The sequence below is a fragment of the Enterobacter sp. BIDMC 26 genome (assembly GCF_000534435.1).
In the GTDB taxonomy this organism is placed as follows: Bacteria; Pseudomonadota; Gammaproteobacteria; order Enterobacterales; family Enterobacteriaceae; genus Enterobacter; species Enterobacter ludwigii.
Map to the genome: position 1 here is coordinate 962,739 of NZ_KI973182.1, position 57,671 is coordinate 1,020,409.

Annotated in this window: 59 protein-coding genes and 2 pseudogenes (1 of these 61 only partly in view); 39 read left to right on the top strand and 22 right to left on the bottom strand. The window is 51.5% G+C overall.

The genetic code is table 11. The annotated features are described in order from the left end of the window. The 21 genes from L462_RS18710 to L462_RS18615 all read left to right on the top strand — a co-directional run. On the top strand, positions 1-205 hold the 3' portion of the coding sequence (locus L462_RS18710; protein WP_032677921.1) for a hypothetical protein. 83 nt of this gene lie to the left of the window's left edge; 205 of the gene's 288 nt are visible here — the last part of the coding sequence; its start codon lies off the left edge, out of view; its stop codon occupies positions 203-205. Positions 206-784: 579 nt separating this feature from the next. Continuing rightward, positions 785-1,273, top strand: coding sequence for a DUF1441 family protein (locus L462_RS18705; protein ID WP_032677922.1), 489 nt, complete (start codon positions 785-787; stop codon positions 1,271-1,273). Then, positions 1,273-3,375 carry a phage terminase large subunit family protein gene (locus L462_RS18700; protein ID WP_032677923.1) on the top strand — a complete coding sequence of 701 codons (2,103 nt, stop codon included), beginning with the start codon at positions 1,273-1,275 and terminating at the stop codon, positions 3,373-3,375. The genes L462_RS18705 and L462_RS18700 overlap by 1 nt, the downstream gene beginning before the upstream one ends. Then, entirely contained in the window at positions 3,372-3,587 is a 216-nt protein-coding gene (locus L462_RS18695; protein ID WP_001704123.1) for a hypothetical protein, read from the top strand. Before L462_RS18700 ends, L462_RS18695 begins: the two co-directional genes overlap by 4 nt. Next, complete coding sequence (locus tag L462_RS18690) at positions 3,584-5,083, top strand: phage portal protein (RefSeq protein WP_032677924.1); 1,500 nt, start codon at positions 3,584-3,586, stop codon at positions 5,081-5,083. The genes L462_RS18695 and L462_RS18690 overlap by 4 nt, the downstream gene beginning before the upstream one ends. Further along, complete coding sequence (locus tag L462_RS18685; RefSeq protein WP_369797546.1) at positions 5,010-7,043, top strand: ClpP-like prohead protease/major capsid protein fusion protein; 2,034 nt, start codon at positions 5,010-5,012, stop codon at positions 7,041-7,043. The genes L462_RS18690 and L462_RS18685 overlap by 74 nt, the downstream gene beginning before the upstream one ends. A gap of 83 nt (positions 7,044-7,126) precedes the next feature. After that, the gene (locus L462_RS18680) at positions 7,127-7,453 is read left to right on the top strand and encodes a DUF2190 family protein (protein WP_032679667.1); all 327 of its coding nucleotides are present in this window, start codon (positions 7,127-7,129) and stop codon (positions 7,451-7,453) included. A 25-nt stretch (positions 7,454-7,478) separates the two neighbouring features. Next, a complete protein-coding gene (locus L462_RS18675) occupies positions 7,479-7,721 on the top strand; it encodes a DNA breaking-rejoining protein (RefSeq protein WP_230852446.1) in 243 nt (80 codons plus the stop codon). A gap of 9 nt (positions 7,722-7,730) precedes the next feature. Then, positions 7,731-8,309, top strand: a complete 579-nt coding sequence (locus L462_RS18670; RefSeq protein ID WP_032677925.1) for a phage tail protein — start codon at positions 7,731-7,733, stop codon at positions 8,307-8,309. After that, the gene (locus L462_RS18665) at positions 8,306-8,707 is read left to right on the top strand and encodes a phage minor tail U family protein (protein ID WP_032677927.1); all 402 of its coding nucleotides are present in this window, start codon (positions 8,306-8,308) and stop codon (positions 8,705-8,707) included. The genes L462_RS18670 and L462_RS18665 overlap by 4 nt, the downstream gene beginning before the upstream one ends. Positions 8,708-8,716: 9 nt before the next feature. Continuing rightward, positions 8,717-9,460, top strand: coding sequence for a phage tail protein (locus tag L462_RS18660; protein ID WP_032677929.1), 744 nt, complete (start codon positions 8,717-8,719; stop codon positions 9,458-9,460). Positions 9,461-9,470: 10 nt separating this feature from the next. Further along, positions 9,471-9,902: a phage tail assembly chaperone G gene (gene gpG, locus L462_RS18655; protein WP_032677930.1), complete on the top strand. Its 432-nt coding sequence runs from the start codon at positions 9,471-9,473 to the stop codon at positions 9,900-9,902. Positions 9,903-9,952: 50 nt separating this feature from the next. Beyond that, positions 9,953-10,225, top strand: coding sequence for a phage tail assembly protein T (locus L462_RS18650; protein WP_032677931.1), 273 nt, complete (start codon positions 9,953-9,955; stop codon positions 10,223-10,225). Beyond that, entirely contained in the window at positions 10,209-13,346 is a 3,138-nt protein-coding gene (locus L462_RS18645; RefSeq protein ID WP_032677932.1) for a phage tail tape measure protein, read from the top strand. The genes L462_RS18650 and L462_RS18645 overlap by 17 nt, the downstream gene beginning before the upstream one ends. Then, entirely contained in the window at positions 13,343-13,681 is a 339-nt protein-coding gene (locus tag L462_RS18640; protein WP_032677933.1) for a phage tail protein, read from the top strand. Before L462_RS18645 ends, L462_RS18640 begins: the two co-directional genes overlap by 4 nt. Positions 13,682-13,736: 55 nt before the next feature. Next, positions 13,737-14,474: a phage minor tail protein L gene (locus L462_RS18635; protein ID WP_032677934.1), complete on the top strand. Its 738-nt coding sequence runs from the start codon at positions 13,737-13,739 to the stop codon at positions 14,472-14,474. 2 nt (positions 14,475-14,476) lie between these two features. Then, positions 14,477-15,196 (top strand): C40 family peptidase, encoded by a 720-nt coding sequence (locus L462_RS18630; protein ID WP_032677935.1) that lies wholly within the window; start codon positions 14,477-14,479, stop codon positions 15,194-15,196. Then, entirely contained in the window at positions 15,189-15,806 is a 618-nt protein-coding gene (locus tag L462_RS18625; RefSeq protein ID WP_032677936.1) for a tail assembly protein, read from the top strand. Before L462_RS18630 ends, L462_RS18625 begins: the two co-directional genes overlap by 8 nt. Positions 15,807-15,848: 42 nt before the next feature. Then, the gene (locus tag L462_RS18620) at positions 15,849-19,325 is read left to right on the top strand and encodes a TipJ family phage tail tip protein (RefSeq protein ID WP_032677937.1); all 3,477 of its coding nucleotides are present in this window, start codon (positions 15,849-15,851) and stop codon (positions 19,323-19,325) included. Further along, positions 19,319-19,627, top strand: a complete 309-nt coding sequence (locus tag L462_RS24185; protein WP_072031440.1) for a hypothetical protein — start codon at positions 19,319-19,321, stop codon at positions 19,625-19,627. The genes L462_RS18620 and L462_RS24185 overlap by 7 nt, the downstream gene beginning before the upstream one ends. After that, positions 19,624-20,265: a hypothetical protein gene (locus L462_RS18615; protein WP_032677938.1), complete on the top strand. Its 642-nt coding sequence runs from the start codon at positions 19,624-19,626 to the stop codon at positions 20,263-20,265. Before L462_RS24185 ends, L462_RS18615 begins: the two co-directional genes overlap by 4 nt. Here the strand turns inward: L462_RS18615 and L462_RS18610 are convergent. Next, positions 20,230-20,592, bottom strand: a complete 363-nt coding sequence (locus L462_RS18610) for a hypothetical protein (RefSeq protein ID WP_032677939.1) — start codon at positions 20,590-20,592, stop codon at positions 20,230-20,232. The two genes, L462_RS18615 and L462_RS18610, sit on opposite strands and share 36 nt — an antisense overlap. A 126-nt stretch (positions 20,593-20,718) precedes the next feature. On the opposite strand from L462_RS18610, the gene L462_RS24850 reads away from it, so the two are divergent. Beyond that, a complete protein-coding gene (locus L462_RS24850; protein ID WP_155964418.1) occupies positions 20,719-22,275 on the top strand; it encodes a tail fiber domain-containing protein in 1,557 nt (518 codons plus the stop codon). A gap of 125 nt (positions 22,276-22,400) precedes the next feature. Here L462_RS24850 and L462_RS0123370 read toward each other — a convergent pair whose 3' ends face one another. Beyond that, the gene (locus L462_RS0123370; protein ID WP_050595732.1) at positions 22,401-22,664 is read right to left on the bottom strand and encodes a tail fiber domain-containing protein; all 264 of its coding nucleotides are present in this window, start codon (positions 22,662-22,664) and stop codon (positions 22,401-22,403) included. 501 nt (positions 22,665-23,165) lie between these two features. On the opposite strand from L462_RS0123370, the pseudogene L462_RS18605 reads away from it, so the two are divergent. Together L462_RS18605 and L462_RS18600 are read left to right on the top strand one after the other, a co-directional pair. Next, positions 23,166-23,377, top strand: a pseudogene (locus tag L462_RS18605) (recombinase family protein); the annotation flags it as partial. A gap of 170 nt (positions 23,378-23,547) precedes the next feature. Next, positions 23,548-24,366 carry a TIR domain-containing protein gene (locus tag L462_RS18600; protein WP_032677941.1) on the top strand — a complete coding sequence of 273 codons (819 nt, stop codon included), beginning with the start codon at positions 23,548-23,550 and terminating at the stop codon, positions 24,364-24,366. 381 nt (positions 24,367-24,747) lie between these two features. Here the strand turns inward: L462_RS18600 and L462_RS18595 are convergent, their stop codons facing one another. The 7 genes and pseudogenes from L462_RS18595 to rluE form a co-directional block, all read right to left on the bottom strand. After that, complete coding sequence (locus L462_RS18595) at positions 24,748-25,491, bottom strand: hypothetical protein (RefSeq protein ID WP_032677942.1); 744 nt, start codon at positions 25,489-25,491, stop codon at positions 24,748-24,750. 280 nt (positions 25,492-25,771) lie between these two features. Further along, positions 25,772-26,233 (bottom strand): annotated as a pseudogene (locus L462_RS0123375) (SOS response-associated peptidase family protein). Positions 26,234-26,644: 411 nt separating this feature from the next. After that, on the bottom strand, positions 26,645-28,015 hold the full coding sequence (purB, locus tag L462_RS18590; protein ID WP_020884458.1) for an adenylosuccinate lyase: 1,371 nt from the start codon (positions 28,013-28,015) through the stop codon (positions 26,645-26,647). A gap of 19 nt (positions 28,016-28,034) precedes the next feature. After that, positions 28,035-28,664, bottom strand: a complete 630-nt coding sequence (gene hflD / locus L462_RS18585; RefSeq protein ID WP_014169611.1) for a high frequency lysogenization protein HflD — start codon at positions 28,662-28,664, stop codon at positions 28,035-28,037. 27 nt (positions 28,665-28,691) lie between these two features. Further along, the gene (mnmA, locus tag L462_RS18580) at positions 28,692-29,804 is read right to left on the bottom strand and encodes a tRNA 2-thiouridine(34) synthase MnmA (RefSeq protein WP_032677943.1); all 1,113 of its coding nucleotides are present in this window, start codon (positions 29,802-29,804) and stop codon (positions 28,692-28,694) included. A 40-nt stretch (positions 29,805-29,844) separates the two neighbouring features. Then, positions 29,845-30,318, bottom strand: coding sequence for an NUDIX hydrolase (locus L462_RS18575; protein ID WP_020884456.1), 474 nt, complete (start codon positions 30,316-30,318; stop codon positions 29,845-29,847). Positions 30,319-30,327: 9 nt separating this feature from the next. Next, the gene (gene rluE, locus L462_RS18570; RefSeq protein WP_032677944.1) at positions 30,328-30,981 is read right to left on the bottom strand and encodes a 23S rRNA pseudouridine(2457) synthase RluE; all 654 of its coding nucleotides are present in this window, start codon (positions 30,979-30,981) and stop codon (positions 30,328-30,330) included. A gap of 117 nt (positions 30,982-31,098) precedes the next feature. Between rluE and icd the strand changes: the two genes are divergently transcribed. The 5 genes from icd to L462_RS18545 all read left to right on the top strand — a co-directional run bounded on the left by icd (position 31,099) and on the right by L462_RS18545 (position 35,796). Beyond that, entirely contained in the window at positions 31,099-32,349 is a 1,251-nt protein-coding gene (gene icd / locus L462_RS18565; protein ID WP_014169617.1) for an NADP-dependent isocitrate dehydrogenase, read from the top strand. 589 nt (positions 32,350-32,938) lie between these two features. Then, positions 32,939-33,985 carry a glycosyl hydrolase gene (locus L462_RS18560; RefSeq protein ID WP_050595734.1) on the top strand — a complete coding sequence of 349 codons (1,047 nt, stop codon included), beginning with the start codon at positions 32,939-32,941 and terminating at the stop codon, positions 33,983-33,985. 199 nt (positions 33,986-34,184) lie between these two features. Next, the gene (locus tag L462_RS18555; protein WP_020884453.1) at positions 34,185-34,535 is read left to right on the top strand and encodes a DUF1304 domain-containing protein; all 351 of its coding nucleotides are present in this window, start codon (positions 34,185-34,187) and stop codon (positions 34,533-34,535) included. 76 nt (positions 34,536-34,611) lie between these two features. Further along, on the top strand, positions 34,612-34,857 hold the full coding sequence (locus tag L462_RS18550) for a YmjA family protein (RefSeq protein ID WP_014169620.1): 246 nt from the start codon (positions 34,612-34,614) through the stop codon (positions 34,855-34,857). Positions 34,858-35,100: 243 nt separating this feature from the next. Beyond that, complete coding sequence (locus L462_RS18545; RefSeq protein WP_032677945.1) at positions 35,101-35,796, top strand: hypothetical protein; 696 nt, start codon at positions 35,101-35,103, stop codon at positions 35,794-35,796. Here L462_RS18545 and L462_RS18540 read toward each other — a convergent pair. Further along, complete coding sequence (locus L462_RS18540; protein WP_025204430.1) at positions 35,793-37,304, bottom strand: EAL domain-containing protein; 1,512 nt, start codon at positions 37,302-37,304, stop codon at positions 35,793-35,795. The two genes, L462_RS18545 and L462_RS18540, sit on opposite strands and share 4 nt — an antisense overlap. A gap of 237 nt (positions 37,305-37,541) precedes the next feature. Here L462_RS18540 and L462_RS18535 point away from each other — a divergent pair, with 237 nt between their 5' ends. The 3 genes from L462_RS18535 to L462_RS18525 all read left to right on the top strand — a co-directional run bounded on the left by L462_RS18535 (position 37,542) and on the right by L462_RS18525 (position 41,240). Further along, complete coding sequence (locus L462_RS18535; RefSeq protein ID WP_082209474.1) at positions 37,542-39,062, top strand: EAL domain-containing protein; 1,521 nt, start codon at positions 37,542-37,544, stop codon at positions 39,060-39,062. A gap of 181 nt (positions 39,063-39,243) precedes the next feature. Then, positions 39,244-40,716: a sensor domain-containing diguanylate cyclase gene (locus tag L462_RS18530; RefSeq protein ID WP_032679672.1), complete on the top strand. Its 1,473-nt coding sequence runs from the start codon at positions 39,244-39,246 to the stop codon at positions 40,714-40,716. 275 nt (positions 40,717-40,991) lie between these two features. Further along, positions 40,992-41,240, top strand: coding sequence for a GlsB/YeaQ/YmgE family stress response membrane protein (locus L462_RS18525; protein ID WP_006174788.1), 249 nt, complete (start codon positions 40,992-40,994; stop codon positions 41,238-41,240). A 54-nt stretch (positions 41,241-41,294) separates the two neighbouring features. Here the strand turns inward: L462_RS18525 and yoaJ are convergent, their stop codons facing one another. The 3 genes from yoaJ to L462_RS18520 are packed head-to-tail and all read right to left on the bottom strand — an operon-like array spanning position 41,295 to position 42,542. Then, a complete protein-coding gene (yoaJ, locus tag L462_RS25730) occupies positions 41,295-41,369 on the bottom strand; it encodes a protein YoaJ (RefSeq protein WP_071605476.1) in 75 nt (24 codons plus the stop codon). Continuing rightward, complete coding sequence (locus tag L462_RS25020; RefSeq protein WP_014883431.1) at positions 41,370-41,468, bottom strand: YoaK family small membrane protein; 99 nt, start codon at positions 41,466-41,468, stop codon at positions 41,370-41,372. It lies immediately after the preceding gene. A gap of 45 nt (positions 41,469-41,513) precedes the next feature. Beyond that, positions 41,514-42,542, bottom strand: coding sequence for a sensor domain-containing diguanylate cyclase (locus tag L462_RS18520; protein WP_032677946.1), 1,029 nt, complete (start codon positions 42,540-42,542; stop codon positions 41,514-41,516). A gap of 304 nt (positions 42,543-42,846) precedes the next feature. Between L462_RS18520 and L462_RS18515 the strand changes: the two genes are divergently transcribed. Both L462_RS18515 and L462_RS18510 read left to right on the top strand, forming a co-directional pair. Continuing rightward, the gene (locus L462_RS18515; protein WP_020884447.1) at positions 42,847-43,101 is read left to right on the top strand and encodes a putative hemolysin; all 255 of its coding nucleotides are present in this window, start codon (positions 42,847-42,849) and stop codon (positions 43,099-43,101) included. Positions 43,102-43,181: 80 nt separating this feature from the next. Further along, positions 43,182-43,487, top strand: a complete 306-nt coding sequence (locus L462_RS18510; RefSeq protein ID WP_020884446.1) for a nuclear transport factor 2 family protein — start codon at positions 43,182-43,184, stop codon at positions 43,485-43,487. Here L462_RS18510 and L462_RS18505 read toward each other — a convergent pair whose 3' ends face one another. Then, positions 43,488-43,832 (bottom strand): DUF488 domain-containing protein, encoded by a 345-nt coding sequence (locus tag L462_RS18505; protein ID WP_014169629.1) that lies wholly within the window; start codon positions 43,830-43,832, stop codon positions 43,488-43,490. Positions 43,833-43,983: 151 nt separating this feature from the next. Between L462_RS18505 and L462_RS18500 the strand changes: the two genes are divergently transcribed. Next, positions 43,984-44,691, top strand: a complete 708-nt coding sequence (locus L462_RS18500) for a CTP synthase C-terminal region-related (seleno)protein (RefSeq protein ID WP_014169630.1) — start codon at positions 43,984-43,986, stop codon at positions 44,689-44,691. A 30-nt stretch (positions 44,692-44,721) separates the two neighbouring features. Here L462_RS18500 and L462_RS18495 read toward each other — a convergent pair whose 3' ends face one another. Then, complete coding sequence (locus L462_RS18495) at positions 44,722-45,909, bottom strand: CynX/NimT family MFS transporter (RefSeq protein ID WP_014169631.1); 1,188 nt, start codon at positions 45,907-45,909, stop codon at positions 44,722-44,724. A 99-nt stretch (positions 45,910-46,008) separates the two neighbouring features. On the opposite strand from L462_RS18495, the gene L462_RS18490 reads away from it, so the two are divergent. After that, positions 46,009-46,800 (top strand): AraC family transcriptional regulator, encoded by a 792-nt coding sequence (locus L462_RS18490; protein WP_014169632.1) that lies wholly within the window; start codon positions 46,009-46,011, stop codon positions 46,798-46,800. Here the strand turns inward: L462_RS18490 and L462_RS18485 are convergent. Next, complete coding sequence (locus L462_RS18485) at positions 46,784-47,230, bottom strand: DUF441 domain-containing protein (protein WP_014169633.1); 447 nt, start codon at positions 47,228-47,230, stop codon at positions 46,784-46,786. The genes L462_RS18490 and L462_RS18485 overlap by 17 nt on opposite strands. Positions 47,231-47,375: 145 nt before the next feature. Between L462_RS18485 and yoaI the strand changes: the two genes are divergently transcribed. Next, positions 47,376-47,480, top strand: coding sequence for a small membrane protein YoaI (gene yoaI / locus L462_RS25460; RefSeq protein WP_014169634.1), 105 nt, complete (start codon positions 47,376-47,378; stop codon positions 47,478-47,480). 20 nt (positions 47,481-47,500) lie between these two features. On the opposite strand, the gene L462_RS18480 is transcribed toward yoaI, so the two are convergent. The 4 genes from L462_RS18480 to yeaG form a co-directional block, all read right to left on the bottom strand. After that, positions 47,501-48,001, bottom strand: a complete 501-nt coding sequence (locus L462_RS18480; RefSeq protein ID WP_014169635.1) for a YbaK/prolyl-tRNA synthetase associated domain-containing protein — start codon at positions 47,999-48,001, stop codon at positions 47,501-47,503. 253 nt (positions 48,002-48,254) lie between these two features. Beyond that, positions 48,255-49,358, bottom strand: a complete 1,104-nt coding sequence (locus L462_RS18475) for a glycosyltransferase family 9 protein (protein WP_032677947.1) — start codon at positions 49,356-49,358, stop codon at positions 48,255-48,257. Positions 49,359-49,998: 640 nt separating this feature from the next. Next, positions 49,999-51,279, bottom strand: a complete 1,281-nt coding sequence (locus L462_RS18470; protein ID WP_032677948.1) for a YeaH/YhbH family protein — start codon at positions 51,277-51,279, stop codon at positions 49,999-50,001. A gap of 99 nt (positions 51,280-51,378) precedes the next feature. After that, a complete protein-coding gene (yeaG, locus tag L462_RS18465; protein ID WP_014169637.1) occupies positions 51,379-53,313 on the bottom strand; it encodes a protein kinase YeaG in 1,935 nt (644 codons plus the stop codon). Positions 53,314-53,745: 432 nt separating this feature from the next. On the opposite strand from yeaG, the gene L462_RS18460 reads away from it, so the two are divergent. After that, on the top strand, positions 53,746-54,495 hold the full coding sequence (locus L462_RS18460; protein ID WP_014169638.1) for a MipA/OmpV family protein: 750 nt from the start codon (positions 53,746-53,748) through the stop codon (positions 54,493-54,495). Between the two features lie 91 nt (positions 54,496-54,586). After that, positions 54,587-55,441: an aldo/keto reductase gene (locus tag L462_RS18455; RefSeq protein WP_032677949.1), complete on the top strand. Its 855-nt coding sequence runs from the start codon at positions 54,587-54,589 to the stop codon at positions 55,439-55,441. A 47-nt stretch (positions 55,442-55,488) separates the two neighbouring features. Here the strand turns inward: L462_RS18455 and L462_RS18450 are convergent, their stop codons facing one another. Continuing rightward, positions 55,489-56,373, bottom strand: coding sequence for a D-hexose-6-phosphate mutarotase (locus L462_RS18450; protein ID WP_032677951.1), 885 nt, complete (start codon positions 56,371-56,373; stop codon positions 55,489-55,491). Between the two features lie 74 nt (positions 56,374-56,447). Continuing rightward, complete coding sequence (gapA, locus tag L462_RS18445) at positions 56,448-57,443, bottom strand: glyceraldehyde-3-phosphate dehydrogenase (RefSeq protein ID WP_020884442.1); 996 nt, start codon at positions 57,441-57,443, stop codon at positions 56,448-56,450. Positions 57,444-57,671: the final 228 nt, after the last annotated feature.

Here is a 57,671-nt window from a genome sequence, read left to right on the forward strand (position 1 = left end):
TGCTTATAGCAGAATGGACAACTGCTATAAGGCAAATGGCAGTGGGCAAGTTGGTACATCTGTAACCACTACAGACCTAAACGCGATGCAGACTCATTTTGAAGAATTCAAACTTATTGAGCAGAAGATTGTTGAACTGGTCACCGAGTATAACGAATGGGCTCCCAAAGCAGGTGAGAGAGTCATTAAATTCACCAAGTATTGATTCAGTAAGAATGAAGATAAGGCCTCGCAATAGCGGGGCTTTTTTTATGCGCATTCCACGCGTCCTTCAAAGAACGTCTTTTAGCTGTGAGCTTTGGTAAACCGTTAACTTCCACTGCTTTGCCGTGCGGCAAGCTCAGGCCTAAATTGAAAATCAAATGCAGCTCACTATAGCTGGTATCCCGTATGCACCGGCCTGCGAAAGTCATCGTGGATCGACATTCAAATAACGATACACATGCGCGCAGATATACATGAACTTGCTCTCAAGCAGCATATAAAACAACTATCAACTGACGGGCCGGGGGTGTTTAGTGATAGATCTAAGCCTGCAGCGGAGGGATTTGAAGGTATGTTGCTCTTTCGCATGAACCATCGCTGGGCATACTATTCCTAAAAACAATAGCCAAACATTTTATGATGGGTCCTCGCCGCAGGGTGGTCTACCACGGGGCGGCGCGCTCGCGGGAAACGGCTAGTTTTTCGGATCCAGGGTCATCATCATCATGTGCGCAGGTCTTTGATTTAATTAGAGGCCATTTTCGTAAGATGTCGAATCGTTCAAAAAGTGTTCACCATCATGGACCAGGAAATTGCCACTTTAAAACTCAATATCAACCAGCTTGCAGGGATAACCGGCGTACACCGTCAGACGGTTGCCGCGAGGCTGAAAAATGTCGAACCCGCGCCTGGCAGCAACAGCAAATTAAAGCTTTATCTGGTGACTGACATTCTGACAGAACTGATGATCCCTACCGTTTCGGCCAATATCGATGATATGCCCCCCTCTGACAGGCTGTCCCACTGGAAAGCAGAGAACGAGAGGCTGAAGTTCGAACAGGATACGGGGCAGTTAATACCTGCAGATGAAGTGGCGCGAGAATTCTCATTGATGGCGAAAGCCGTCGTCATGGTACTTGAAACCCTCCCGGATGTGCTCGAGCGCGACTGTGCTTTAACGCCTGCTGCGGTTTCGCGCGTGCAAAGCGTTATCGATGATCTGCGTGACCAGATGGCCGAGAGGGTGCAGGACGCTGAAACAGAGGAGGAAGAGCCAGAGGAGGACTGATGGCAAAGCGGGCATCCGCCACCGGCATCCGCCGCGATGTTTCCGGTATTTTACGTGCCCCGCGTCGTATGCCGGTGGCCGATGCGGTCAGTAATTATATGCGCGTGCCTATGGGGGCGGGAAACTCCGTACCATGGGATCCGGATCTGGCCCCCTATGTTATTGAGCCAATGAACTGCCTGGCATCGCGTGAATATGACGCAGTGGTGTTTGTTGGCCCGGCGCGAACGGGTAAAACAATCGGACTTATTGACGGCTGGATTGTCTATAACATCGTCTGCGATCCGGCAGATTTGCTTGTGATTCAGGTATCAGAGGAAAAGGCGCGCGAGCATTCAAAAAAACGTCTGGACCGAACTTTTCGCTGTAGCCCTGAAGTGAAAACCCGGCTGAGCCCAAGACGTAACGATAACAACGTCTACGACCGTACATTTCGCGCCGGTAACTATCTGAAGCTGGGCTGGCCATCCGTCAATATCATGTCGTCCTCGGACTATAAGAGTGTGGCGCTGACGGATTATGACCGCTTTCCGGAAGATATCGACGGGGAGGGGGATGCTTTTTCACTGGCATCGAAGCGTACCACAACATTCATGTCCTCCGGGATGACGCTGGTTGAGAGCTCGCCCGGGAGAGATATCAGAGACACAAAATGGCGGCGCTCCACGCCCCATGAAGCCCCTCCGACCACCGGAATTTTATCGCTCTATAACCGTGGTGACCGCCGTCGTCTTTACTGGCCATGCCCGCATTGCGGCGAATATTTCCAGCCGGAAATGGACAATATGACCGGATACCGCGACAGCAGCGATCCTGTGCTTGCCAGCGAAGCGGCGTTTCTTCAGTGCCCTGCCTGCAAAGGGAGGATCGCGCCGGACATGAAGCGTGCGCTGAACATGAAATGTGTTTGGCTCCGGGACGGGCAAACCATCGACAGTAAAGGCCAGGTTAGCGGTGATGGCCGTCGTTCCCGTATTGCCTCCTTCTGGATGGAAGGTCCGGCAGCTGCTTACCAGACCTGGGCGCAGCTTATTTATAAGTTCCTGACCGCCGAGCAGGAATATGAATCCACGCGCAGCGAAGAAACCCTGAAGACGGTGATCAACACCGATTTCGGCAGGCCCTATTTGCCGCGCGCCAGCATGGAGCAGCGTAAAAGTGAATTGCTTGAGCAGCGTGCCGAAGAAGTCCCAAAACGCTCGGTACCGGACGGCGTGCAGTTTCTCACTGCGACCGTGGACGTGCAGGCCGGGCGCAACCGGCGCTTTGTTGTGCAGATTACGGGTTATGGAAGTATGGGTGAGCGCTGGATAGTTGACCGTTACAACATCCGGTATTCGCTGCGCTGCGACGGTAACGGGGAAAGCTTACAGGTGGATCCGGCGAGCTACCCGGAGGACTGGGACCTTTTACTCACCGACGTCTTTGATAAAACGTGGCCGCTCGCAGCTGACCCATCAAAGGGCATGGGGCTGATGTCGATGGCCGTGGACTCAGGGGGCGAAGATGGCGTGACGGATAATGCCTACAAGTTCTGGCGCAGATGTCGCCGTGAAGGGCTGGGTAAGCGTATCTATCTCTTCAAGGGGGACAGCGTCAGACGCAGCAAACTTATCCAGCGAACGTTTCCCGACAACACGGGCAGATCAACGCGCCGCGCACAGGCGACGGGTGATGTGCCTCTTTATCTTCTCCAGACCGATGCCCTTAAAGACCGGGTGAATAATGCGTTGTGGCGTGATTCACCCGGCCCTGGCTATGTGCATTTCCCCGCCTGGCTGGGCAGCTGGTTCTATGACGAACTGACGTATGAGGAACGCTCTAATGAAGGGAAATGGAGTAAGCCCGGCCGGGGCGCAAACGAAGCATTTGACCTGCTCGTTTATGCCGACGCGCTCGCCATCCTTAGTGGTTACGAAAAAATCAAATGGCCGTCAGCTCCTGAGTGGGCACGGCGGGAAACGTGGATCGAGGACACGCAGACGGAAACTGGCGAAATGCCATCCCCGCCGCCTGCGCCGAAATCTAAATCAAAACCAAAACGTGAGAAGCCCGTAACCGAGCAGGCTAATCCGTGGTCTTCGTCAGGAGGTTGGGTGTGAATCCAGCAGATATTCAAAACATGATCGACCGCTACGCTGCAGCCGAGCTGTCTGTTCTGGAGGGGAAATCAATCACTTTCAATGGGCAGCAGATGACGCTCGAAAACCTGTCGGAAATCAGAAAAGGCCGTCAGGAATGGGAGCGCCGACTGGCAACGCTCAATAATAAACGCCGCGGGCGACCCGGCTACAGGCTGGCGAGGTTTGGATGAGTTTTTTAGATGATGCGATTGGCGTGTTTTCGCCAGGCTGGAAAGCCTCACGCCTGCGTGCCCGTGCGGTAATTAAGGCGTATGAGGCGGTTAAGCAAACGCGTACCCACAAAGCCCAGAAAGAAAATCGCTCTGCCGATCAGCTCAGCCAGATGGGGGCGGTTTCACTGAGGCAGCAGGCGCGCTGGCTGGACAACAACCATGATCTGGTGATCGGCGTTTTCGACAAGCTGGAAGAAAGGGTGGTGGGTGCGAAGGGCATCATAGTTGAACCGCATCCGATGCTGAGTAACGGGAAGATCGCTAAAAAGCTGGCCACTGATATCCGCAGAAAGTGGGGCGAATGGTCCGTAAGACCCGATGTCACAACCCAGTTTACCCGCCCCATGCTGGAGCGGCTGATGCTGCGAACGTGGCTCCGGGACGGTGAGGTATTTGCTCAGCTGGTTCGCGGTACCGGAAATGGTCTTCAGCCCGTTGCTGGCGTGCCGTTCTGGCTGGAAGCGCTGGAGCCGGACTTCGTGCCAATGAACAGCGATGCCGCCACCCAGCTCAATCAGGGTGTTTTTGTCGATAACTGGGGGCGGCCTAAAAAATATCAGGTCTATAAAAGCCTGCCGGTGTCCGGGCGTCAGTTCGATACCAAAGAGATAGATGCAGAGAACATGCTTCATCTCAAATTCACCCGGCGCCTGCACCAGACCCGTGGAACGTCTCTTTTGTCAGGTGTCCTGATGCGGCTGAGTGCGCTGAAAGAGTACGAGGACTCTGAGCTGACTGCAGCAAGAATTGCTGCTGCACTCGGCATGTATATCAAAAAAGGCGACGGACAGAGCTTCGAGTCTGATTCCAGCAGCGATGACCGCGAGCTGATGATTCAGCCCGGGATGCTCTATGACGAGCTGCAGGCAGGGGAAGAAATCGGGATGATTAAATCCGATCGCCCGAACCCTAACCTCGAGTCGTTTCGTAACGGACAGCTGCGTGCTGTATCCGCCGGCAGTCGCCTCAGTTTTTCCAGCACATCCAGAAACTACAACGGCACGTACAGTGCCCAGCGGCAGGAGCTTGTCGAGTCAACCGACGGATATCTGATTCTTCAGGACTGGTTCATCGGTTCAGTGACCCGGCCCATGTACCGGGCCTGGCTGAAGATGGCTATTGCTGCCGGAGAAATCAAGCTGCCGAGAGGCATCGATATGGACTCGCTGTATAACGCGGTTTATTCGGGGCCCGTTATGCCGTGGATTGACCCCGTTAAAGAAGCGAATGCCTGGAAAACGCAGATCCGCGGCGGTGCTGCTACTGAATCCGACTGGATACGTGCCAGCGGTCGCAACCCGGATGATGTTAAGTCACGCCGTAAAGCGGAGGTTGACGAGAACCGTGAACAGGGCCTGGTGTTTGACACAGACCCCGCCAATGATAAAGGAGGCACCAGTGCCGAAGCCAAAGAACCGGGCGCGCCACCGTCCGAAAGCCAGCGTAAAAAGTAATTCGTGGTTCCGCATGCAGGCCAGCAATAACAGCGAGGCCGACATTTTTATTTATGACGAAATCGGGTACTGGGGCGTAACGGCGAAACAGTTCGTCAATGATCTCCGGGCACTTGGGGACATCACCCACATCAACCTTTATATCAACTCACCCGGTGGTGATGTCTTCGACGGCATTGCTATCTATAACGCGCTGAAGCACCACGGCGCGGCGATTACCGTTCATATCGACGGTCTGGCCGCTTCAATGGCGTCGGTGATCGCTATGGTAGGCAATCCGGTCATCATGCCTGAAAACACGATGATGATGATCCATAAGCCATGGGGGTTTGCTGGTGGTGACGCGAGCGATATGCGCGACTATGCGGATCTGCTCGACAAGGTTGAATCCGTGCTTATCCCGGCTTATGCGCAGAAAACCGGAAAATCCACAGAAGAAATTGCGGCAATGCTGGAGGACGAAACCTGGATGAACGGCAGCGAGTGCCTTGAACTGGGTTTTGCCGACCAGGTGACACCATCCCTTCAGGCTATGGCCTGTATTCATTCAAAACGTATTGAGGAATTTGAAAAAATGCCAAAAAGCATTCGCAACATGATCACCCCGCCGCGCAACACTACCCAGCGTGACCCGGTTATTACCCAGCCTCCGGCACCGCAGGCAAAAACAGACCCGGCACCGGATGAAAATGCGATCCGCGCGCAGGTAATGGCTGAGCAGAAAGCCCGCGTTAACGCTATCGGCGATCTTTTTGCCATGTTCGGCAATAAACATATGGAACTGCAGAATCAGTGTGTGGCCGACCCTGATTGTTCCGTCGAAAAGGCGAAAGATTTGCTGCTGGCAGAACTCGGTAAAACGGCCACGCCATCAAATAAAACCACCCAGCCACATATTCATGCGGGCAACGGTAACTTCGTCGCGGATGGTATTCGCCAGGCACTGATGGCGCGTGCCGGGTTCGAAGGTCAGGAGCGGGATAACGTTTATAACGGTATGACGCTGCGCGAGTATGCGCGTATGGCCCTGACAGAAAAAGGCATCGGTGTGGCCAGCTACAATCCGATGCAGATGGTAGGCCTGGCGCTGACCCACAGCACCTCTGACTTTGGCAACATTCTGCTCGATGTTGCGAACAAAGCGCTGATTCAGGGCTGGGACGAGGCGCAGGAAACCTTCGAGCAGTGGACCAAAAAAGGCCAGCTGTCAGACTTCAAAACGGCGCATCGTGTCGGCATGGGTGGTTTCCCTTCTTTGCGACAGGTTCGTGAAGGGGCGGAGTACAAGTACATCACTACCACTGACAAAGGCGAAACTATCGCGCTTGCCACTTACGGTGAAATCTTCTCTGTAACCCGCCAGGCGATCATCAACGACGATCTCAACCAGCTCACCGACGTACCGATGAAGATGGGGCGCGCGGCGAAAGCAACGATTGGCGATCTGGTCTACGCCATCCTGACCAAAAACCCGAAACTCTCCGACGGCAAGGCGCTGTTCCATGCCGATCACAAGAACCTGAGTTCGGGCGCAATTTCCGTGGCCAGCCTGGATGAATCGCGCAAGCTGATGCGTCTGCAGAAAGAAGGGGAGCGTACCCTGAATATTCGTCCGGCCTACATGCTGGTGCCCGTCAGCCTGGAAACCCTGGCGAATCAGACTATCAAGTCGGCCAGTGTTAAAGGTGCAGATATCAATGCCGGGATCGTTAACCCTATCCAGAACTTTGCAGAAGTCATTGCAGAACCACGTCTGGATGAAGCTGATGCGAAAGCCTGGTATCTGGCTGCCGCGAAGGGCACCGACACCATCGAGGTTGCGTATCTCAACGGCGTCGATACCCCTTACATCGATCAGCAGGAAGGCTTCACCACTGATGGTATCGCCACGAAAGTACGTATCGATGCCGGTGTGGCACCGCTGGACTATCGCGGCATGACCAAATCCACTGGTCAGTAAAAAACAGTCCTGACAAACAGATGCCCTTAAGGGCTTTTTTTATACCTGAAACCAGCCCCGCAAGGGGCTGAATGGAGAAATTTATGGCTAAGAACTATGCGCAGGACGGGAAAACGATCCCTCTGGTAAATAGTGGTACAACCGACATTCAGAGCAGCGATCCGGTTGTGGTTGGCAAACTTATCGCTGTGGCGATTACTGATATTCCTGTCGGCGATACCGGGGACGGCATTACTGAAGGGGTATTCCTCCTGCCAAAAGTCCCCGCTGATGCAGTTACTGCCGGGGCGCAGGTGTATCTGAAGGACGGCAAAATCACGATCGAAGAAACGGATGCCGTTGCCGCAGGTATCGCCTGGGAAGAGGCAGGGGCAAGCACCACCGTTGTTGAAGTTAAGATCAATGCCTAACCCCTTTGACCGGATGGCGGCGCGCATGGACGCGGCCACCATAAAAAAGATGGGAAAGACAGCGATCATCAATGGCAGCAGCTATGACGTTGTTCCCGCCGAGCAGCTGGAGGAAATGGGGCCATTGTCGGGAACAGGTACTTCGCTGGTGGTTTTCTCTGAGCTTTACCAGCCACGCCGAAACGACAGTGTCGACTACGACGGTAAGAACCTGACCGTTACCCGCTATGACATGTTCAACGGAAAACCCCGCATCCATCTCGAATGAGGAGGCGCTATGTCCGTGAAAGGACTGGAAAGGGCTATTCAGAACCTGAACAGCCTCAGCCGGATAATCGTTCCTGAGGCAACCGCAAAAGCACTTAACCGGGTGGCCAGCAGAACGATAAGCCAGGGGAGCAAAGCTGTAGCGAAAGAAGCAACAGTTGATGATAACCGGAAAAAGGGGCTTCCGGTTCGTCTGGTCCGCCAGCGTTCCCGTCTGCGCAAGGCCCGTCACGACCGTCCGGTTGCATCGATAAAAATCAACCGCGGTAATCTTCCTGCAATAAAGCTCGGCACGGCACGCGTCAGGCTGTCGCGTAAAAAAGGTGCCAGAAATGGAGCGGGCAGTGTCCTTAAGATCGGACCCTATACCTTTCGCAACGCGTTCATTCAACAGCTGGCGAACGGACGCTGGCAGGTCATGCGGCGCGTAGGTCAGGCCCGTTATCCGATTGATGTGGTCAAAGTTCCTCTTGAGACACCGCTCACAGTGGCTTTCACCTCTATTTCAAAACGCCTTATTGAAAGCGACATGCCAGAAGAACTGTCCGCGGCCCTGAAAAACCAACTTAGGATCCACCTGAAGCGATGAACCGACACAGCGCAATTCGTGCAGCCATTCTGGCAAAAATGAAAGCAGACATCACCGACCCCGTCACCTGGTTTGACGGACGTCCTGTTTTTCTTGAAGAGCAGGATCTTCCTGCCGTTGCTGTTTACCTCTCTGATGCGGAGTACACCGGCGATTCGCTCGATGAGGATTCGTGGCAGGCGGTTGTCCACATCGAGGTATTTCTCAAGGCCTCCAGCCCTGACGCCGCGCTGGATTCCTGGATGGAAGAGAAAGTGTATCCGGCAATGGCCTTCATCCCGGGACTGAATGATTTAGTCGAGACGTTCACCCCGCAGGGTTACGACTACCAGCGGGATGATGAAATGGCCACGTGGGGTTCAGTCGATTTCACGTATGTAATCACCTATTCAATTTAAGAGGTACTTATGCCTACTCCAAACCCGCTGGCTCCCGTGAAAGGCGCCGGTACCACGCTTTGGCTGTACACCGGAACGGGCAATGCTTTTGCCAACCCGCTCTCGGATATTGACTGGAATCGCCTGGCAAAAATCAAAGAGCTGACGCCGGGCGAAATGACCGCCGAATCTTATGACGACACCTACCTCGACGACGAGGACGCCGACTGGAACGCGACCGCCCAGGGGGCAAAATCTGCTGGCGATACCTCGTTTACCCTCGCCTGGAAACCGGGCGAAGAAGGGCAAAAAGACCTGGTCGCATGGTTTATCGACGGCTCAGTGCGCTATTACAAAATCAAATACCCGAACGGTACCGTCGACGTTTTCCGCGGCTGGTGCAGCAGCCTGGGTAAAGCCATTCCGGCAAAAGAGGTCATTACCCGTACAGCGAAAATCACCAATACCGGCAAGCCGGAGCTGGCTGAAGAAAGCGGGACCCCGAATATCCCCGTGACCGGCGTTACGCTCGATAAAGCCACGGCAAGCGTGGTCGTGGGCGCAACCACAACGCTCAATGTGACGGTTAACCCTGCCAGTGCCTCAGATACCTCGTTCCGCGTGGCAACCTCCGACGGGGCAAAAGCAACGGTCACCGTTAGCGGCAACGCGATCACCGTCACCGGCGTTGCGGCAGGCACCGCTGACGTTATTGTTATGACCAGCGATGGTAATTTCGTAGCGGTCTGCAAAGTCGCCGTAACTGCAGCGTAAGGAAGGACGCATGTTTCTGAAAAAAGAGAAGTTCACCTGGCAAACAGAATCCCTGACCATCTTCGAGCTGTCGGCGCTGCAGCGTATTGAGTACATCACGTTTATGGCCGCAGAGGAAAAGGCCGTCAGCGCTGACAGCGACGGCATCAGCGATCAGGAAATGACGGCCAGGCTGATTGGCTCAAATATTCGCTGCGGTGCGCGTTTGATCGCGATGTCTTTGTGGCATAACGATCCGGCTGGCACGGATGTGGAAACGCTTTATCAGCAGGTGCTTAGCGGCTGGCCGCCGGAGGCGATCGGTAAAGCAGAAATGGAAATAAAGCTGCTCTCCGGCATGCTCGTTCCGGTTGAGGATGACAATCCTGCCGATCCGGATGCCTCAGCGGAGGCCGAAAGCGCTGAACCCGTTACGGCGGAAAAGCCCTTGCCAGCGAGCTGAAGTTTGTCCTGAATCTGGCGCGCGAGTTCGGGCGACCCGACTGGCGCGCCATGCTGGCTGGAATGACTTCCAGTGAGCTGGGCGACTGGCACCAGTTCTACCGGGAGCATTATTTTCAGGACGCGCAGCTCGATGCGCATTTCTCAGAGCTGCTTTATTCCATCTCCACTCTTTTCTTCCGCGACCCGGAACTTACCCCCGCACATTTCAGCCTGCTTTCTCCTTCGGATGTCGTCATCAGCGATGACGAGCCGAATGATGACACGCTGATGACCGCCGCTGAGGGGATCACAGGAGGTATCCGATATGGCCCAGCAGATTAGCGATCTGGTTATTAAGCTGGATGTTGACCGCGCAACCTTCAGCGAGCAGGTCGCCCGAATCAAAGGGCAACTGACAGGAATGGCGGATGAGTCTGATAAAGTTCAGGCGCGAATGCAGCGTGCTGCGGACCGTCAGAGCGCAGCACTAAAGAGTGTGGGCGACGCTGGCGCGGCGGCCGCCGCAGATATGAAATCCCGTCAGTCAGCCGCAACGGAAGGGCTGACAAAAGACTGGCAGAACGTTTCTAGGTCCGTTGATGAAATTTATCGCCGCGTGACCGAACTTAACCAACGCATGCGTGAGAATGACGGGCAGGCTGCAGCGCTTGCCCGCCGACAGGATGAACTGGCGGCATCATTTTTCCGTCAGATTGACGGCGTTCGCCAGCTCAATGGTGAAACACAGTCGCTTGCGAGCGTGCAGGCGCGCCTTCGTGCTGCCAGAGCGCAGGGAAATATCACCCAACAGGATTATCTTGCTCTTATTTCCAGAACCACGGCCAGGCAAAAAGAGCTGCAGATCGTTGAAGAGAAATCAGCTGCAGCGCGTACCCGATTCCTCAATCAGCTGAAGCAACAGGTTGTAGAGCAAAAACTCTCCGGCACCGAGCTGTTGCGTATGAAGGCAGCGCAGGTTGGTGCCAGCGATGCGGCTGAGGTCTACATCCGCAAGCTTGAGGCTGCCAAAGTCGCCACGCATGGGTTGGGGCTGCAAAGTGCGGCAGCCCGACGCGAGATTGGCATCCTGGTTGGTGAAGTTGCAAGAGGTAACTTTGGTGCCCTGCGCGGCTCCGGTATCACTCTGGCCAACCGCGCCGGCTGGATTGACCAGCTGATGACATTGCGTGGTTTGGGAATTGCGGGTGTTATAGGTGGTATTGCTGTAGCAGTTGTAGGGCTAGGTAAAGCTTGGTATGACGGCAGTAAAGAATCAGAAGAGTTTAACAAACAGCTGATCCTCACCGGGAACTATGCAGGAAAAACCTCTGGTCAGCTTCAGGCGCTGGCGCGCTCAATGGCTGGCAATGGCATTACCCAGCATGCAGCTGCAGGTGTTCTTGCACAGGTTGTTGGAAGCGGTGCATTCAGTGGCAATGATGTCAGTATGGTCACCAACGTTGCCGCCCGGCTGCAGCAGGCCACTGGACAGGCCGTAGATGAAACCATTAATCAGTTTAAACGACTGAAAGATGATCCTGTTAATGCGGTCACGACGCTCAACGATTCCCTTCACTTTCTGACGGCCACCCAGTATGAACAGATAGCTTCTGCTCAGGCGCTGGGGGATTCGCAGAAAGCTGCCGAGCTGGCCATGCGGGCATATTCCGACGCGGTCATTCAGCGCGCCGGGGCGGTCGAGGATAATCTTGGCTCCCTCGAAAAAGCCTGGAACTGGGTGAAGAATGCCGCCTCCGGTGCGTGGGATGCGATGCTGGGCGTCGGGCGTAATCCTGACACCGCGATGAAGCGCCAGGACTCTTTTGCTGAATGGCAGGCAGCAGAGAAAGAGTACCGCGCGCTGTCCAGCAATCTTAAGGTCGACCCGGATTATGCCGGTAACAATGTTCTGCAGAAAGCGGATGCGGAAAGGCTCAGAAACGCGCGTCAGCAGGTGGAGCTGAAAAAGCAGGCTTACGATCTTGCCGATCAGCAATACGCCCAGGAAGGGCTGGCAGCCGCGCGGGAAAAAATGCGGACGGACCAGCAGGCTCAGGCAATCCGCAACCAGCAGCAGTTTAACCAACTGGTGGAGTCCGGCGCGACGGCGGCAGAAAAGCGGGCTTCAGCAGAGAAAAAGCTCAGTCAGCTTATTGAGAAAAATCGCCAGGATGCGAAAGACGGTGTCGCCACGCTGTGGACTGAAAAAGACATTGCCGCGGCCCGCGCCGGGATTGAAAAGCAGTGGAAGGATCCAAAAACGCCGAAAGGCAAAAGCTACTCAACGCCCGCCGGCGACAAAGCCGAGGAAAAGGCGCAGGCCGAACTTCTCACCCTTCAGGCCCAGCTTAAAACGCTTGAGCAGCATACCAGCGTGAACGACGTCATAAGCAAACAGCGTCAGGATCTCTGGCAGACTGAAAATCAGTTCACCGTTCTGCAGGAGGCCGCGGGGCGTCGTCAGCTTACGGCGCAGGAAAAATCCCTGCTGGCGCACAAGGAAGAAACGCTCGAGTACAAGCGGCAGCTGGCCGATCTTGGCGATAAGGTTGCCAGCCAGCAAAAGCTCAACCAGCTGTCCGATCAGGCCGTGAAGTTTGAGCAGCAGCAAAAAGCCGCCAGGGCGGGCCTGCAGGCTCAGTCTGAGGGGATATCCACCCGGGAAGCCGGGCGACAAACTACGCTGGAGCGTCTCAGCGAAAGCTATTCGTACAACCCTCAGGCGCAGCAAAAGGTTCTCGAAGAGCAAAGGGCGACGTTCGAGGCTGAAGATGTCCTGCGCGCAAACTGGCTGGCCGGTGCGAAACAGGGCTGGGCCGAATATCAGGATTCAGCGACAAACGTTTTCAGCTCTGTTCAGCAGATTTCGCAGGCTACGTTCAGCGGGCTGGCGGGCCAGCTTACCAGCCTGACGACAACCGGGAAGGCGAGCTTCAGGGACTTCACCAGCTCGATCCTTAAAATGATAGTGTCCGTTATCAATCAGCTGCTGGTGGCTTACACCATCCAGAGCGCAATGGGCTGGGTTAGCGGCGGGGCGAAAACCTCCTCTGCAGGTCAGTCATTCGCGGTCCCGTCATACCGGCCACAGGGTTTTGACGTGGGCGGTTTTACCGGGCACGGCGGCAAGTACGAGCCAGCCGGTATCGTTCACCGCGGGGAATTCGTCTTCACCAAAGAATCAACCAGCCGCATCGGCGTGGCTAATCTCTATCGCCTGATGCGCGGGTATGCCTCGGGTGGTCTGGTCGGCGGCGGGAGCGCAGCCGGTGCTGGCATGGGCGGGATCAGTGTTTATGCCCCAGTCAGCATCAGCCAGCAGGGGAGTGACGGGAGCATAAATCAGGCGAACGCCACGGGGACGGCGAAACAGCTGCAGGCGATTGTTCAGCAGACAATCACCGAGCGACTGAAAAAAGAAATGTCCGCAGGCGGCGTGCTTTATTCGAGGAGGACACCGTGACAGACACGTTTACCTGGCGCACCAGAAAAACAGCGCAGGGAACTGAAACAGCCCGAACGCTGCAGGCCCAGTTCGGGGATGGCTACAAACAGATAGCAGGGATGGGGATCAACGACAAACAGGAAACGTGGAACCTGGACTGGACGGGCACCAGACAGGAGGCGGCTGCGCTGCGCGCTTTTCTGATGTCTCACGTTACTAAATCGTTCTGGTGGACCACGCCATGGGGAGAAAAAAAGCTGTTCAGAATGAAATCCGATTCGTTCAGCGTTTCTTTCCCTACCGGGAAAAAAGCCACTGTGGCCTTCACTTTTGAACAGGCGTTCGCGCCCTGATTTTCTCGACAAACACTGAAAGCTGCCTCCGGGCGGCTTTTTTTATGGGGGGAGTATGAGTTTTACGGCAGACATCCAACAGCTTGAGCCCGGCAGCGTTATTCAGCTGATTGAGATCGACGGCACTGAATTCGGTATGGATCAGGTGCTGCGTTTTCATGCGCACAATATTCAGGAAGAGGGGTGGGCAGCCTTCGCTGCAGAAAATCTGCCCGCCATTATCTGGCAGGGAAACCAGTACGATCCCCATCCCTACGAACTGAAGGGGATGGAATTGTCGAGTACAGGTTCACAGCCAACGCCCACGCTGTCCGTCGGGAACGTCGGAAACTATGTCACCGCGCTGTGTCTTGAATATGACGATATGGTCAGGGCTAAGGTCAAAATCCATACCACGCTTTCGAAGTATCTCGACGCCGCCAACTGGAAAAAAGGTAATCCGGGTGCCAGCCCTGCCGATGAGCGCGTACAGCTCTTTTACGTCAATGCTAAAACCGCAGAGACGCGGGTACAGGTTGATTTCGAGCTGTGTTCTCCTTTCGATATTCAGAGCCTGCAGCTGCCGACACGGCAGATTACGCCTGTCTGCACCTGGTGTATGCGGGGCTGGTACCGAAGCGGGACCGGATGCGATTACAACGGCACGAAATACTTTACCAAAGACGGTACGCCGACCGATGACCCGTCGAAAGACGTTTGTGGCGGCCGCCGGCAGGATTGTCAGGATCGTCACGGCCCGGACGCGCCGCTGCCGTTCGGTGGTTTTCCGGCCGCCAACCTGCAGGGGAAATAAAGATGCGTGAAAAATTGCTGGATGCTATCCGTCAGCACGTCGCTGCTGAATACCCCAAAGAAGCCTGCGGTCTGATTGTTCAGTCAGGCCAGCAGCAAATCTTTATTCCCTGCCGCAACATTGCAGATAAGCCCGAGGAGACATTCACGCTCTCCCCGGAAGATCAGCTCGCTGCCCGCGCGCGCGGTGAGATCATCATGCTCATTCATTCCCATCCGGATGTGGTTCGGCTGGTGCCATCGGAGCTGGACCGGATCCAGTGCGACTGGTCGGGGATTGAGTGGGGGATCATGTCCTGGCCGGACGGGGACTTTTGTACGATTTCCCCGCGTGAAGACCGGGATTATGCCGGGCGGCAGTGGGTACTGGGTTACGCCGACTGCTGGTCGCTTATCCGTGAATTTTATCTGCGCGAATACGGCATTGTTCTCGGGAACTATTCAGTACCTTACGAATGGTGGGAGAGCGGCAAGGAACGGCTCTACGACGACAACTGGGAGCGTGAGGGATTTGTTGAGATTGCCGCCGGTGCAATGCAGCCAGGGGACATCATCATGATGAGTGTGCAGGCATCGGTGACTAATCACGCCGCGGTATATGTGGGTGACAACATTATTCTCCATCATCTGTTCGGGCACCTTTCTTCGCGAACGCCTTATGGAAAATATTATCGCGACAGAACGGTCCGGGTGGTCAGGCATAAGGACAGAACGCATGGTTAAGACGCTTATTCTCGAAGGGAAAATGGCTAAAAAATTCGGTAAACGCGTTCAGTTTGATGTTGCCGATCTGCGCGAAATGCTCAGGGCCATGTGTTCACAGGTTCCCGGATTCAAAAAATATATGTCGGAAGCTCATATGAAGGGGATCCGTTTCGCCTTTTTTAACGGTGACAACAATATCGGGCTGGAAGAGTTTGATATGACCCGCGGTGGAAGCGTGTACCGGATCGTGCCCGTTTATGAGGGGGCCAAAAGTTCGGGCGTCCTGCAGATAGTTGTCGGTGCCGTTGCGCTGGTCGCTGCATTCTTTACCGCCGGTGCGAGTATGGCAGCCTGGGGGGCTGCGATGAGTGCAACAGCCATCAGCGCCACGTCAATTTTGACCGGGGTCGGGGTGTCAATGATGCTGGGTGGCGTTGTCCAGATACTCACGCCCCAGCCATCCTTCGGCGCGGGTAAATCCTCCAGCACGGACAACACGCCTAACTACGCCTTCGGGGCGCCGGTCAATACGGTCGCTATGGGGCATCCTGTCCCCCTGGCCTACGGTCTGATCGAGGCAGGGGGAGCGATAGTCAGCGCCGGTATGTACTCGAGCGATCAGCAGTAGGCCAGCGGCCACTAACTTAAAGGTGCTTCGGCATCTTTTTTTATGGGTGAAAAAATGCAGCTTCTTAAACAAGAAACCATCCTGCAGGGGGCCAAAGGGGGAGGTGGCAGTTCACATACTCCGGTTGAGCAGCCTGACGATCTGCTGTCGGTCGCAAAGTTAAAAATGCTCATTGCCGTTTCTGAGGGGGAAATTCAGGGCGACCTGACCGCTCAGAACATTTTTCTCAACGATACGCCGCTGGCAAACGACAGCGGGGAATATAACTTCAGCGGCGTGAAATGGGAGTTCCGCAAGGGCACACAGGACCAGACCTATATTGCCGGGATGCCCCAGGTCGATAACGAGCTGGCGGTGGGCACAACTGTCACCACCACCGCGCCCTGGACACGCCAGTTTACCAACCTTTCCCTGGATGCCATCCGCATCAAGCTCAGCCTTCCGGTCCAGTATCTCTATAAAGATAACGGCGATATGGTGGGCACGGTTACCGAGTATGCGATCGATTTATCAACGGACGGCGGTGCCTGGAAAACGGTTGTAAACGCCAAGTTTGACGGAAAGACCACGACGGAATATCAGCGTGACCACCGTATCGATCTGCCAAAATCCACGTCCGGCTGGTCTGTCAGGGTCAGGCGTATTACGGCTGATGCCAGCGGATCAAATTCGAAACTGGTTAACGCCTTCAAGGTGTTTTCGTATGCTGAAGTCATCGACAGCAAGCTTCGTTATCCTTTAACAGCGCTCCTGTATGTCGAAGTGGACAGCAGCCAGTTCAACGGCAGCGCGCCGAAAGTGACCTGTAAGATAAAAGGCAAGATGATTAAGGTTCCGGATAATTACGATCCGATAACCCGAACCTATTCTGGTTCATGGTCCGGCGGGTTCAAAATGGCCTGGTCCAATAACCCTGCCTGGATCTTTTACGATCTGGTTCTGGATGAAATTTACGGCATGGGCACGCGCGTTGATGTGTCTATGGTGGATAAGTGGGCGCTGTATTCAATCGCCCAGTACTGTGACGAAATGGTTTCCGACGGGGCCGGTGGCACCGAACCGCGTTTCACCTGCAACGTTTTCATTCAGAGCCAGGAGGACGCCTGGCAGGTACTTAACGATCTCGCCGCGGTATTTCGTGGAATAACGTTCTGGGGCAACGATCAGATTTATGTCCAGGCAGACGTCCCGCAGGACGATGTTGACTGGGTTTATAACGTCTCAAACGTTATCGATGGACTGTTTACTTATGCGGGCGGCTCATACAAGAATCGCTACAGCTCCTGCCTGGTGTCCTGGTCCGATCCACAGAACCATTACAGCGATACCGTAGAGGGGGTCTACGATTCGGCGCTTGTAGAACGTTACGACGTCCGGCAGACGTCCCTGACCGCAATCGGCTGCACCTCGCAAAGTGAAGCGCACCGACGCGGTCGCTGGGTATTGCTCTCCAATGCCAAAGACGGGACCGTATCGTTTGGCGTGGGGCTTGACGGTTATATCCCTCTGCCCGCTGAAATTATCGGTGTCGCCGATCCTTTCCGTTCTGGTAAGGAGAACGGTGGCCGCATAAGCGCGGTCAATGGCCGCCAGATTACCCTTGATCGAGAAATAGACTACGCGGCGAAAGACCGGCTGGTGGTTAACCTTCCCGACGGAAAAGCCCAGACGCGGACAATCAGCGCGGTGAGCGCCGATAAAAAAACGGTGACGGTGGCTACGGCATTCAGTCAGGTTCCTGTGGCGGGCGCTGTCTGGGCGATAGACAGTGATAACCTCGCAATACAGTACTTCAGGGTCACCTCAATCGCGGCTAACGACGAGAGCACAGGCGGTTTCACTATTACGGCCGTTCAGCACGATCCAAACAAATATCGTTACATCGATGACGGCGTTCGGGTCGAGTCGCCTCCGATCACCGTCACGCCGATAAGCGTCCTGTCTGCTCCGAAGAATATCGTGGTGACTGAGAGCGATCATGTGTCTCAGGGGCTGACTGTAGCAAGCCTGGACGTGTCATGGGATAAGGTTGAGGGCGCAATCCGGTATGTTGCCCAGTGGCGTAAGGACAATGGGGACTGGATAAACGTTCCGGTTACCAGCGCGCAGGGTTTCTCGGTTCAGGGCATTTATTCCGGCAGCTATGACGTGCGCGTCCGGGCGCTGAATGCGCAGGATACCTCGTCACCATGGGGATACGGTGAAACAACTTATCTCTCCGGTAAAACGGGAAAACCGGGTACTCCGCTCAACTTCCTGGCGACCGAGGATGTGGTCTGGCATATCGACCTGACCTGGAAATTTCCGGATGGCTCAGGCGACACGGCCTATACAGAGATTCAGCGCGCCACAACTGCCGACTACGCCAATCCTGAACTGCTGGTCCTGGTGCCGTACCCGGCTGCAGATTATCAGCATGGCCCCATGCCTGCCGGCGTTCGCCAGTGGTACCGCGCGCGCCTGATTGACCGTATCGGTAACGCCGGGGACTGGACCGACTGGATCATGGGCACGTCCTCGATAGATGTCAGCGAAATAACGAATGACATTCTGGAGGACATGAAAGAGTCGGAAACGTTCAAAGACCTTCTCGAGAACGCGGTGGACAGCAACGAAAAAATTGCTGGCATGGCTGACGAAATCAAAATCCATGCTGACGAACTCGAGCAGCAGGCGAAAGACATCCAGGAGAACGCTGACGGGCTGGCTCAGGCCGAAGTGAAGATAGACGAGATTTCTGTGTCTATGGACGGCATGACGGGAGGCGTGAAGAACTCGGCAATTGCGATAATTCAGGCCAATCTTGCTCAGGTGGCCACGCGTAAAACTCTGTCGGCATCGGTAGCCGGTAACAGCGCGCAGCTGGATCGCATTGATGAGGTGATCGTCACTGAAAAGGAAGCAACGGCACGTGCATTGCTGAGTCTGCAAACGAGCGTCAACGGGAATACGGCCTCCATCAACAGCCTGAGCCAGACGGTTTCGAATTATCAGCAGGCCACGGCAACGCAGATAAACGCCATCACGGCGACAGTCAATGGACATACAGCCTCTATAACCACTAACGCCCAGGCCATTGCGAACGTAAACGGCCAGCTCAGCGCGATGTACAACATCAAAGTTGGGGTAACGAGTAATGGGCAGTATTACGCCGCAGGCATGGGGATCGGGGTGGAGAATACGCCATCAGGTATGCAGTCGCAGGTGATCTTCCTGGCCGACCGTTTTGCCGTTACTACTGCTGCCGGAAACAGCGTGGCGTTGCCATTTGTGATCCAGAATGGGCAGACGTTCATCAGGGCCAGCTTCATCCAGGACGGTACCATTGAGAACGCCAAGATCGGCAACTACATCCAGTCCAACAACTATGTTGCTGGCTCTGCAGGCTGGAAGCTTGATAAAGGGGGAACGTTTGAAATTAACGGTGTGGGCGGTGGCGGAAGGATGCTGATATCGAGCACGCTCATTCAAATTTACGACAGCAACAACGTGCTGCGCGTCAGAATGGGGTTATGGTAATGCCACAGGGTTTGCAGTGCTGGGACGGTGCAGGACGTATTGCCGTTGAATTAAGTGATTATGCTATCCGGTATATTGGAAGCACATCTGTAACATTTGCAGCGGGGGAAACGGCTAAGGACGTTTCCTTTTCCGGAGTAACGCAGGACGGCTCATTTATATCAATCGTATCGGCGAGTTCGGCAGGAGTAATAAATGAATATTATTGTCGGGCTTTTAATGGTGGCTTTACCGTTTTTTATTTACCAAGCGGCGGCAGTATTTCGATAACACTTAATATGGAGGTTTATAACTTTCAATGAGTGGATTCGAAGTTTATAACAGCGCCGGAAAGTTGCTGGTTGATTCACAAAACAGGTCGACACTTTTTTATGATCAGCGTGCGCTCGGTGCAGTGACTGACAAAGGTTATTACCGCGTGGATAGCCCGTTCGGAAACGGAAGCACGCTGGGTATTACCCAGCCGCAATTCTGGAATGATGGTAATTTGCGCTGGCTGCAGCTGGATACTAATAAGTACGGCTTACCAGGCGCTGACCTTCTGGAAGACAATGCGGGCAGCATGATACGCACGTCCAGAAACGTTGGAATGCAGAGCGGATATTTGGATGTTTTCGACAGCGCGGGGAATCTTATCTGGAGCGCCGCCTCGGCATCGAAAATGCCGCGCGTGGTGGGCTTTTTCGACGTGCCGGCCAATTACGATCTACAGAACAATACCTTTGCGCTAAACCTGAGTTTTAACCCGTGGATTCTGGTTAACAACTGCCCTGGTAACCTCAGTGACGATGGTACGGTTGTTGGTTATTCAGGGATCGTTCTCAAATGGACAGGCTCACAGCTGCAGGGGAGGTACATCACAAAAAACCAGCGCAACTGGAGCCAGACACTTCAGGGGCGCGGGCTACGAATTCCCATCGCTCAGTTTGTCGGAATTTGATACTGGCGGGACGCGGGGGTATTGAGTAGCGATCATGTTTTGCTTCACACCTTTTGCAGGTTCGAAGCGGTATACGACATCAAGCTTATCCGTTTTCTTATAACATATGTTGCTGAGCCGCTTATTTATATGTCGGCTGAAAATGCCATTGCTGCTGTCTGAAATTACGTTAAACTCCCTCGTGGTGCAGTCAATATTTACGTGAATATCTCCTCCCAGAGATAAGCGCGCCGCATCCACCGGGTAATCCATTTTGAAGGCATAGTCTCTGTCTTTATCGGCACAGCCAGCCGCCAGCAAAAGTGCCAGGGCAAATAATCGTTTCATTTCTACATTCCTGTATCTGCGGGAATATCCATTTTATTTGAGTTTAAAAAATAGTCAGATTGATAAGAGCGATCAATTTTACATTATTGATCGCTTTAAACGATCGTTATTATCGTGAGGTAGTTCATGCTTTATAACACCGGCACTATTGCTATCAACGGAAATACCGCCACCGGGACGGGTACAAACTGGACGGCGCCAGCCAGCCAGGTTCGTACTGGCCAGACGATTATCGTCATGTCTAACCCGGTTCAGATGTTCCAGATTTCATCCGTGAACAGCGCCACGTCAATGACGGTTACGCCAACTGCTTCCCCGGCGTTAAACGGCCAGAAGTATGGAATCCTGGTGTCCGACAATATTTCTGTCGACGGACTGGCACAGGCGATGTCGCAGCTTATCAAAGAGTATGACGAGAACATTGGCGCGTGGGAGACGTTCGCCACCACCTCAGCCAATCAGAGCATCACCGTAACTATCAACGGCACCGCCGTAACTATCCCTGGTATCGGCAAACTGGCTCAGAAAGATACCAATGGTGCTCTCCCGATTGACCAGGGCGGTACCGGGGCAATAACGGCAGAAGGCAGTCGCACAAACCTCGGGTTGGGAGACAGCGCCACAAGGAACGTTGGAACAGCTGCGGGAACCGTGGCGGTCGGGGATGATAAGCGGTTCAATACTGTCGATAAAAAAACAGGGGGAAATGTTACCGGCAGTTTGATGGTAACTCAGGGTAGCAGCATTGGCGTATCTACTCAGGAAGGTGGTGATAAGACTGTTAAGCTATACAACATCACAGGGGATGGGACTGTAGGAAGTTATGTAAACGCTGTGGGAGGGGCCTGGTATAATGGGAACTGGTCTCTTGGCGGTGTTCGTGGGAGCGGGACTAATTTAGACAGAGCGCAGTTAAATGTTAATAGCGGAACTGGTACCGCGGGTTCATTTTTATTTTACCCAGATGAGAGATTCAAATCATCTTCGTGTGGAGCTGATGGGGCTGGTTATGGTGGCTCATGGTCAGACATTAACACATGGCAAAGAAATATCTCTTTTTTCCGAGGTAACGTATCCGTTAATAATGATGCAGGGTTTATTCCTTTTGCCCGCTGGCATAGTCAATGCAGTGGTGGATATTCTTCAACAGTAGGGCTTGGTTCTATAGCAACCGGGCCTAGTTCGTGGGCGGATGTAGCAATAACAACACTCGGGGATGGTGGTTCTGCCGGGCAACGTATATTTCAATTCACGACAGCAAACGGTGATATATACGCCAATGCTGGTGGAAATCTTTCCGGTAACTATATTTTCCAGAAGCAACCTAACTGTGACATTACGCTGAAGCACGATATTAAATATGATGATGGTTATCAGTCATACGAGAATATCAAGAAATTCCTGCCAGCAACGTACGTCTACAACGATGACCCTCGTGAGAGAGTTCGCCGAGGTGTAATCGCTCAGGACGTCATGAAGATTGATAGTGAGTACGTAAAGCTGGTCCCTGCTGCGCCAAAGTTTGATAGCGAAGGAAACAGGGTTGATGCTGATGATACGTTGGCACTGGATAACAACGTCATCATGCTTGATACCGTGCTGGCCCTGAACTACGTCATCAAGAAGCTGGAGGCTACACAGAACGAGCTGGAGGAGATTAAGCTAAAAATAGCGGCATCATGAATCCTGAGCATTCAGTTGCAGCCTGTTCCGGCAAATGACGGGCTGCAAATTATTCAGCTTCCTTATCCAGTTTTTCAACCTTACTCGTTAAATCATCGACCATAACCATTAGGGCCATAATGGCCTCATGGCAGCAAAACTGCAGCAACCCCGTAAGTATCGACAGTTTTCACATCAGGAATCACTGTTCCGTCCTTCAGGGTAATATCATAGCCACCTTTATTAGCTTCGGGAAATACTTGCTCAACGTCCTGCGCAATAAAGCCGTAACCCGTTGTTTCATTGTCTATATGCTCCCAAAAGCAGCCTTTAATGGATTTCATCTTAGTGAGAGGTTCGAAAATGCGCACGATGTCTTTTTTATACGCGCATCTGAGAGTGATACCCATTGACCACCTGTGCCACGCCCATCTGGGTAAAACATAAATGATGCTGCTGCCCCTCCAGATTCTGCCACCACATTTAACTTAACGCGATCAAATGGGGTAGAGCCGCTACGTATTGCACCAAACGACCATGAACCGCTATACCACTTACCGACTATCTGATTAACATAATTCCCTTGAGATGAATCCGTTGTCGTATTGTTAATCTCAATGGAATTGTCACCTCCATTTCCTTTCCTAACACCTAAACCACCACCTGCATTTGTATGCCAGTCAGTTGTTCCGCCACCAACACCATTGATTGTCACAGCAGAAGAAATCGTCCCCCTGGTCTTCCCGTTTTCCGTACCAAGCGCGTATCATCGCTGGCGGCGACCGTTCCCGCCACTGCGCCAACGTCCCTGATTGCGCTGTTTCCTAAACCGACGTTTTATAGATTGCTCTTGAGTGGCCTGGCCGATAACTTCACCTGATTTTTTTGCAGAAATAACTAGGTGAAAAAATATGCAAATTGGCTACGTAAGAGTGTCAACAAATGACCAAAATACGGATCTTCAGAGACAAGCGCTCGAACTCGCAGGATGTGAGCAGATTTTCGAAGAAAAAATGAGCGGAACAGTGGCGAGCCGGCCAGCACTCAAAAAGCTTCTTAAGGCATTGAATGAGGGGGGACGCTGGTTGTTTGGAAGCTGGACCGACTTGGTCAAAGTATGCGAATAATGTACTGCTGGGAACTGTCATTATTTTGTGGTGTAAGTAATTGCATTTTAGACTTTTTAAATTAGAAATATTCAATTAACATAATGTTAGTGATGATTTACTCTAGTTATCACCTTAACTATAAAAGGTTTGAGTAATATAAATTTTTAAGAAAAGTGAGGAAAAAATGAACAAGCAAGAAGTTATCGATGGTCTCAAACTTTTCAAAAAAAGATTGCTTGGCGAAGTGTTACAGGCATTTCAGTCTCGTGGAAGAGAATTTGGCAATGAGAGATTTAATGCATGGCGGAGAAAATTCACTCAGTTTTTAGACGAAACTCTACCAGGTGAAACAACGGTCTTAAATGCAAAGCTAACACATTATGCATATTCAGTAAGGTATGGTGAAAGTGATGCTCAGCGATTTTGGCGACAAGATGGGGAAACAATGGATGCTTACATTGACTCATTGATTTTGGATGTGGAGAATGATGAGTACGAAATTCGTGAAATAAAAGATGACAAAAAAGATGTTGTCGAAATAAGTCAAAGTGAAAAACCTAAAAATAAAGTTTTTATAGTGCATGGGCATGATGGCGAGGCCAAACAACGTACCGCGCGCTTTATTGAGAAGCTTGGCTTTGAAGCGATCATTCTTCATGAGCAGGCTAGTAGGAGTATGACGATAATTGAGAAAATTGAAAAATACTCAAACGATGTGGGTTTCGGGATTGTCTTATATACACCAGACGATATGGGAAATGCAAAGGGTGTGGCTGAAAGCGGTGATTTAAATTACAGGGCTAGGCAGAATGTAATATTTGAACATGGGTTTTTAATAGGCAAGATAGGACGTGAAAACGTAACCCCACTGGTGGAGGGGGCTATTGAACTCCCTAATGATATTAGTGGGGTTGTTTATATAAATGATAGAGATTGGCAAGTAGATATAGCTAAGGAAATGAAGGCTGCAGGCTATGATATTGATTTCAATAAGCTATTGTAGATAAGTAATTTAAAGTTCTTTTATGTTTTTTTTCTTAATATCTGGCTCTAAATGTCAAGGTGAGCCAGATTATTGAATTTTTTTCAAAACTACATTTTTCGTTCTTTCATTTTTCGTTCTTTATTAATTGAGAGTTACATCTTTCTTTACAGTCTATTTCGATGTTTTAGACGATTTTTGCTAAAAGTATTTTAAAATTTAATATCATATCGTTACGGCCGACACCCACTAGAATTAGGTAAAACGATAATCATTTATGTTTCAATCCGCCGTTCTGCAAGTGTCTGCCTTGATGCATTTGATGACCATTCATCGGACTGGTCATCCCTAAAAATGAACATGTGTTTAAATTTTACATTTTAAATCCCAAAATATAATAAGTTATTTTGATACATGCTCGTGGAAGCACTTAATCACATGCTTTGTATAGTCATCCTTTACGCCTCCCAGGTAGATTTTAGACAGGTCGTTTATTAAACCCTCTCTTTCGGAGTCTGTGCGCATGTTTTGTGCACCTTCAAAATCCTGTATTAATGCAGTTGTTAGGGCGTTAAGAAAAAATATTTCCGATTTAAAACAATAAATTTTTCTCAGCTTCATTAAATCAGCTGCTGCATCTAAATCTCCATTTACAGTTATTTCGTTGAAGAATTCAACAGTTGCATTAATAACATTGGTAACTAATATTGTTTCTTGAGGCGCGAAAAGGTAGCCACATGGGGAATATTCTGAAATTGTTGTTGATTTAATAAAGTGATAACCTTCACAACAAGCAAGGAATACAACAAGTTCGTTATTGCAAATCTCATTTATCCCTCTAAGAACACTCATTAACTCTCCCCATGCCATGCGAGAGTTATCAGCAAACCCAATCTCCTTTTTATTACCATGTGTTTCTATATTAATAATTGGCCTAAATCCTTGGTTACCTCGCATCAAAAAATTTATTTCATCCATGACTTTTATAAACTCACCTTTGGATGTGACCGGAATATATTGTATTCCAGAATGATCGGGGTGTAATGTTTTTAATATTTTGCATAAAGCCTCACCTGTTTTGAAATCATTTTCAGGTAGTGACTCAATAATAAGTATGCTGTTGTAAACCACACTCAACTGTGACATTATGATATCCTTTTGAAATTTTAAAAAAAAGCTTTTTTTTGAACGAGCTATGACTCAAAAATAAAATAAATTGTTTTTGTATTCATTACATAAAGGGATGGGGGTATCCTTAATTCAAATCTAGATATTTTTGATAACAAGATTATGCTCTTTCATTAAATATTCTCAAGATGGATGATATCAGTCTCTACGGACACTTTCAAATCAGTGCATAATGATCACCATGGGTTAGTAGTCTGCGTCTTGCTCATTATGACCGAAATGGATCTCTTTATGTTCTTTATCGTACTGCCTCGATTAGCGCAGGATCCTGATTATTCACATTCCCCACTGCGTGCGTCACGGCGTGCCATATAAACGTGTCTGCCGGTACGGAACCGTCGGCACGGTGAATGAAGTACGGTTGTTTCATGTTACCTTCCTTCTTCCACTAGAACCATCCATCAGCAAAGCAGATAGCGCGGCCATGCTGCCAGAGAGGTTTAAACATTCTGCTTGTTGCTGCGGTTTGGACACGCGCTTTAATTAGTGGCGGCTTATCCCACCATCCTGGTGCGTAACCCCAGAAAACAGGATCGAGATGCAGTTGTTCGTCTCGTTCGCTCAACAGCAGGACTTTAGTACCGGGAGCCACGTTGTACCGACCAATAGGTTCTGGGTCATAGGCAATGTCTCGATCGGCACCATCGGCTCGGTAAGCCAGATACTCTTCACGGGTTTGGGCTTGAGCAAAATGTCCCACTCAGAAACCTCCAGTCATTTAGACTGAAAGAATAGGGCAGGGAGAAAAAGTAGCGCGCGCTGGTTAAGTCTTACAAACGGATTCGGGGCGATTATGCTGATGAGAAAGAAATGCGTAAAGCGGTGTGTTGCGAAACTGGAAGAAGTTACGCAAAAGAGGGGAATTTTGGGGGCAAATTTGGGGGTAAAATCATGCCAGGGGCATGATTTGGGGCGATAAAATCACCATTATTGTCCGATAATGTCCGCAGTGTAATAGTTATAAGCTACTGATTAATATATAAGTTATTGTTTTAATGTTTGTTTTGTATTTCGCTAAGTAGTCTAACGCTGATTATGTTGTTGTGGGGATAAACATTAAGTAAACCGGGGAAAAGCAGCCCCCTTTCCAGGCGGAAAGGGGGAAGGGAGGTTACTTCAGCTCGTCAACCATGGTGATGGCACGGCCGATATAGTTTGCCGGGGTCATCGCTTTCAGGCGGGTTTTCTCGTCTTCTGGCAGTTCCAGACTGTCGATAAACTGTTTCATGCCTTCGGCGTCTACGCGTTTGCCGCGCGTCAGCTCTTTCAGTTTCTCGTACGGTTTTTCAATGCCATAACGACGCATGACGGTCTGAATGGGCTCTGCCAGCACTTCCCAGTTGTGATCCAGCTCGTCCAGCAGACGGTCGCGGTTCACTTCCAGTTTGCTTACACCTTTCAGGGTGGACTGATACGCGATCAGCGCGTAGCCGATACCCACGCCCAGGTTACGCAGTACGGTGGAGTCAGTCAGGTCGCGCTGCCAGCGGGAAACCGGCAGTTTGCTCGCCATGTGCTGCAGCACCGCATTCGCCAGACCCAGGTTGCCTTCGGAGTTTTCGAAGTCGATTGGGTTGACTTTGTGCGGCATGGTTGAGGAGCCAATTTCACCGGCGATGGTCTTCTGTTTGAAGTGGTTCAGCGCGATGTAACCCCACACGTCACGATCGAAATCGATCAGAATGGTGTTGAAGCGAGCGATGCAGTCAAACAGTTCCGCGATATAGTCGTGCGGCTCAATCTGGGTGGTGTACGGGTTCCACTGAATGCCCAGAGAGGTCACGAACGCTTCGCTGAACTGATGCCAGTCCACTTCCGGGTAGGCAGCGATGTGGGCGTTGTAGTTACCTACCGCACCGTTGATTTTACCCAGAATCTCGACCTGCTCCAGCTGACGATACTGACGTTCCATACGGTACGCCACGTTTGCCATCTCTTTACCCATCGTGGAGGGAGTGGCCGGCTGACCGTGGGTACGGGACAGCAGCGGAATATCACGATATTCGACAGACAGTGCTTTTACCGCGTCGATGATTTTACGCCAGTAAGGCAGCACCACGTCTTTACGCGCGGTGGAGAGCATCAGCGCATGAGACAGGTTATTAATGTCTTCTGAGGTACAGGCGAAGTGAATGAATTCAGACACGGCATGCAGCGCAGGCACGCTTGCCACTTTCTCTTTCAGGAAATACTCAACCGCTTTTACGTCATGGTTGGTGGTGCGCTCAATAGTTTTAATGCGCGCAGCATCTTCTTCGTTGAAGTCAGCAACGATTTTATCGAGGTAATCGTTTGCCTGGGCGTCAAAAGCAGGAACTTCCTTGATTGCTGCCTGGGCGGCCAGCTTTTGCAGCCAGCGTACTTCAACCTGAACACGGAACTTCAGCAAACCATATTCGCTGAAGATCCCGCGCAGCGCGCTGACTTTATCGCCGTAGCGTCCATCTACAGGGGATACGGCGGTCAGTGAGGATAATTCCATAATTCGCAACTCCGGGAGGTTAACAATGAGCAAGAATTTGTTTTGCCTGAGTCGTCAGGCGATTACGAGAAAACATTAACTGCAGGCGGCCACCGCCAACCTGATGCCACAGCACGGCGGCACGAATACCCGCCAGCAGGGAGGCGCGTACTTTTGCCTGAACCTGCGGGCTTTGCAGCACGGCAGGAGAGCCGGTGACCTGAATACGTGGGCCCAGCGGGCTGATGACGTCAACATAAATGCCGGCCATGGCACTGAGCAGCGTTTCGGACTGCAGATCAAAATGGTCGAGCTGGCGCTGCAGCCCGGCAATGCGGTCACCGAGCGTATCAAGGGCGCCTTTGGCCGCGCTGAGCTTACGCTCCAGCACCATCAGGCTTAACGTGTAGCGGGTTAGCTCCGCGTTCAACCCCTGACGGCTACTGGCGTTAAGCACGCCAAGCAAAGTTTCAAGACCGAGACGAAGATTGGTTTCACTCCCACCGAAGACACCCAGAGTCGAACCGGGGTTGAGGTCGATAACGCTGTTGAGTGAAACGTGCAGCGCGTCAGCATCGCAATGACCCTGATGCGCCAGCTGTTGCACCAGACGGGCAGACTGGCAAATTCCAGCCAGTGCCAGGGTGATGTCATAATAGTTCTTCGCCACACGTTCTCCTTTATGTGTGCAATCGTGTTAAACGGCCGGCAGAGGCAGGCGCTGTTCAATGATCCCGCCGCCCAGACAGATTTCGCCGCTGTAGAATACGGCGGACTGGCCTGGGGTGACCGCCGCAACCGGCTCGTCGAAACGCACATCAATGCGTTCATCATCCAGCGCGGTGACGGTACAAGGGATATCGGTCTGGCGATAGCGTGTTTTTACCGTGCAGCGCAGCGTACCCTTCAGCGGCTCACGATCGACCCAGTGCAGCTGTTGTGCGATGAGGCCGACGGACATCAGACGCGGATGGTCGTGGCCCTGAGCAACAACCAGAATATTGTTTTCGACATCTTTATCTACGACGTACCACGGATCTTCGCTGCCTTCTTTGGTGCCGCCAATACCCAGCCCTTTACGCTGGCCCAGCGTATGGTACATCAGCCCCTGATGTTGACCAATCTCATCACCGTCGACGGTAACGATTTTGCCCGGCTGTGCCGGCAGGTAACGACCAAGGAAATCGCGGAATTTGCGCTCGCCGATAAAACAGATACCGGTGGAGTCTTTTTTCTTCGCGGTGATCAGATTCAGCTCTTCGGCGATTTTACGCACCTGCGGCTTTTCAAGCTCGCCTACCGGGAACAGGCTTTGCGCAATCTGTTCGTGGCTGAGTGTATACAGGAAGTAGCTTTGATCTTTGTTGCCATCCAGACCGCGCAGCAGCTGGCTTTTGCCATTCACATCGGCACGACGCACGTAGTGCCCGGTCGCAATATAGTCTGCGCCCAGATCTTCTGCGGCGAATTCCAGGAAGGCTTTAAATTTGATCTCTTTGTTGCACAGAATGTCCGGGTTCGGGGTACGACCGGCTTTGTACTCTTCCAGGAAAAGCTCGAAGACGTTGTCCCAGTATTCTGCAGCAAAGTTAACGGTGTGCAGTTCAATGCCCAGCTTATCGCACACCGCCTGCGCATCGGCGAGATCCGCAGCAGCAGTGCAATATTCCTCGCCATCATCTTCCTCCCAGTTCTTCATGAACAGGCCCTCCACCTTATAGCCCTGTTGTTGCAACAGGTAGGCGGAAACGGAGGAATCGACACCGCCGGACATGCCGACGATCACTTTTTTCTGGCTGTTATCTGACATGGAATACTCACGACATTGAACTTCAAGGCGGCGTATTCTATCACGCCCCCCCACCATTGGCACCCTCTGTAAACGGCCAGTTAAATTCTCCAATCACCTCAAGCGGCAGGCGACCAGCAGACTGCCAGCAGCGGATACTCTCGGCAACCAGCGGCGAGCGCAGGTTTGGCGCGTTCAGGATCTCTTCGGCAGTGACCCACAGGCAGCGATCGATATCATCGTCCTGCGGCTCTGTGGCGCACGTTTCGCTAAGCTCGACGGCAAATAAAAAGCGCAGGAACGGAGTGTGATCAGGGGCAATCCACTGGTGCATACGGATGAAGTGTTGCGGCTCCGCGTGGATACCGGTCTCTTCCCACAGTTCGCGTTTGGCGGCCTGCAGTAAGGTTTCATTGGCTTCAAGGTGCCCGGCTGGCTGGTTCCACAGCGCCTTGCCGTTAATACTCTCTTCTACGACCAAAAACTTACCTTGCGCGTGAACCACGCAGGCGACCGTGACATGCGGTTTAAACATAGTGACTCCTTAAGGGGTAACGTCCCGCCATTCACCGTTTGCCAGTGAATCCAGGGTGTAGTTGCCCATGGCGTAGCGAATAAGTCGCAGGGTAGGGAAGCCCACGTGTGCGGTCATCCGACGAACCTGGCGATTACGGCCTTCATAAAGGGTGATCTTGAGCCAGCTCGTCGGGATGGATTTGCGCTCGCGGATCGGCGGCGTGCGTGGCCACAGCCATTCCGGCTCGCTGACGAGCTCAATACCTGCAGGCAAGGTAGGACCATCGTTTAACGTCACGCCGCGGCGTAATGTCGCCAGCGTCTCATCATCCGGTTCACCTTCAACCTGGACGAAGTAAATCTTTCCCGTGCGTTTGCCCGGCTGAGTGAGCCTGGCCTGTAAGGCACCATCGTTGGTTAAGACCAGAAGTCCTTCGCTATCCCGGTCCAGACGGCCAGCGGCGTAGACGCCCTGAACTGGAATGTAATCCTTCAGCGTGCTGCGTCCGGCTTCGTCAGTAAACTGCGGCAAAACATCGTAGGGTTTATTGAACAAAATAACCCGCTTTGGCTGGGATTCTTGTGGTCTTCTGGCGGCTTGTCGTGAGCTGAATCGCTCAACCCGGTGTTTTGTAAAAGAAGTTTTCTTCATGGTATTTTCAGACGTTATCAATTGCCGCATTATAGCCTATTAACGAAGACCTTTCATGGCGTCGGACAATCAGGTACTATCGAAGGGCTCATTACAATTTATTAACATAAGATCAGTAACAACCAGAAGCGCTCGAAGGAGAGGTTAATGGAAAGCAAAGTAGTTGTTCCGGCGGAAGGTAAAAAGATCACCCTGCAAAACGGCAAGATTAACGTTCCTCACAATCCGATTATCCCGTTCATCGAAGGTGACGGTATCGGTGTAGACGTTACCCCGGCAATGCTGAAAGTGGTTGATGCCGCTGTTGAGAAAGCCTACAAAGGCGAGCGTAAAATTTCCTGGATGGAAATTTACACCGGTGAAAAATCTACTCAAGTTTATGGCCAGGACGTTTGGCTGCCAGCTGAAACGCTGGACCTGATCCGCGACTACCGCGTTGCTATTAAAGGCCCTCTGACAACTCCAGTCGGTGGCGGTATTCGTTCCCTGAACGTTGCGCTGCGTCAGGAGCTGGACCTGTACGTGTGTCTGCGTCCGGTTCGTTACTATCAGGGCACCCCAAGCCCGGTTAAGCACCCTGAACTGACCGACATGGTTATCTTCCGCGAAAACTCAGAAGACATCTACGCGGGCATCGAGTGGAAAGCGGACTCTGCTGACGCAGAGAAAGTGATTAAATTCCTGCGCGAAGAGATGGGCGTGAAGAAAATTCGCTTCCCTGAGCATTGCGGTATCGGTATCAAGCCTTGCTCCGAAGAAGGGACTAAACGTCTGGTGCGTGCGGCCATTGAATACGCGATCACCAACGACCGTGACTCTGTGACGCTGGTTCACAAAGGCAACATCATGAAGTTCACCGAAGGCGCATTCAAAGACTGGGGCTACCAGCTGGCGATGGAAGAGTTCGGTGGTGAGCTGATCGACGGTGGTCCATGGCAGAAGATCAAGAACCCGAACACAGGCAAAGAGATCATCATTAAAGATGTGATCGCCGATGCGTTCCTGCAGCAGATCCTGCTGCGTCCTGCTGAATATGACGTTATCGCCTGTATGAACCTGAACGGTGACTACATCTCCGACGCCCTGGCGGCGCAGGTTGGCGGTATTGGTATCGCCCCTGGTGCGAACATCGGTGACGAGTGCGCACTGTTCGAAGCGACCCACGGTACGGCACCAAAATATGCCGGCCAGGATAAAGTGAACCCAGGTTCTATCATCCTGTCTGCAGAAATGATGCTGCGTCATATGGAATGGTTCGAAGCCGCAGACCTGATCGTTAAAGGTATGGAAGGCGCGATCAACGCGAAAACCGTTACCTATGATTTCGAACGTCTGATGGAAGGCGCTAAGCTGCTGAAATGTTCAGAGTTTGGCGACGCGATTATCGCGAACATGTAATCCAGAGTCTGGGTTAAACAAGAACGGGAGCCGATGGGTTCCCGTTTTTTATTATTCGATTTCGTACGGTTATCAAAACCCCTCCTTCAATAGCATTTACCGTCCACACTCTACCGGGCCATCATGAGCTTTCGCCGTTTGATTCGGCGATGTATGCCCCAAAATTTCTTGAATATCTTAATTCCACGTCTCACTAAATTCATTGTTATGGTGTCCGGCCTCACCCGGTGCCGCGCTCATGAATACCTGATCTGACTTATCGGGTACGACGCGATTACGGTGAAACTCTCATTAATTCTCTTGTCAGCATAACTTTCTGGTGTGCGGAATATCACTCGTATTACGGGAGATAGCACAACGTGAATTAGCATCATTTTAAGCAGACGGCTGATATAAATATCCCTGTCGCAGCAAGTTGTTTAATCAAACGGTATTGCTGCGCTGGCACTTTCCGCGGTAGTGGGAAAAGTGAGACAAACTGTACGAAAAAATAAAGTCGGGTAATGTCGGTTTTATTGTGTACATAGCAAACACGCATGGTCATTCATTGCCATGTATTTTCCAATCGAGACGTAAGGATATTCTACAAATGAGTACTTTTACTGTAGTACCCGCAAATCAGTCTGCAGATAATAATGCGAAAATGATTTATCAGTGGTTGAGTGGTCTGTCCGAACGACAGGGTAAAAAGCTCATTTCAGGTATTTTTGGTGGCTATAGCAATATCGGCGGCGTCGATGCTTTTTCCCTGCAACAAGGAAAAGACCTGCAGGCCCTGACCGGGAAATTCCCGGCTATTTATAGCGCTGACTATGCCCGTGGCTGGGATGCCTGTACCCCTGGAGAGGAAGCCAGTTTGATCGATTTTGGTTGTAATGCCGATCTGATCGACCACTGGAAAAAAGGCGGACTGGTTGCGATCAGCCACCATTTACCAAACCCTTGTTTTGCGGGGAATAATCCAGGTGATGGAAAGGGGGCTCTCAAGCATCCTGTGAGTAATGATGAATTTTCTGCAATCTTACAGTCTGGAACACCGGCGCGTGGGCGCTGGCTGGCAATGCTTGATAAGGTCGCTCAGGGCCTACAGCAACTGAATGAGAAAGGTGTCACCGTCTTTTATCGACCCTTGCATGAGATGAATGGCGAGTGGTTCTGGTGGGGGGCAACCGGTGAGAATACAAACGATACTGTACGTATGGATCTGTATCGACGCCTGTATCAGGATATCTTTAACTATTTCGTTAAAACGAAAGGGTTAAACAATTTACTCTGGGTCTTCTCTCCTGATGCAAACCGGGATTATAAGACATCTTATTACCCTGGCGCAGAGTATGTTGATATTACTGGCCTGGACTTGTATACAGACAATCCTGCCACTGTAAACGGTTACGATGAAATGGTGGCATTGAATAAGCCGTTTGCCTTTGCAGAAGTGGGGCCATCAACAATTAACGGCCAGTTTGATTATGCAAACTTAGTGAGTGTTATTCTTCAGAAATACCCTAAAGCAACCATGTTTATCCCCTGGAACAATGACTGGAGCCCGCTGAAAAACCTGAATGCCTCTGGTGCATACAATAATGACCGGGTAATAAATCTCGGAGATGTATGGAACGGCAGCGTTTTGAGTTAATGTACGTTCCGGTGTCACGTTGATGCACCATATAAAATGGTTGAAGTCGCTGGCCCGATCGTTAACGCTATAGAAGATGCTAAAATGTTCAGAGTCTGGCGACACGATCATCGCGAATATGTCATCCAGATTCTGGGTTAAACGTGAACGGGGGCCAGAAGGTCCCCGTTTTTTTCCTCTGCCTGCGGGAGACTGCAAGATGTTAGCTACGATCCTTGTCGCTATTGTTGCATTAATTCATCTCTACATACTTGTGCTGGAAATGTTCCTGTGGAACACAAAAACAGGCCACAAGGCATTTAATCTCAGCCCTGATTTTGCACGCGATACCCGCGTGCTGGCCGCAAATCAGGGGCTGTATAACGGTTTTCTGGCGGCGGGACTGCTCTGGGGACTGTGGCTTGGTGAAAGCGGTGTTCCTGTGGTCTTCTTCTTTTTGACCTGCGTGCTGATTGCGGGCATTTACGGTGCCATGACCGCCAGCCGAAAAATACTCTATGTTCAGGCTTTACCGGCGCTGGCTGCATTGATTGCATTGTGGTTACGTTGATTAACAAGGCTTTGGTCTAAGAGTGCCGTCCGATATACTCAGGCATTACCCTTAAAGGTCAGAGAAGAGACTGTTTATGCACAATGAAATTCCACTTAAATATTATGACATCGTCGATGAATACGCGTCGGAAGCCGCGGAGCCGGTAAGTGAGGCAGAGCGCGATCCTCTTGCCTGTTATTTCCAGTTGCTGCTCACCCGTTTATCGAACAATGAAGAGATCAGCGAGGAAGCCCAGCAAGAGATGGCCAGTGAAGCCGGCATCCGTAGCGCGCGCATTGATGATATTGCGAACTTCCTCAATCAGTGGGGAAATGAATAGTCCGCCTCAAAAACCGTTGTGCTGATGCTTTGCTAAACAGCTCAGCATCACGCTATCGGACCACATGCATTTTTTATCCGGGATGTGCGTTGAGGGTTTACCGATGAGCAGGGCGAAAATAACGATCAGGAAAAAGAGTACCAGCGGAAACAACAGAGAATTTTTCACGTTTTAACCAAATGAGAGTGTGCTTCAGGGTAATCTACGGTCTGAATGTGACGACTATATGTTTTTAGGAAAGAAATGGAAACGTCTGATCTGGAAAAACATTACCACGACACCAACGCGAAGACGCTGGCGCTCTGGGAAAAGCGGGACGGTATCGGAGCGGTAAGGGAGCCGTTTTATGCTACGCAAAAGCTCGCACTGGCGACAGGTTTCCAGCCGGAAATGGCCGCGTCTGTCGACATGTTGTTTCGGGAACTGCGGGCGTTGACCCGCCACGACTCGTTAGTAGACCTCCAGCCGCCATCCGGCTTCCATTTCACCTTCGTACCCATAACGCTCCCTCTCTACGACGAGAATGCACCGTTACCGGCGAAGACGCATCAGCTTATCGACGCATGGACCCCTTTCGCCGGTCTGGGTATCACGGTTCGGGAACTCAGGCTGGTGGCATTGCCCAACCAGCTCTTGCTTGCAGGCATACCCGATACACTTGCCTTGAGGCAGCGGCAGGCGTTTTGTGAATGTCTGTTAACCACGGACTGGCAAGAGGCGTTGCGCTTACGCCATGGCAATACCCCTTTGCCAGCGCCGTTCTGGCACACTACGCTGTTACGCTACCAGGCAGACTGTCTGCCTGAATCGCTGAGGGCGTTTTTCCGTGAGCGCCGCATGCAGCGTTACGGTGAGGTTTGCGGAGAGCTAAAACTCAACGTCGTGAATTATAACTGGACGTTATGCAGAGCCGTCACGTCGTCAATGTTGACATGCTAACGCGCTGGTTTTTGCTTATCGTTGTTAAGTTGCTGCGTCAGTTCATCAATGGTCAGTGATTTAGAGAAATACCATCCCTGAATCAGGGCATCAGGATACCGATCTGCGATAAAGCGATACTGCGTTTCGCTTTCCACACCTTCAAAGACGAGCGTTTTATTCAGTCTGGCGAGGGCGTCACTAAAGATGACGAATATATTCTGTTTATAATGCTCATTAATACCATCTACCAGCGATTTATCTATTTTGATCTCATCGTATTCCAGAAGCGATATGCGGGCGAGGTTAGAGTTTTGCACTCCAAAATCGTCAATTGATATTCTCACACCCAGTGATTTTAACGCCTGACAAAACCCTTCGAGAACATCCGCAGTGGAGACCGCCTTTTCAGAGAGTTCAACTTTTATCAAGGAGAGTGGAATGCTATTCACTAAACACTCACGACACAGAATCTTAATGAATTGCCCGTCTTCAATCTCGGTTCGACCAATGTTTAATGAAATCACCAGCTGATGTTTAATCGCCAGCGAGGCGATTTCTGCCAGGGATTTTTCGATGATATTGATATAATACTTTTGATACAGGCCAATTTTCTTAATTAAGGGAATAAAGAGCTCAGGCGATACCTCTCCATGATTGTTATCGCGCCATCTCGACAGAACTTCAACGCCCACCATTTTTTTATCCTGGATTCGAATAATGGGCTGGTAGTTAACGCTGATGGTATTGGCTTTTACCGCGTTAACCAGCGTGCGCTCCAGTGAGAACCGATCTTCATAGATGCGGAAGAAAAACAGCGTGATCGCTATCCAGATGAAAGCCAGAATTGCCGTGAGAAGGGTAAACACCACCAGCGACAACGAAGCCAGCCCTGCGTTGTGATGCTTCACGATCACACACAAATCCCATACGGCGCTGCACTGCGTCAGGGTTAAGGTAAAAAGATTCGAATGCAGCCAGCTCTGTTCTTTTATCACCGGGGAGGCTGAGAAAAATGTTCTGCCGAAATCTTTGGTCGTTGTACTCAGTGAATAGTTCGCCGTAATCGGCGTGAACTTATCGTAAGCATAGCGGGAGGTGAATATAATCACGTTATTATAAATTGCCGCATTGCCTGTAAAAAAATCTTTTCTGGAAAACTGTGCCAGAAGAAAACCCCGTGGCGTTTTATGCAGCTCTGCAGGAAGGGCAACGGGAGTGGCGAGTTTACCCCAAAAAGCAGTACAGGCTATTTTCCCCTTTTCAATAAAGCCGATATCCCCGAAATAGAGGCTATCTAACTTTATCTGCCTGTAACTATCGAGACTGGTTTTATCACAACCCTGTGTAGTAATGCTTTTGAGCGCCTGCGCCACACTTTGAGAGAGGCCTTCTGAATATTGCAAAAGGGAATGGGAAACCTCGAGCTGTTTGCTCTTTTGCTGGGCTACGATAACCGCATTAACCGCGTAGAGAGAGAGGGCGACCAGCAACGTTGAAATGATAGCAACGGCAATGATCTTTTTCATTTTCCAGTGGTCCCGTCCGCTCCCTGATTTCACAAATCTTAACACAGCCAGGGCAAGGCACAAGCCTGATAATAACGGAGGTTTATCTTATTCAGTCAGAGTAACTCATGCGGAAGTACCAGTTTTTTAAGATAAATCTTAACTAAACTTTTCACATTGCTTTAAGCAGCGCAGAGTTTGCCAGGCGATCGCCTTATACAGGTCATAAATGAGCATTTTTCTCTTAAGGAAAAAATCGTGCGCAACGTTATGCTCCCCATTCTGTGTGCCTTATTTGTGTTTCTGAGTGGCATGCTGATCATTAACTGGCAGTTGTGGCATATGGCCCGGTCAAATTATGCCGAAATCGCCGCCGCAAGCACGCGTAAAATTGAGGCCATTCTTGCTGAGGCTGTCAGTGCTGCAGATACCGCAAAACGGGTCGCCGCTGCAGGGTGTACCGACACCGGACAGCGTGAACTGGGTTCGGAAGCTGCGCTGAAACCGCATCTTCGCGCCATTATGATTGAGCAGCAGGGCAGGATCGTCTGTACCTCCCTTCCCGGAAACGGCGTATTGATTGTTCGCCCGCAGACGCTGCCCAACAAAGAATTGATGCTGCTCCCCGGTAATCGCCTGGTGAACGGCATTCCGGTGTTACTTTTCCAGATGCCCGTCGCGAAAGGGCGCGTTATCGTAAGCGTTAGCGATGCGCATTTGCGGGATGTTATTGCGAGTGCAGCAAACAGCACGGGACTGAGGCTGGTTGTTGGCGAAAAAGCGATAGCCGGCGCGGGCGATGTGAGCGGCTGGCCCCCCGTGAAGTGGGTGGGCTCCTTAACTGCATCGGCACATTTTCCGTTTAGCATGGCCTGGCAGCCTCCCGCCTTTTTCAGCCTGACGCGTTTACTGCACCAGGGATGGAGCCTGATACTGCTTATCCTTGCGTTATCTGCGGCTGTTGGCATTCTTATCCGTCGCTACAGGGGGAAAAGCAACTCGTTTGAAGACGATCTGCGTAAAGCCATCATCCACGGCGAGATCGTTCCGTACTATCAGCCGATCGTGAATGGCGATACCGGCGGTTTGTATGGCGTGGAAGTACTGGCAAGGTGGAAGCACCCAAAATCAGGCTTTATCCCACCGGATGTTTTTATTCCGATTGCCGAGCGCAGCGGTCTGATAATTCCGCTGACCAAAGGGTTAATGGCGAAAGTGGTGACCGAGCTTAAGCCGCTTTTGCCTAAGTTGCCGGACGGATTTCACATCGGGGTGAACATTAGCGCCAGACACATCAATGCGCCTTCTTTTATCGCTGACTGCCGGGTCTTTGGAAAAGGCTTTTATGGTAAAGAGGTCAAACTGGTTCTCGAAGTGACCGAGCGTGAACCGCTGATCGATAATCCTCATCTGGTGGAAAATCTCAATGCGTTACATAACGCCGGTTTCGTCATTGCGCTTGATGACTTTGGGACCGGGTATTCCGGACTCTCCTGTCTGCACGCGCTGGCGATTGATTATATTAAAATCGATAAAAGTTTCGTGAACCGGGTATCAGAGGCGAAAGACTCTACGATCCTGCTGGACTGTGTGATTGACCTGGCGAAAAAACTCTCACTGCATATCGTGGCTGAAGGGGTAGAAACGAAGGAGCAACTGGACTATCTCAACCGTAATCAGATTACCCTGTTGCAGGGATACTATTTTGGTAAACCGGTCTCGTATAAAGAATTTATTAAAGTCATCTTATCTAAGCCGCTGGAGAAGGTCAGTCTGTAAGAGATTTTTTTCTGTGAAAGGGGCCCAGTAATAATATCTGATGCCCGTTTGCGAAAAGCGAAATATCATCAGATTTCTGTTGTATGCTTAAGTGCAATTCATTTTCCTCTTATCCTGAGCTTTGTTACAGTGACTCTAGTTGTCAGCCAGGGATGTCAGGCCTGATAAGGTGGAAGAGCTCGTGCATGTGAAAAATACTTTTTACACAACAACTATTACCGTCATCATTGTCTCATTGATCATTTCGCTGTCGCTTGCCGTCCAAATTACCACGTCCAGGCAGCAGTCAATCCAGCAAATAAATACCAGTGTTGCCAACCTGAGCCATACCTTAGACGTGTACAGCGAAGGGATCATGCGCCAAAGTGAAATGTTGATTACTTCGGTTTCAGACATAATCAAAATTTATGGCATGACCCCACAACAGGCCAAAAATATCCAGCGGATGATAAGCAATCAGGATAATCTTCTTATCCAGATAAATAATGTGGTTGTTTACGATGCGCAAGGGAATATTTTTACGGCACTGCATGAAAGTTTTTCCGGACCCCGGAAAGGGGTGGACAGGTCGTTTTTTATCTACCACAAAGAAAATAAGAGCCAGCAGATTTTTATTGGCCAGCCGGTGGTCAGCAGAACGAATGGTAAATGGGTCATAACCATTAGTCGTCGGCTGGAAACCCCTACCGGCGCGTTTAACGGTGTCGTTGTGGTTACGCTGGGTATCGAAAATTTTCTGGCGTTATACGGGCAGATCAATATTGGTCACTCAGGCGTGATCGGCTTAACAACCCAGTCAGGCGTGTTGCTGGTACGTCATCCGTTTAAAAATAATTACATCGGCGCGATTGTTTCGGATTCGCCTCTCTTCAGGACATACCTCAAGGTACAAAACGCGGGTATCGCCAGCTCTGTCTCACGGTTTGATAAAATCGAACGCATTTATGCTTTCGAGAAGAACAAGCGCTACGGGCTCGTCACCACCGTGGCGGTCAGTACGCAAGAAGCGCTCGCCCCCTGGCGCAAGCAGGCTCTCCAGCTTTCTGTACTCATTTTGGTTTTTACCGCGATACTCATTGCGGCGTCCTGTTTCCTCTATTCCGATTTATCCAGAAAAACACGGGATAACAGGGCGCTGAAGATTATTGCGTCTGAAGATGCGCTAACAGGGCTTTTCAACCGACGCATTTTTGATGAAAAAATTCTGTCAGAAATTGCGGCCTGTGCGGCCAGCGACGCCCCGATTTCGGTGTTGATTGTCGATGTGGACTACTTCAAAAAATACAACGATAACTATGGTCATCCCGAAGGGGACCGCTGTTTAACCCTGCTGGGAAATAGCCTCAGGGAGAGCCTCAACCGGGACAACCAGGTTGTGGCGCGCTATGGTGGGGAAGAGTTTGCACTGATCCTGCCAGACACGGATATCCAGGAAGCGCTCCGCCTCGGTCAGACGATCATTCGCAATGTCTTTTCGCTGCATATTGAACATGCTTTCAGTCCCTTCGGGCGGGTCACGGTTAGCGTCGGGATCTCCACTGCGCGTGCCGTGGATATCGCGGGCAGCCAGCAGAACATCATTATAGCCGCCGACCAGGCGCTCTATCAGGCAAAACGTGCAGGGCGAAACCGGCACGCTTTTGTAGCGGTGTAGGCAAAAAAAAGCCCACTCTAGAGTGGGCAAGAAATACTGGAAGCAATGTGAGCAATGTCGTACTGAATACCTGAGTGTTTCGCTCAACTATTCAGTGTTGAGAAAGATAATCTTTCTCAACAAAAGATGCAACCCCACATTTCTTGTGGTGCTGTTGATGAATAAACGCGCACTCTCTCACTGTGATGCTTATCACAAATTTCCTTTCTGAAATCCTGTGCTATCCTTTCTTGTGTCGTTGATTTAATGACAAAAACCATACGGAGAGGAAACTTATGGGAATTTTATCCTGGATTATCTTTGGGCTTATTGCAGGTATTCTGGCGAAGTGGATTATGCCGGGCAAAGATGGCGGTGGGTTTATCGTCACCGTAATACTGGGGATTATCGGTGCAGTGGTGGGCGGTTGGATCAGTACGCTGTTCGGCTTTGGTAAGGTCGATGGCTTTAACTTCGGCAGCTTCGCTGTCGCGGTGATCGGTGCGTTGGTTGTTCTGTTTATCTACAGAAAAATCAAAAGCTAAGCCTGATAAATGTTGAAAAAGGCTGCCATATGGCGGCCTTTTTACGTGGTGGGTTTACCACCAGCCTAGCTGCGAGCCTGCAACAGCCACGATTGCCACGATCAGCATAATGAGGGTTGTTTTTCTCATTTATGCCCCCGGAGCAGCGTAACCACCGACAAAAAACCAGGCCAAAAACACTACCGCCGTTATAAAAATAACGACCGGGAAGAGGATCCCTATTCTCATACCATCACCTGTTTCGGTTTTTATAACGCCGTAGAGTGTACGGGGTTAATCCATCGCGAGAAAGCGCGTTTTGCTTTTTCCTTTCTTATGCTGATACATCGCGACATCAGCCGCGCGTAACGCACTGTCCGGATCGGTCACGGTGGGGTCAACTTCAATCACACCGAAGCTGGCGCCAGGATAAATAATGTTCACGCTCCCCAGCCAGTATTCTCCTGCAATACGGGCGTCGAGGCGCGTTTTAAGCAGGTTAATCTGTGTGCTCTCACCCGTACTGTTGGTCTGGCTAAGCGAGGCCACCAGAAACTCATCACCGCCCAGCCTGCCAATTATTTCGTCCGCCTGTTTTTCTTCAGTCAGACGTTTGCCCACTTCAATCAGGAACCGATCGCCTGATTCATGCCCGTAACGGTCGTTAATCAGCTTGAAATCATCAAGGTCGATAAACGCGATGATGGCGTTGCGTTTAAGGTGCTTTGCCAGTGAAAACAGGGTCGTCAGCTCTTCGAAGATGGCGCGGCGGTTTGGTAATCCGGTAAGGGCATCGGTATAAGAGTGCGCAATGAGTGCCGCATTGGCTTCCCGAAGCTGGATCACCAGCGACTCTTTCTGAATATACTGGGCAATCAACCCGGCAAATAATTTCAGAACTTGTTCACCGCGGTCACTGGGATGTTTCTTTTCCGTGCTGGTGGCGCAGAGCGTGCCATAGAGTGAACCATCCGCAAGGTGAATAGGGATACTCATGTAGGTTGTAATGCCAAGGGCTTTCGCGGCATCGCAATCCGGCCAGCGCTCAGCCACCTTGTAACTGAACAACGTACCACTCTCAATGGCGCGCTTACACAACGTGTCGCCCCAAGGAACGCTCAGCCCCTCAGGGATCTGCATCTGCTTGCTGTTGCGGGCGTAGAGGATATGCTGCAGCCGCGCATTGATATCGACCTTCGTCAGGTAGGTGGACTCCATTTCAGTCACAATCTCCAGCATCTCCAGCAGCTGGCGGACGAGACTTTCAAGGGACTGCTCAGTGGCGAGCGTTTCTGAAACACGGGCAAGGATAATATCCGACATGACGTAGGCTCACTCCCATGCAGAAGACGTCTGCATCTGCATGTTATGCTGAATTTTTCGACTTCGGGCATAGTAAAACATGAATATAAAAATTTTAATATTCATCACAGGGGAGCGGGGGAGAAAAAAAGCCCCGATGTTGAGACCGGGGCAAAGACATCTTGATTACGGAATGATGTTCTCTGGTCATTGAGAACACGTGCCACTGTAGTGTGGAAAAGTGCAGTTAAGATGGAGAAATCGTGGAGAAAGCGGCGGTGACCCGTTACCCTTAAAGTCTGATGAAGTTAAAAGGATCAATGAGATGAGATTACTGCTTCTGGCACTGGCGTTACCGCTGGCCGCCTGTACCTCCAAAACATCCCCGCCTGATGCCCCGAAACCGCCCCATGTTATCGGGATGGCTAATCCCGCCTCCGTCTACTGCCTGAATAAAGGCGGGGAACAGGTCCCGGTTCAGAGCCCGCAAGGGGTTCGCACGGAGTGCAAGTTGCCTGGCGGCGAAGTGATCGATGAATGGGCGCTTTATCGTCGCGATCATCCGCAACCTGCCAGGTGACAGCGGGACAGTGGCTGCGGTACACTTCTCTTTAGGATTATTCTTAGCCTTTCGATGGCTACCGTTATCGTGAGAGAAGTATGTTTCAGCTTAAACCGGGCAGCATGGCGATGATCATCGGTGCCCGCACGGCGTCCGGCCGTCGTAATATTGGTAAATCTGTTGAACTGTTTGGCCTGTGTCAGCCCGGCCAGCGTTTCGTTAACCCGGTCAATGGCGTCATGACGCAGTTACCCACCACCTCGGATCGCGCGCTTTGGCTGGTGACCGGTGATGTCTTCGCGTTTGACAATCAGCACGGCTTTGCGTTTATTCGTGCCGAACATCTGATGCCGCTTACCCCGGATACGGCGCCGCAAATCCTTGATGAACTGATGATCGACTGACTAGACATTACGCAGCCAGTCGGCTAACACCAGGGCGTGATTGTGTTCCTTATCTTTCGCGCCATAGAGAAGGGTTAAGGTCTGCTTGCTGGCCAGCGCCGCAAGACGCAACCCCTCGTCCTTGTGCTGCGCCAGCTCTTCCCGGTACGCCTTGCTGAAGGCGTTGAAATCAAGGGTTTCGCTATGAAACGCCTTGCGTAAATCATTGGACGGGGTGAGCGTTTTACACCATTCATCATACGCGAGATCGGTTTTCTTCACGCCACGCGGCCAGAGTCTGTCTACCAGCACCCGATAACCATCGTCCGGGCTTGCCTGTTCGTATACGCGTTTACACTGGATCATCTTTTCTCCTCACCTGCGGCAAAACGTTCTGCGTATTACTCTAGCACTTTGTCTTTACCCACCCAATTTAAGGTATTGTGATAATTGCAGAAGATCGGTAGTCTGAGGTTCCTTATGTTATCTGCTAATACTCAGGCATAAGGAACCTTTCATGGAACACCTCCCGGCTAAAACCACACTGCGCATTGCGCTGGTTGGCGATTACAATCCCGATGTTATTGCGCACCAGGCGATCCCGCTGGCAATTGACGACGCCGCTGCCGTTCTTGACCTCACCGCTGATTATGACTGGCTCGCGACCACGGAACTGACCAGCCCGGAAGATCTGGTGGGTTATGACGCTATCTGGCTGGTTCCTGCAAGCCCGTACAAAAACACGGCGGCGGCCTTTATCGCTGCACGCTACGCACGCGAAAACAGCATTCCCTTCCTCGGCACCTGCGGCGGGTTTCAGCATGCGCTGATTGAGTACGCCCGTAATGTGCTGGGCTGGCACGATGCGGCGCACGCCGAAACGGATACCGAAGGCACAATGGTGATTGCGCCATTAACCTGCTCGCTGGTGGAAAAAACCGATGCAATTGAGCTGCGCAACAATACGCTCATCGCCAAAGCCTATGGCAAACCGGAAATCGTGGAGGGATATCATTGCAATTACGGTGTGTCGCCGGAATTTGCACGGGAGCTGGAGAGCGGCGAAATGCGCGTCACCGGCTGGGACGAGCAGGGTGAAATTCGCGCCGCGGAGCTACTGACCCATCCGTTCTTCGTGATCACTTTATTCCAGCATGAACGTGCCGCGCTGGAAGGTCGACCGGTGGTGCTGGTACAGGCAATGCTGCGCGCGGCGCGCGGATAAAAAAGGCAGACCTGGTGGTCTGCCATTCTACTAACGGGGCGTGACCTCCCGGTCACGCCCGGCAAGCATACCGCAAACGGCCATGATCACGGCGGCCAGTGCACAGGCCAGAAGCGGATACCGCCAGTCACCGGCAGCATCGTGAATTTTGCCCATCAACGGCGGGCCACAGGCGGCCAGCAGATAGCCAACCGACTGTGCCATGCCGGACAAGGCCGCGGCCTGATGCGCAGAGCTGGCGCGCAGCCCGATGAAGGTCAGGCCAAGGATCATCGTTGCCCCGGTACCAAAACCAAACACCAGCGTCCACATGACCGCCATTCCCGGCGCAAACCACAATCCTGCTGCGCTTATCGCGCACAACAGCGCCACGACGCCGGCGATTGCTCGCTGATCCTTCAGACGATGGAGGATCAGCGGCACAGCGAGACCCGGAACGGCGGTGGCCAGCTGTAAGAGTCCGTGCACAGAACCCGCCTGGGCTTCGCTATACCCGTGGCTGAGCAGGATCGCCGGTAGCCAGCCGATGATGACATAGTAAATCAGCGAGTTAATCCCCAGAAAAAGGGTGACCTGCCAGGCGAGGGCAGAGCGCCAGATGGCGCGGTTATGTAACGCGCCTGCACCGGTCACCGTCGCAACGTGTTTCTGACGCCACTGTGGCAGCCAGAGCAGTAACGCCGCCAGCGGAAAGGCCATCAGCATTAGCAGGGCGCCATGCCAGCCGGCTTCCCCTTGCGCCAACGGAACAATCAGTGCGGAACCTAACGCCGCGGAGATCCCCATCGTCAGGGAATACGCACCGGTGAGTCTGGCAACCTGTCCCGGGAAGTCACGTTTAATTAACCCAGGCAAAAGCACATTGCCCAGTGCGATACCGCAGCCAATCACCGCCGTACCGATGAAAAGCAGGGGGGCGGAAGGCAGGGAGCGCACAGCAATGCCGACGCAAATCAGCAGCAGGGCGATAAACAGGCTGCGCTCCATGCCGATACGCCGGGCAACACCTGCGGCGAGCGGAGAGATAAGGGCGAAAGCCAGCAGAGGCAGGGTGGTCAGCAGACCGGTTTGCGCCGTACTCAAGCCATAATCGAGACGAATGGTATCGAGCAGCGGTGCTGCTCCGGTAAAGGTGACGCGAAGCGTAGTGGCAATCATCAGGATACCTGCGATGAGCAGCGCGCCCTGTTTTCCTGAAACCCGAATTGCAGTAGTCATTGTGTTCTCATACGTTCAAGCGAGCGCACACAATACCGATTTTCTCCACGGTTGAAATCAGGCTAAAATGACAGTTTATCGCTAATATCGGACAACCTGATGATTGGTCTCGGACTGGACGGCTACGATCCCGATAGCCAGCATGATGCGGCTGTCGCGTTTCGCATCCGCGTGGTGGCGCAGGAACAATACATTCCGCGACACCAACACCGTAAGGGACAGCTGATTCTGGCGCTGGGGGGAGCCATCACCTGCGAAGTGGAAAACGCCATGCTGATGGTACCGCCCCAGTATGCCGTGTGGATCCCTGGCCAGATGCCGCACAGCAATAAGGCCACGCCGGGTGCCCAGCTTTGCTTTTTGTTTATTGAACCCGGAGCGGTAAGTTTGCCCGATCGCTGCTGCACCCTGAAGATCTCCCCTCTGGTGCGGGAACTGATCTTATCGCTGGCGGAAAAATCACGTGAAGCGCTTTCGCTTGCTGCCACATCGCGTCTGGTGGATGTTCTTTTTGACGAGCTACCGCTGCAGCGTCAGGAACATTTGCAACTGCCCGTTTCGCCTCATCCAAAAATCCGGCTGATGAGCGAGAAGATGGCGGAAGAGCCTGCCGCCTGGCAGACGCTGGCGCAATGGGCAAGCCACTTTGCCATGAGTGAGCGCAATCTGGCGCGCCTGGTGGTGAAAGAAACGGGCCTGAGCTTTCGCCGCTGGCGGCATCAGCTGCAGCTTATTGTGGCGTTACAGCTGTTGATTGGGGGAAAGTCGGTACAGCAGGTGGCACAGTCGCTGGGGTACGACTCCACCACCGCGTTTATCACGATGTTTAAGAAAGGGTTGGGGCAGACGCCAGCGCGCTATATTGCCAGCCTGACTATGACTTCCCGATAAACAGTGAGACCAGCCCGGCCGCAATCAGCGGGCCCACCGGAACGCCACGAAAGAGCGCTACACCGAGCACGGTTCCCACCAGCAGACCGGCCACCAGCGAGGGCTGGCTGCTCATCAGCGTAACGCCACGCCCGCCCAGCCACGAGACAAAAACGCCTACCGCTATCGCTATCAGCGATTTCCAGTTCACAAACGAGTGCAGCAGCGTCGAGGCAGGCAGCGTACCGCTGGCGATAGGTGCCATCACCCCAATGGTCAGAATGATGATCCCGATGGTGAGACCTTGTTTTTCTATCCACGGGAAAAAGGTGTTTAACGGGGTCACGCGCACAATGATCAGCACCAGAATTGAGATAGCGACGGTGGTGTTATGGCTGACAAAGCCCAGCGCAGCGAGGGCCAGAAGAATGAGCAGAGTCGGGTCAAACATAAGGAATCCTTGCCAAAAGAGTAAGCCTGCTTACTTTACGCGGAAACACGGCTGAAGACAGTTTTTAAAAAGATTTTACTGCTGTCATAACCCTGTCATTTACGGGGGATAAAACAGGGGCAGGCATCGAAAAAGGGGCGCAAAAATGTACGATCACATGTTTGTCGAAACGCTGATCATCTCTTCATCGTTTTTCGCTGTTGCCATTATCCTGGTCGCGTCAGTTATTTTTCTGGAAAAAAAAGGCTGACGGGATGCCAGCCTACACGATTACGCTTTATGGAACGTCACCAGCTCAGGACGGGCGATACGCAAATAATCCTGCGTATCCATAATCACGGATTTTTCCAGCAGACCGGCGTTAAACGCGATTTCATCAAAACGCTCAAACAGGAGCGGGTCGGCCACCAGTGCCAGATCGGGATGGAAGCTAAAAGGCGGAATGGCGCCAAAAACGCAGGCGGTCAGGGTATCGACTTCGGCAGGGCTTGCGAGAGACGCTTTTATCCCCCCAAAATGGCTGGCAAGCTGGCTTAAATCGGCCTGCAGATCGGCGGCGAGGATCGCCAGAACGTGTTTTTTTACGCCGTTTCCCTTCACCTTACAGACCAGTGCTTTTGCCCCTTGCCCCAGATCGGTTCCGCGGATCTCACTCACCGCTTCGCATTTCCCCACGGCGTCATGCTCCATGACGCGAAATCGTGCGCCCTGCTGGGTTAACAACGTAATGAGTTGCTGGTGGGTTGTTGTTCCCTTAACGTCATCAGACATAGCGATTTACCTGTTAAATACCAATACGCAGCGTTTAACCTTAGCACAGAATATTTCGCCGTTGGTATAGAGGTTGCTGTTGGGCGATTGCTTTACCCGCTGATTATGTGTCGGCATCAGAAGAGATTATATCCAGCTGCAATGTGCAGGTGAGATCGGAGAAAGATTTAAAAACGCTTAACAGGCATGAAGCTTCTCAGGTTTCATAAAGTGAAAGTCCTGAGAAGCGAGAAAAATTACAGATGTGATTTCTTTATCTCGAACTATTATCGGCGATACTCTTCAATTGTTCGTCAATAATATTCAGTATAGGCCGAACATCAGTATCCATCACGCGGCGCTCTTTCAGTCTAACCTGGATAGCTGATTCATAGTTTGGCCCCCAGACATCAGCATTATCTGCCTGAGCGACAAGCATTTTAAATGGATAGAGGCAAATTAGTTTTTTCTTAAATGCTCTGGATACATGCACGAATGATGTATCTGGAGAAATCACGAGTGCACTCTCTTTTATGATTTGTGCAGCCGAAAAGAATGAGGGCAATGAACTCTTAGTGACATGATCTGCATCGGGAATAGGCTTTATTTTATGTTGTTCGCCAAGAATGATTAAGTGAAAAGTATCTTTATATTTAGCCATGTGACTGGTAATGGCCTCAATCTGCGCTGTTGAGAAGAAACGTTCACTAACACTGCCGTAAGGAATGAACGCAACCTTTTTTTTATCAGTGGTTTTCTTAAGAAAATCCTTTGCTTTTTGTACATCGTCGTCAGGTATGAGCACAGTGTAATCATAGTTCTGTGCCGATATCCCCAGATGCTTCAGGAAATCAATGTATCTTGTGCTTATATGTGACAAAGGGCAGCTAATGTTAATTACTTCGTCATAGATACGATACTTCCTGGTAAAACCGATTGTTTTGTGTGGTTTTATTAGTCTGATTAAATTAAATGTTTCGACATTTGAATGAGTTATTTCATGCGAGTCAACAAATACAAAAGGTGGAAGTTCCCTTAACACCTTGATTAGCATCTTTTTGTTGTTAGGTTCATAAAAGTAAAGAGCTTCTAAATTGTGCCATTCTTTGAAGAGAAAGTGCGTCCTTTTATCTGCAATAACAGAGACCTGAAAATTGTTTCTTACCAGAGTCTCAATCACACCACCAATGACAATAGCATCACCAATCCCTTTACCAATGAAGGGGATAATCAGATGGTTTGTGCCCGACCCATGTCTCGTTCGAGAAGTACGCCCCTGAGCGGCAATCATACTCAATAAGTTAAGTTTTAACTTAAGTTTGATCCTTTTCAAAAAATAGTTTTTAGATCTGTTTGCTTTTTTTATCCATCGAAACATTAAAGACTCCTTGAATACTTATCTGGTGTTAGTTAGCGTGGTACCAATTTCTTTTCATTTTGGCTAAAAGTCAGCTCGACATCCATAAAAATAGTATATGCATTCCCATCCACGAGGAGGCTCTCCACCCGTATATTACCTGTAGTGATTGCTACCAGTCAGTACTGCGAGGTAGGCCACCTGTGCGTCAGTAAGCTCTGGCGCCCCCTGGAGTTGGGTAAGTTGTTCTGCCGTCGGTGGAGAAATAATTTCAATGGCTGCATAACGCATCTGTGAAAAGGCCCTACGGGGCTTAATGCTTAAAATTATGTGTAAATGGCCGCGAGTTGATGACTCTAACACTGGAGGTAAGGTGGATTCAATGTTCGGTTTTGGTAGGTCAGCAATACGTTCCTGCTTTGGGCAATTTTTATGCGCCTGTTGTTCTTCCTTCTCCGGATATGCTTATCCTTAGTTTATCGTATAGCTTATCCAACAAACATATAACCCTGGTAGGGGTGTGCCAATATCGGAAGAAAGAATTTTAGTCAAACATGGGATTGTTGAGGTATTAAATAATCCGCTTGCCCTTTACAGGCAAATTACCCTGAAAGCCAAAAGATCAGCCAGTTAGTATAAATAACTGGCTGATTAATGATGATTAACTTGTTGTTGAACTTTGTTTATGGAACAGTTCCCTGAACACCGGATAGATATCATCCTGATCGCGGATATGCTGCATGGCAAAGTTATCGAACATCGATTGCAGATGTTCATACTCACGCCACAGCGTCTGGTGAGCACGGCGGGTAATTTCGATATAGCTGTAGTAACGCACCACCGGCAGAATTTTCTTCGCCAGAATATCGTGACACAGCGGGGAGTCATCTGCCCAGTTATCGCCATCTGATGCCTGCGCGGCATAGATGTTCCACTGCGCCGGGTCGTAACGCTCTTTCACCACTTCATCCATCAGTTTCAGAGCGCTCGACACGATGGTGCCACCGGTCTCCTGCGAGTAGAAGAACTCATGTTCATCCACCTCTTTCGCCTGAGTGTGGTGGCGAATATAGACCACTTCCACGTTCTTATAGGTTCTGCTCAGGAACAGATAGAGCAGGATATAAAAACGCTTCGCCATATCCTTGGTGGCCTGGTCCATCGAGCCGGAGACATCCATCAGACAGAACATGACCGCCTGGCTCGACGGTTCGGGGCGTTTTTCGTAATTTTTGTAGCGCAGGTCGAAGGTGTCGATAAACGGTACCCGGTCTATTTTAGCCCGGAGTTCGGCTATATCTTTGCGCAGGCGTTCCTCTTCCAGCAGTTGCGCCGGTTCCGTATTTTCCACCACCTTCAGGCTGCTCTCCAGCTCGCGGAGTTCGCGCCGTTTACCTGCCGTCATGGCCGTGCGTCGCGCCAGAGAGTTCTGCAGCGAACGGACCACGCTGATGTTGGCGGGCACGCCGTTTGCGGTATATCCCGCGCGATGGGTTTTGTACTCGTTAAGCTGACGATGCTGGTTCTTTTTCAGATTCGGCAGCGCCAGATCCTCAAACAGCAGGTCGAGATACTCATCTTTTGAAATCTGGAAGACAAACTCATCCTGTCCTTCACCGTCCTGGCTGGCCTGTCCCTGACCGCTTCCTGAACCGCCCCCGCCGCCTTGCGGGCGCTCGATTCTGTCGTTCTGCACGAAGTGGTCATTACCTGGGTGTACGCGATGGCGAAGGCCGCCACGTCCCTGATGAAACATCGGTTCGCTGATGTCATCGGTGGGGATGGAGACAGATTCGCCGCTGTCGACGTCGGTCACCGAGCGTTTGTTGATGGCCTCGGAGATCGACTGTTTAATTTGCGCTTTATAACGGCGCAAGAAGCGCTGGCGATTTACCGTGCTCTTGTTTTTGCCGTTAAGACGACGGTCAATAAACCAGGTCATATATCCCCCGTACTGCATTTGCCAACTTGCAGTGTCCGGACGAGCCGGACATTTTTGTAGCCCGGCAGGCGTATGCGCTACCGGGCACTTGTACTTGTATTAAGACGATTTACGTACGCGCAGATACCATTCGCAGAGCAGGCGAACCTGTTTGCGGGTGTAGCCTTTCTCCATCATACGGTCGACAAAATCGTCGTGCTTTTTCTGCTCATCGGTTGACGTTTTGGTGTTAAACGAAATCACCGGCAACAGCTCTTCGGTATTGGAGAACATTTTCTTCTCGATTACCGTGCGCAGTTTCTCGTAGCTGGTCCAGTTCGGATTACGTCCGTTGTTATGCGCTCTGGCGCGCAGGACGAAGTTCACAATCTCGTTACGGAAGTCTTTCGGGTTACTGATCCCGGCCGGCTTCTCGATTTTTTCCAGCTCTGCGTTCAGGGATTCCCGGTCGAACAGCTGGCCGGTATCCGGGTCGCGGTACTCCTGATCCTGGATCCAGAAGTCAGCATAGGTGACATAACGGTCAAAAATGTTCTGCCCGTACTCTGAATAAGACTCCAGGTAGGCGGTCTGGATCTCTTTGCCGATGAACTCCGCATATTTCGGGATCAGGTAGCCTTTCAGGAACTCAAGGTAGCGTTCAGCCTGTTCCTGCGGGAACTGCTCGCGTTCAATTTGCTGCTCCAGCACGTAGAACAGATGAACCGGGTTGGCCGCCACTTCCGCATGGTCGAAGTTAAACACGCGGGAGAGGATCTTAAAGGCGAAACGCGTGGACAGACCGTTCATCCCTTCGTCCACACCGGCGTAGTCGCGGTACTCCTGATAAGACTTCGCTTTCGGGTCGGTATCTTTCAGGCTTTCCCCGTCATACACGCGCATTTTCGAGTAGATGCTGGAGTTTTCCGGCTCTTTCAGGCGCGAGAGAATGGAGAAGCGCGACAGCGTTTCCAGGGTGCCTGGTGCGCAAGGTGCGTGTACCAGCTCACTGTGGTTAAGCAGTTTCTCGTAAATTTTGATCTCTTCGGAGATCCGCAGGCAATAAGGCACTTTGACGATGTAGACACGGTCAAGGAACGCCTCATTGTTTTTGTTATTACGGAAGGAGACCCACTCAGATTCGTTCGAGTGCGCGAGGATAATGCCGTTAAACGGCAGGGCGGAAATACCTTCCGTACCGTTGTAGTTGCCTTCCTGGGTGGCCGTCAGCAGCGGATGCAGCACTTTAATTGGTGCTTTAAACATCTCGACGAACTCCATAATCCCCTGGTTAGCGCGGCACAGCGCACCCGAGTAACCGTAGGCATCCGGGTCGTTTTGCGCGTAGTTTTCCAGCTTACGAATATCGACTTTACCCACCAGAGCGGAGATATCCTGGTTGTTCTCATCCCCCGGTTCAGTTTTGGCGATAGCAATCTGTTCCAGAATGGATGGCCACACCTTGACGACGCGGAATTTGGTGATATCGCCACCAAACTCGTGCAGGCGTTTTGCCGCCCAAGGCGACATGATGGTGCCAAGATAGCGCCGCGGAATACCAAACTCTTTATCCAGAATTTGCGCATCTTCCTGCGGATTAAACAGGCACAGCGGATGGTCATTCACCGGGCTGCGTTCACCGTTAGCGCTCAGCACATAGATAGGGACGCGCTGCATCAGTGATTTCAGACGTTCAGCCAGTGATGATTTACCCCCACCCACAGGGCCGAGTAAATAAAGGATCTGTTTCTTCTCTTCCAGACCCTGGGCGGCATGCTTCAGGTAGGAGACAATCTGTTCGATGGCATCTTCCATACCATAGAACTCTTCAAACGCCGGGTATCGGGCGACCACCCGATTCGAAAAGAGACGGGAAAGCCGAGGTTCCAGGGCAGTATCAACCATGTTTGGCTCACCAATAGCCATTAATAGCCGTTCTGCCGCATTGGCATAGGCACTGCGATCTTGCCGACAAATGGTAAGAAACTCCTGCAGTGTGAACTCTTCGTCCTTGGCAGCTTCATAACGCTGGCGATAGTGATCGAATATATTCATGGCATGCCGTCCTTTCGTTTTTTAGCACAGGATAAGAGCCGTTCGTATGAGTAGTGGAGGCTCCCGGAAGAGAATCTCTCGCACCTCACTGCCAGAGCAGCAACCTGTGTGCCAGGTCAGACGCTAAGAACCGCAGGGTGTTCAGAAAAAACTCTTCTTAATTTAAAGCGTAGATGGCATTTGCAAAACTTGCATGCCGATAAAATCTAATTTCAATGACATATCAATAACTCATCCAAAAATTTCCCCTGCTGTTTTAGGGTAAAAGCACGTTTTTCATTCAGTAGTCATATAAATGAAAGCAGGCTGTCACCTGAAAAGTTGAAAATAACGGGTTAATCAGACTGATTAGCAGGCAAAAAATTTTGGGATGTACGACAATGGCGGTTAAACTTCTCTCGCTGATTATTTGACTACAGGAAAGAATGGATTGTGACCAAACTCAAACTTCTGGCATTGGGCGTACTTGCCGCAACCGCTGTTAGCACCGCACAGGCGGCGGAAAGTCAGTGGACTGTTGGCGCGGGCGTTGGCGTGATTAACAGCCCATACAAACAGTATGATCGTGATGTTTATCCAGTTCCGGTTGTCACCTATGAAGGCGATAACTTCTGGTTCCGCGGTCTGGGCGGTGGCTACTATCTCTGGAATGATACGGCCGACAAGCTCTCCATCATGGCTTACTACGATCCGACGCACTTCAAGCCGGGTGACAGCGACAGCCATGCGCTTCGCCAGCTCGACAAGCGTAAGAGCACCATGATGGCGGGACTCTCTTATGTGCATAACACCGAATATGGCTTCCTGCGTACCGCGCTTGCGGGGGATACGCTGGATAACAGCAACGGTTTTATCTGGGATCTGGCCTGGCTCTATCGCTACACCAACGGTGCGTTAACGCTAACCCCGGGTATCGGTGTGCAATATAACAGTGAGAACTACAACGACTACTACTATGGTGTTTCTAAGAACGAATCCCGTCGTAGCGGTCTGAAGAGCTACAGTGCGGACGACGGCTGGGATCCGTACCTTGAGCTGACGGCGAGCTATAACTTCCTCGGTGACTGGAACGTCTACGGTACCGGGCGCTATGAGCGTCTGAGCGATGAAGTGAAAGACAGCCCGATGGTTGATAAGTCCTGGGCGGGCATATTCTCAGTCGGTGTGTCCTACAAGTTCTGATTGTGCATTAAAACAGTGCAATCATTGCATCAAAACGGGGCGCTTGCGCCCCGTTTGCATTGGTGTGGTGCAACGAAAAAGAGGGGGTGATATGAGCGTAAAAACCGTGACCTTTACCGCAGGGCGTCCACTTCCGGCTATTGGACAGGGTACCTGGTATATGGGAGAAAAAGCCAGCCAGCGTAAATCCGAAGTGAATGCACTACGGGCGGGCATTGATCTGGGGTTAACGTTAATTGATACCGCTGAAATGTATGCCGAAGGCGGAGCGGAAGAGGTGGTCGGGGAGGCCATTAAGGGCCTGCGCGACAACGTTTTTCTGGTATCAAAAGTCTACCCGTGGAACGCTGGCGGTCAGAAAGGCCAGGCGGCGTGTGATGCCAGTCTGCGACGTCTCGGGACAGACCATATCGATCTCTACCTTCTGCACTGGCGCGGTAATTATGGCCTGGATGAAACCATTACGCTGATGGAAAGACTCCAGCAGCAGGGAAAAATTGGCCGCTGGGGCGTCTCAAACCTGGATTATGAAGATATGCAGGCGCTGTGGCGTGAAGAGGGCGGTTCCGCCTGTGCCACTAATCAGGTGCTTTATCATCTGGCGTCACGGGGAATTGAATTTGATCTGCTTCCCTGGTGTCAGCAACAGGCGATGCCGGTGATGGCTTACTGCCCGCTGGCTCAGGCCGGGCGCCTGCGTTCGGGGCTGATGAACCATCCGGTCGTGAATGCCATCGCGCATAACCACCGCGCCACTGCCGCCCAAGTTCTGCTGGCGTGGGTTATCCGCCATCAGGGTGTTATTGCCATACCAAAAGCGGCCTCAATTGAGCATGTTAACGCCAACGCTGGAGCGCTGGAGATAACCCTCACCGCGGAAGAACGTCACAAACTGGATAATGCTTTCCCGCCACCCACCCATAAACGCCCGCTGGATGTCGTTTAATCCTGACGCATGCCCCTCTCCTTTACAGGAAGAGGGGCGGTAGCGTATTAGCGCTTCACAATACTGATTGTCTGCCCTAAGCGAGACGGTTTTTCTTCGCTGGTTCTTTGTGGCGCAGTGACGCACGCCGTTTCCACACAGACGAAGGTTTTGTAACCGTCATCAGGCACGTCGGCCATACTGACAGAAAGTGCCGGGCCTGGGTTCCAGCCCACCACGTTGCTGTGATGGTGGTGTACCACTTCGATACCACGGTTCAGGGCGCTGTCGTGGATCACGTTGCACGCTTCCGGATGCAGGTAAACGCGGTCAGTACGATCCGGGAACGTCTGAATGCCGTCGCTCAGTTTTCCTTCTTTCGCGTTATCCACTTTGTCGATAAAGGTATCGCCAAGGCCGCTCACCTTCACGGCACTGATGTCACCAACGTTGAAATAGGTGTGCAGGGCGGAGGTGGTTTCAAATTCACCGTGCGCTTCCAGTTCGATTTCGCAGGTTTTGCCCAGCTTGAAGCGTGCGTACAGGGTGAAATCGTGCGGCCACAGGGCACGGGTTTCCTCATTCGCCTGCAGCTCAAAGGTCAGTACCGCACCGTTATCGTCTTCATTGTGCGCTTTCAGCGTCCACTGCTGGTTACGGGCAAAACCGTGAGAAGGCAGGCCTTTCTCAGCGGAAGGACCAAACCATGGCCAGCAAATAGGCACGCCGCCGCGAATCGCATCCCCTTTTTTAAAGGAGGTCGCGTCGCTCAGCCACAGTGCTTCCGTTTCGCCTTCAGGTTTCCAGGAGAGCAGGTGTGCGCCGTTCAGCGCCACGGAGGCTTTTACGCGCGGGTGGTCAACGACGATGATATCCGCACCATCAATCTGGCGGCGGGAGAGCACAGGGGTAAGTTGTTCGACTACCGGAAGTGCAAAAATTTTATTAATCATTAAGCAATCCTCTGTCTAAAAACAATAAAAAAGGCGACCGAAGTCGCCTTTTTGGATCAAGAACTCATCTCAACTTATTTGGAGATGTGAGCGATCAGGTCCAGTACTTTGTTAGAGTAGCCGGTTTCGTTGTCGTACCAGGAAACCAGTTTCACGAAGTTGTCGTTCAGTGCGATACCTGCTTTAGCATCGAACACGGAAGTGCACACTTCGCCGTTGAAATCGGTAGATACAACGTCGTCTTCGGTGTAGCCCAGAACGCCTTTCATTGCGCCTTCGGAAGCAGCTTTGATTGCTTTCTTAATTTCTTCATAAGAAGCAGCTTTTTCCAGACGAACGGTCAGGTCAACAACGGATACGTTAGGAGTTGGAACGCGGAACGCCATACCAGTCAGTTTGCCATTCAGTTCTGGCAGTACTTTACCTACAGCTTTAGCTGCACCGGTAGAGGATGGGATGATGTTCTGAGCCGCGCCACGGCCGCCACGCCAGTCTTTGTGAGACGGGCCGTCAACAGTTTTCTGAGTCGCGGTGGTCGCGTGAACGGTAGTCATCAGACCTTCGACGATGCCGAAGTTGTCGTTGATTACTTTAGCCAGCGGTGCCAGGCAGTTGGTGGTGCAGGATGCGTTAGAAACGATGTCCTGGCCAGCGTAAGTTTCGAAGTTTGCACCACGAACGAACATTGGGGTGTTGTCTTTAGAAGGACCGGTCAGAACAACTTTTTTCGCACCCGCGGTGATGTGTTTACGCGCAGTTTCGTCGGTCAGGAAGATACCGGTAGCTTCAGCTACAACATCAACACCGATTTCGTTCCATTTCAGGTTAGCTGGGTCTTTCTCAGCAGTAACGCGGATGGTTTTGCCATTAACAACCAGGTGGCCGTCTTTCACTTCAACGGTGCCGTCGAAACGACCGTGAGTTGAGTCGTACTTCAGCATGTACGCCATGTATTCAGCGTCCAGGAGATCGTTGATACCAACGATTTCGATGTCAGAACGTTTCTGAGCAGCACGGAAAACAATACGGCCGATACGGCCAAAACCGTTGATACCTACTTTGATAGTCATATATTCCACCAGCTATTTGTTAGTGAATAAAAGGTTGCCTGTAAAATTACAAAAACCTTACGCAGCGTCAAGCGGAATCGTGTCAATCATTGCGACAAATCAATCCTGTGACTAACGTTTGTGCGACTGACTCGCCTCACTTTCCCTTTGAGCTAGCAACCACATGGGGGCTGCGCGCGGCATTTTAAAGTCCTCGCAGGATAAAAATGTGAACATGATCACAATTGC

Coding starts and splice junctions, on each gene's coding strand:
- L462_RS25020 (WP_014883431.1), bottom strand. CDS start 41,468: ATGAGAATAGGGATCCTCTTCCCGGTCGTTATTTTTATAACGGCGGTA.
- L462_RS18615 (WP_032677938.1), top strand. CDS start 19,624: ATGAGTGGATTCGAAGTTTATAACAGCGCCGGAAAGTTGCTGGTTGAT.
- L462_RS18470 (WP_032677948.1), bottom strand. CDS start 51,279: ATGACCTGGTTTATTGACCGTCGTCTTAACGGCAAAAACAAGAGCACG.
- L462_RS18550 (WP_014169620.1), top strand. CDS start 34,612: ATGCACAATGAAATTCCACTTAAATATTATGACATCGTCGATGAATAC.
- purB (WP_020884458.1), bottom strand. CDS start 28,015: ATGGAATTATCCTCACTGACCGCCGTATCCCCTGTAGATGGACGCTAC.
- L462_RS18500 (WP_014169630.1), top strand. CDS start 43,984: ATGGAACACCTCCCGGCTAAAACCACACTGCGCATTGCGCTGGTTGGC.
- gpG (WP_032677930.1), top strand. CDS start 9,471: ATGTTTCTGAAAAAAGAGAAGTTCACCTGGCAAACAGAATCCCTGACC.
- L462_RS18540 (WP_025204430.1), bottom strand. CDS start 37,304: ATGAAAAAGATCATTGCCGTTGCTATCATTTCAACGTTGCTGGTCGCC.
- L462_RS18620 (WP_032677937.1), top strand. CDS start 15,849: ATGGGTGAAAAAATGCAGCTTCTTAAACAAGAAACCATCCTGCAGGGG.
- yeaG (WP_014169637.1), bottom strand. CDS start 53,313: ATGAATATATTCGATCACTATCGCCAGCGTTATGAAGCTGCCAAGGAC.
- L462_RS18520 (WP_032677946.1), bottom strand. CDS start 42,542: ATGTCGGATATTATCCTTGCCCGTGTTTCAGAAACGCTCGCCACTGAG.
- L462_RS18490 (WP_014169632.1), top strand. CDS start 46,009: ATGATTGGTCTCGGACTGGACGGCTACGATCCCGATAGCCAGCATGAT.
- L462_RS18515 (WP_020884447.1), top strand. CDS start 42,847: ATGAGATTACTGCTTCTGGCACTGGCGTTACCGCTGGCCGCCTGTACC.
- L462_RS18495 (WP_014169631.1), bottom strand. CDS start 45,909: ATGACTACTGCAATTCGGGTTTCAGGAAAACAGGGCGCGCTGCTCATC.
- gapA (WP_020884442.1), bottom strand. CDS start 57,443: ATGACTATCAAAGTAGGTATCAACGGTTTTGGCCGTATCGGCCGTATT.
- L462_RS18560 (WP_050595734.1), top strand. CDS start 32,939: ATGAGTACTTTTACTGTAGTACCCGCAAATCAGTCTGCAGATAATAAT.
- L462_RS18630 (WP_032677935.1), top strand. CDS start 14,477: ATGCGTGAAAAATTGCTGGATGCTATCCGTCAGCACGTCGCTGCTGAA.
- L462_RS18705 (WP_032677922.1), top strand. CDS start 785: ATGGACCAGGAAATTGCCACTTTAAAACTCAATATCAACCAGCTTGCA.
- L462_RS18595 (WP_032677942.1), bottom strand. CDS start 25,491: ATGTCACAGTTGAGTGTGGTTTACAACAGCATACTTATTATTGAGTCA.
- L462_RS24185 (WP_072031440.1), top strand. CDS start 19,319: ATGGTAATGCCACAGGGTTTGCAGTGCTGGGACGGTGCAGGACGTATT.
- L462_RS18645 (WP_032677932.1), top strand. CDS start 10,209: ATGGCCCAGCAGATTAGCGATCTGGTTATTAAGCTGGATGTTGACCGC.
- L462_RS18650 (WP_032677931.1), top strand. CDS start 9,953: ATGCTGGCTGGAATGACTTCCAGTGAGCTGGGCGACTGGCACCAGTTC.
- L462_RS24850 (WP_155964418.1), top strand. CDS start 20,719: ATGCTTTATAACACCGGCACTATTGCTATCAACGGAAATACCGCCACC.
- L462_RS18660 (WP_032677929.1), top strand. CDS start 8,717: ATGCCTACTCCAAACCCGCTGGCTCCCGTGAAAGGCGCCGGTACCACG.
- L462_RS18600 (WP_032677941.1), top strand. CDS start 23,548: ATGAACAAGCAAGAAGTTATCGATGGTCTCAAACTTTTCAAAAAAAGA.
- L462_RS18635 (WP_032677934.1), top strand. CDS start 13,737: ATGAGTTTTACGGCAGACATCCAACAGCTTGAGCCCGGCAGCGTTATT.
- yoaI (WP_014169634.1), top strand. CDS start 47,376: ATGTACGATCACATGTTTGTCGAAACGCTGATCATCTCTTCATCGTTT.
- L462_RS18450 (WP_032677951.1), bottom strand. CDS start 56,373: ATGATTAATAAAATTTTTGCACTTCCGGTAGTCGAACAACTTACCCCT.
- L462_RS18670 (WP_032677925.1), top strand. CDS start 7,731: ATGTCCGTGAAAGGACTGGAAAGGGCTATTCAGAACCTGAACAGCCTC.
- L462_RS18685 (WP_369797546.1), top strand. CDS start 5,010: ATGATAAAGGAGGCACCAGTGCCGAAGCCAAAGAACCGGGCGCGCCAC.
- L462_RS18610 (WP_032677939.1), bottom strand. CDS start 20,592: ATGAAACGATTATTTGCCCTGGCACTTTTGCTGGCGGCTGGCTGTGCC.
- L462_RS18700 (WP_032677923.1), top strand. CDS start 1,273: ATGGCAAAGCGGGCATCCGCCACCGGCATCCGCCGCGATGTTTCCGGT.
- L462_RS18680 (WP_032679667.1), top strand. CDS start 7,127: ATGGCTAAGAACTATGCGCAGGACGGGAAAACGATCCCTCTGGTAAAT.
- L462_RS18510 (WP_020884446.1), top strand. CDS start 43,182: ATGTTTCAGCTTAAACCGGGCAGCATGGCGATGATCATCGGTGCCCGC.
- L462_RS18675 (WP_230852446.1), top strand. CDS start 7,479: ATGGACGCGGCCACCATAAAAAAGATGGGAAAGACAGCGATCATCAAT.
- L462_RS18575 (WP_020884456.1), bottom strand. CDS start 30,318: ATGTTTAAACCGCATGTCACGGTCGCCTGCGTGGTTCACGCGCAAGGT.
- L462_RS18665 (WP_032677927.1), top strand. CDS start 8,306: ATGAACCGACACAGCGCAATTCGTGCAGCCATTCTGGCAAAAATGAAA.
- L462_RS0123370 (WP_050595732.1), bottom strand. CDS start 22,664: ATGGGTATCACTCTCAGATGCGCGTATAAAAAAGACATCGTGCGCATT.
- L462_RS18525 (WP_006174788.1), top strand. CDS start 40,992: ATGGGAATTTTATCCTGGATTATCTTTGGGCTTATTGCAGGTATTCTG.
- L462_RS18545 (WP_032677945.1), top strand. CDS start 35,101: ATGGAAACGTCTGATCTGGAAAAACATTACCACGACACCAACGCGAAG.
- L462_RS18485 (WP_014169633.1), bottom strand. CDS start 47,230: ATGTTTGACCCGACTCTGCTCATTCTTCTGGCCCTCGCTGCGCTGGGC.
- L462_RS18555 (WP_020884453.1), top strand. CDS start 34,185: ATGTTAGCTACGATCCTTGTCGCTATTGTTGCATTAATTCATCTCTAC.
- rluE (WP_032677944.1), bottom strand. CDS start 30,981: ATGCGGCAATTGATAACGTCTGAAAATACCATGAAGAAAACTTCTTTT.
- L462_RS18455 (WP_032677949.1), top strand. CDS start 54,587: ATGAGCGTAAAAACCGTGACCTTTACCGCAGGGCGTCCACTTCCGGCT.
- L462_RS18690 (WP_032677924.1), top strand. CDS start 3,584: ATGAGTTTTTTAGATGATGCGATTGGCGTGTTTTCGCCAGGCTGGAAA.
- icd (WP_014169617.1), top strand. CDS start 31,099: ATGGAAAGCAAAGTAGTTGTTCCGGCGGAAGGTAAAAAGATCACCCTG.
- mnmA (WP_032677943.1), bottom strand. CDS start 29,804: ATGTCAGATAACAGCCAGAAAAAAGTGATCGTCGGCATGTCCGGCGGT.
- L462_RS18625 (WP_032677936.1), top strand. CDS start 15,189: ATGGTTAAGACGCTTATTCTCGAAGGGAAAATGGCTAAAAAATTCGGT.
- L462_RS18480 (WP_014169635.1), bottom strand. CDS start 48,001: ATGTCTGATGACGTTAAGGGAACAACAACCCACCAGCAACTCATTACG.
- L462_RS18475 (WP_032677947.1), bottom strand. CDS start 49,358: ATGTTTCGATGGATAAAAAAAGCAAACAGATCTAAAAACTATTTTTTG.
- L462_RS18505 (WP_014169629.1), bottom strand. CDS start 43,832: ATGATCCAGTGTAAACGCGTATACGAACAGGCAAGCCCGGACGATGGT.